We start from the raw sequence: 57,671 nt of genomic DNA, 5'->3' as shown, positions 1-57,671 counted from the left end.
TTCGGGTGAGTTCGGTCTTGGAGAAATGGAACAACAACCGGTCTATGGAATCATTTTGGTCGTTCCTATGCAAAGAGCTCCCGTTTTCACCCATGGACAATTGCTTTTGGTAGAACAGGTTGCTGAGCTGGTAGATATAGTCCTGGGCCACGACACGATCATTATACACCGAGTTCACATTGTGCCGCACATTTGAGAGGTACTTGTAATCGATCAGGTTGGCCGCCAAAATCAACAAAAAGGAGGTTCCCAATACCAAAGCGAAGCGAAAACGCCGCTTTTTGGTTCCTCCCGATATGATCTTGGGTTCAAACAAATCGAAGTTCTTTTAAATGATTTTTTCATTGATTTGTGATTAGTACATCCCGGCCCCAATTTGAGCAAATCCAAAAAGAACAAGGAGCCGGGAACAGTACATCACATCAATCCATCTATATTTTGAGCAATTCTCCGGATTCCAGAGCTTTGTCAACGTTGGCCGCTACTTGCCAGTGGCTGCCAAAAAATCGGTTTCCGTCGACCCTCTTGATCTTCACCACCTTGGTTCCGTCTTTCTTCTCCTTAACGGAAGTGACGACCACTTTTTGGCCTTCTACACTTTTATAGTTGGCAATGCCTCCCCTTTTGATGATAAAGTTGGCCCTGGGAAACTCCAAGTATTCATATTGTGGGGAATCCGGTCTTCCTATCTCAAAAGTATCCCCTACCGCCACATCTTGGGCCTGAAGGTTCATGGCTGCTATAAACAATCCAAAAAAGAAAAGGTATTTCTTCATAACTAACAGAATTTAAGGTTTATATAATTGAATCTAAATTGTTCCTTACTTGAGCAAGGGCAGTTCTTCATCTTCACTTACCGCCCATTTCACTTCTTTGATCTCAAGGCTCAGGGGGCTATTGGGCATCCCTACCAGCACTACATCGCCAATGCTCCTGCCTATCAGCGCAGCACCCAAGGTGCTTTTGACTGAAATTTGCCCTTCCTTGTTGTCGCCATCATCATGCAGCATCACCTGAAAGGTGTTCCACCAGCCTGATTTCGTGGCCACGGTCACTTTGGACCTGAGCCTTACGACTCCCTTGGGCAATTCGGAAGCATCACAGATCAAGGTATATTCCAATTGCTCCCTGAGTTCGTCCAAGGTTTCTTTGTGGGCATAATCCTGATAGTGCCTATGAAAGTTCAATACCTTTTTTATGGCCACGTAATCCGATTTCTCCATGATCAGATCGTTCCGCTTCATATTTGATCTTTTGTGGTTTCCAACTTTTTCGGGATTCGCTTCGTACATCGCCCCCTACTTTGGATGCCCTGTAAAAACATGCAACCCCAATTCGAAAAGTCAATGTGGTCGGTTATTGGCAGCATAGGGCAAACCGTATGCCCAATAATGGAAAAAAGAAATGATTGATTACAATGAATTGAATATCAATTATTTAAAAACAATCAAAAAAGAAGAAGAGATAAACTGAGTGGGGAATTTTTACCCGTATGGAGAATTTTTACCCAGTAGCTTATTTGAGTTTTTCCCGAAGGGTCTTGCGGTCTATGCCAAGAATTTCGGCCGCCTTGGTCTTGTTGTTTCCCGTGGAGGCCAATACTTTGATGATATGTTCCCTTTCCACTTCTTTCAAGGGCTTCAATACGTCTTCTGAAAAATCGATCTTGTACTTCACTTGCTCCGGCAAATGTTTGACATCTACCTGCCCATCACACATGATAACGGCCCTCTGCACCACATTTTCCAGTTCCCGGATGTTCCCAGGCCAAGGATAGCGCTCCAGTATCTTCAATGCCTCGGGCGATATACGGACCAGACGGTCCCTGTATTCCACCCCATATTTTTGTAGGAACCTATCCACCAGCAAACGAATGTCCGCGACCCGCTCCCTAAGTGGGGGAACTACAATGGAAACCACTGTTAGGCGATAATATAGATCTTCCCGAAAAAGCTTTTTTTGGATGAGTTCCTCCAAATTACTGTTGGTGGCCGCTATGACCCGCACATTGAGTTTCTCAGGTTTCTGCGCGCCCACTTTGGTCACCTCCTTTTCTTGGAGCACCCGCAATAGTTTGCCCTGAACAGCCAAGGATGCATTTCCGATCTCGTCCAAAAAAATGGTACCATTGTCCGCCGCTTGGAAAAAGCCCTTCCGGGTCTCATTGGCCCCTGTGAAGGCACCTTTGGTGTAGCCAAAAAGTTCTGCTTCCAAAAGATTTTCAGGAATGGCCCCGCAATTCACGGGAATGAAGGGTGCCCGGGCGAACCTCCCCGAATAATGGATGGACCTTGCCACCAGTTCCTTTCCCGTGCCACTTTCTCCTTGGACCAAAATCGTTGCGTGGTTGTCCTTTACCCTTTCGATGATTTCAACAATCTCCGAAAAAGCCTCGGAGGCACCTATCATTTCTCCATAACCATTGTCCTGCTTGGAGTTTGCATTTTTTGCGAGCTTCTTGGGACTCCTACTTTCCAAAGATTTTTTGACCGCATCGGCCAGTTCATTCTTGGTGAAGGGTTTTGTAAGATACTCGGTGGCGCCAGATCTAAAAACGTCCATGGCGTCATCAATGGAAGGAAAGCCTGTGACGACCAACTTGGGCATATCGGGGAAATGTTCTGCCGTGTATTTGATCAATTGGATTCCGTTGATCTCCGGCATATTGATGTCGGTAATGAGCAGGTCTATTTCCGTGTCCTTGAGAATGTACAGGGCCTCTTTCACCGAAACCGCGCTATAGGTGTGATAGTGCATGGAATTCAGGTGCCGGTGCAAGAGCTCCAGGATCTGGATATCATCATCCACCAATAGTATGTTCTCCTTCTTGAGCATATCCTTTTATACCGTTTTGGGAAATTTGATGGTAAAGATAGTGCCTTTGGGTGTATTGGGTGCATGCCCGATGGTACCTTGATGACTCTTTACAATACCGTGCACCACACTGAGTCCAAGGCCGCTCCCCTCTCCCATGGGCTTGGTGGTGAAGAATGGGGCAAAAACGGTTTCTGTCTTGTCCTTGGGTATGCCGCTGCCCTCATCCGATATTTTCAGGACCACATTTCCCTCTTTCTCCCTTACTTCGACCAAAATGGTGCTCTGGGGCGGGGAAAAATAAATGGCGTTCACGATAAGGTTGAACAATACTTGGGTGAGTTGGATCTTGTCCATTTTCAGGACAATGTCCTTTTTGTCCGCGATAAGTTTGCAGCTGATCTCATTCTGCCGCAATGTGGTGCCTAGCAGGTCTATGGCATCCTCGATGACGGGAACGATGTTCAGACTGGTTCTTTCTTGGGGCATTTCGCAAGCGAAGAACATGAGCTTTTTGACCACTTCGCGTGAAAAAATGGTATTGGTGATGATCTTGTCCAGGTCCTTTTCTGCCTTTGGGTCCCCTCCTACTCGTTCTTTCAGCAATTCCGTAAACCCCAATATATTGGCCAATGGTGTATTGAGCTCATGGGCAATCCCAGCGGTTATCTCCCCAAGGATACGCAATCGGTCCCCTTGTTCCACTTGTCTTCGGATGGCCTCTTGGTTCTCTTTAATCTCCTTTCGCTCAAGTAAGTTTCCAACTTCAAGACAAACATTGTCCAATAATTGCTTTTCCTCTACCAAAAAGTCATCCATAGTATATTTGGGAGATGGATATCCAATTTTGATATGCCCTCTTTTTTCATTGAACACTTTGACCGGTGATTTTAGAAAGACATATTTGTCCGCTGCTTTTTTTGTTCTTATCGTGGTCAAGGGTGTTTTGAGCTCCACATAGGTTTCCTCGTTGAACTGCCAAGCTCTTTGCAAACATGATGCTATGGCGCGCAGGACCTCTTCAATCTGCTCATAATCACTGTTGACGATCAACGAGGTGACTTCATAGAGGCAGGTCAGCTCCTTGATGCGTTCCTTCAATTTTTGCTCTGCGGTATGCACGGGTATCCACTTTGCTGAAAAATACGAATTCCTATCCATTTAATAGCCTTGCGTCAACGGTCCTTTCGGCTACGAAGCTTATGGATTTCGTCACCTGCAGCCTCAATAAGGCTCTTCAAGTGTGGGACGTCTTTTTTGGGGCATGACTGCTCCAAATGGTACTTTGAGCTCTCTATTAATCTTTGACAATATGCAATTTTCTCATTGACGGACAATTTGGATATGGCTTGCATATAGAGATGGTCCAATTGTTGCAATGAAGCCTTTTTGGAGCTATTTCGAAAAAAATTCAACATTATCGAACTAAAAAGGGTTGGTTTGTTCATCCTAGAATCGCCACAAAAACCAAGCCATGTTCCCCAGGGCTATTTTTCTTCCACACGAAGCATAAACCCTCTCCTGTTGACATTCACAATACTTATTCTGGAATCCCTACCCAGATGCTTTCGCAGGTGGGATATGAAAACATTGAGGCTCTTTTTGTTGAAATAGTCATTTTTGTCCCAAATGGTGGTCAATATTTCCTTATGGGTACAGAGTTGGTTCTGGTTCATGGCCAAGAGGGCAAGCAGGTCAAATTCCTTGCCGGTCAACTTAACGATTTCCCCTTTGTACCTCAGTTCGAAATTCTCTGTGTTCAGTGTATAGTCCCCAATCTCATAATGGGAAAGTTGGGGCTCTTCATCGGTCTCGGTCACCAACCGGGCCAACAATGCATTGATCCGTACCACCAATTCTTCCTCGTCTATAGGCTTTTTCAAATAGTCCACGGCACCCAATGAGAATCCTTTCAATACATCTATCTTGAGTGATCGGGCCGTGAGGAAGATGAAAGGCAGGTCTGGATTGATTCCCTTTATCTTTTGGGAGAGTTCAAATCCGTCCATGTCCGGTAGCATCACATCCAGAATGGCAAGGTCAAAGACATTGGTCTCCGTTTTCAGGAGTGCGTCCTGGGCATTCTTTGCCCAAGTGACCACAAATCCCTTCATGCCCAAATATTCTGAAAGCAGATACCCCAGCGAAGCATCGTCCTCTACCAAGATCAAGTTGTATTTTCTATCCATTGTTGGTCAATTTTAGGGAAAGAACAAAGGTGGTGCCCTCTCCCAGTTCACTTTCCACCGAAATCTTACCGCGGTGCATTCTAATTATCTTTTGTACATAGGACAGGCCCAATCCATAACCTTTAACTTTATGCACATCTCCATTTTTCACTCTATAGTATTTCCTAAAGATCTTTTTTTTGTCCTGTTTTGCAATTCCCTGCCCATTATCCGATACCGTTATCACTAAGTTTCCCTTTTCTTTGTAGGCTTCCAACCGTACCACAGGGTCATCTGAGTATTTTTTGGCATTTTCCAATAGGTTGCCGATCACATTTTCCAAATGGAACTTTTCGGCACGCATGGTAAAAGGTCCTTGTTGGAGCTGATAGCCAAAATCAACTTTCTCGTGTTTGGCGAGCAGGGCAAAATCCTCACATAACTTAAGCAATACCGGCCTAAAATCAATTTCTGCGAACTGCATCAGTTTTTTTCCTGACTCCAGAGTGGACAGTTCCAATACCTTATCAATATGCCCCTTTAATCGTTCTGTTTCCCTTCGGATGAGCTCCACAACGGGCTTTTTTTCTTCCGTCACCTCCTCTTCCAAGATCTTGCTGGCCAACCCAATGGAAAATACGGGTGTTTTGAGTTCGTGGGTCAGGTTGTTGATAAAATCGTTCGTAGTGGTGATCAAGCTGCTCTGCCAATAGAATGACCTTAAAACCCATATCACGACCACGATGATCGCTATCAGAAAAAGGATGCTTGGGATGGTGAGCCCTCTCAACTGACCCAAAAAGTACTTGTTGAGATCCTGAAAACCTAGTTCGAGGATCACTTCTTTCTGCAAAAGGTTTGGTAGGTACCCTTTGATCTCGATAGGATAGGTAAGCATTCCCTCCCCTCGGAGATGTTGTTTGGCCGAGCTGAAATATTCCGTTGAATCCCTAGCAAAAAGGGAATAGGTAAATGGCGCATCTATCCCGGAAACACCCAACTGATATGAAATGTAATCGTTAAGATAGAACTGTGATGCTTTTTGGAGGCTGTCCAAGCTTATCCTCACTTCCGAAGTGTCCTTCTTGATGGTGTTCCCAATGGTATAGGTAAGGGAATTGAACTGCGAGAGTTCCTCCCCTATATTGGTCCTGGCCCCATCGATCTTTTCCGAAAACTGGACCTTTGCCAATCCAAGGCCCACTCTCAAGTATTGGTACTGAACCACAAAAAGGCCCACCACGGACACCGCAAAAATAAAAACATACAGATTTCTCTTGGTCAGCATGATGCTAAATAAACAAAAAAACACCAGCTATTTACGCCTTGGTTAAGCCTATTAATCTTTCATTAGTCTTTTTGTCTTTTCCTTAATCCATTCCTATTCCCCAGAACCCTATCTTGGTCTTGAGTTTAGTTAGATACAATACATTCACAGTAGCGAATCCATCAGGCCGACCCTAAAGGGTCGGCTTTTTGATTGTCCTTTGGTTACAACAGGTGCGCCCATAAGTTCTTATCGTTTATCTTTACACTCCAAATTTTAGGCATGTTCAGTTTTTTTCAGAAGAAAACCTATCTGGTCGATTATCTACATGGTCTGGTGGATATGCACAACCATATCCTTCCCGGTATTGATGATGGGGCAAAAACCGTAGATGACTCCATTGGGCTGCTCAAAGGGTTCGGTGAAATGGGCGTCACCCATTTTATCTGCACGCCCCATATCATGCACAACCATTACGACAACACCCCTGAGACCATCCAAGAAGCCCACACTACCTTAATTTCCAAATTGGAAAAGAACCATCTTTCCAATATCTCCATTGCATATGCGGCGGAGCACATGATCGATGATAATTTCGAGACCATTCTCGAAAATGGTCAGGTCATAGCTTTGAAGGACTCTTTTCTTCTGGTAGAAATGTCGTACCTACAACCTTCGTTCAATTTTGAAATTGCAGTGGAGAAGATGGCCAAACTGAAGTATTTTCCTGTTCTGGCCCATCCGGAACGGTACATGTACTTTCACCGAAAATATGGGACCTATCAAAAAATGAAGGTCAATGGCATACAGTTCCAATTGAACCTGCTATCACTGACACCCGAATCCTACGGAAGCAGTGTACAAAAAATGGCCCTGAAACTTTTGCAGGACCATTTGGTGGATTTTGTGGGTTCCGATGTCCACAACCTGCGACAACTGGAACTTTTGAAGGAAACCACGATTCAAAACAAGGTATTGAACCTTTTGCTTCCCGTAATCGAGAATACGATAGAGACTTTTTATTGATCAAGAAAAGCTCCACCACTTTTTGATGGTCTTTCCGTAGCCATACCCATATTTGCCGCCATAGCCCAGATTGGATTGCTTCACTCCATTGACGACGAAGGAAAGGTTTTTGAGCTTGCCCTCTTTTTTAAGTTTCAATGGGTATTTCATGACCTTTTTCTCGGTCACATTGGCCTTGGTGACATAGAGTACCTGATCGGCATATTGGCTAATGAGCAAGGTGTCGGTAACCACCATTACTGGAGCAGTATCTACAATGATGTAATCATAGAGGGCCGACATTTTCTCGAACAATTCCTTCATCCTATCGCTCATCAACAATTCTGCGGGGTTTGGTGGTATCTTCCCAGAATAGATAACATCGATGTCATTGGTATTTGTTTTGGTCCCAACGATGATTTCCTCTTCTGAAAGGGAATTGTCAAACAGGTATTCCGTCAATCCCTTGCCCACGTTTCGCTTTGGCTTGATCCCTGAGCCGTCTGGGCTCAAGGTTTCCGAAAAGAACGTGTAAAGCTTTGGGTTTCGGATGTCCGCGCCAATCAACAGTACTTTTTTGCCGGTATTTGCGCAAATCGTGGCCAAATTGGATGAGACAAAGGTTTTGCCTTCACCTGGGACACTGGAGGTCACAAATACAACTTGTGCCCTCTCCATGGACTTGGACTTGGATTTCAAAATATAGTCCAAATTGGTTCTCAGAATTCTCATGGATTCCGCCAATACCGAACGATCTTCCTTGAGTATGACCTTGCTCTCCTTTTTCCCAAGTCTGGGAAGCTCTGCCAATACAGTGACATCACCGGCTATGGATTCCAGGTCTATCTTGTTGTGTATCTTGTCATCCAACATATCGTTCACATATATGATGGAAAAGGGAATCAAAAGACCCAGTATCATCGAAGCCAAAAGAATAGCCTGCTTCTTTGGGGAAACTGGAAAATTAGACCCATATGCAGAATCTATCACTTTTGATTTGGGGGAAGCAGAGGCAAATGTAATCTGCGATTCCTCCCTTTTTTGCAAAAGATAAAGATATAGGGATTCTGTGGTTTGCTGCCTTCTCGAAATATCCCTCAAAGCCCTCTCGTTGCTTGGAGTCGCATAAATTCTGGAATTGATCTGGGACAATTGCTTGCTCAAACTGTTCACTTGAAGGTTCAGGTTGTTAGTGACATTGTTCAAACTGGATTTCATCCCTCTTCTCAAATCTTCGAGCTGTTGGTCCAATTTTACTATCACGGGGTTTTTTTCATTGGAACTTTCCAAAAGCCTGTTCCTCTGTGCCACTAACTCATTATAGCGCTGTGCCGTAGATGATATACTCTGATCGGACAGTCCTACTTCTGGAATTATGTCGTAGCTGTCCTGGCCATCGATAAGTTCTTTCATTGAACTGGCTATGCTCAATTGTATGTTGGCATTTTGCAATTCCTGCTCACTGGATGCACTCATAGAGAAATTGACATTGGATTGTGAGCCCAAATCTGCTATACCCCTGCTTTCCTTGAAATTTTCAGCAGTCTCGTCAACAGAGGACAAACTGGTATAAATTTCGGTAATACGGTCGTTGATGAACTTTGTGGTACGGTCCGCAATGGCCTTTTTATCACTGACCGCATTTTCGTTGTTGACCCCGATCAATTTATTGATCACATCAATCGCCCTACGTTCAATGGGGTCCGTCAACGTAATGTTTATGATATTGGAAAGCTTTTTGTCATTGGGGTTGATGAGTGTTTTTTTCCTGTACCTGTCCGCAACCATTTCCACAGGGTTTATCACCACATGCAACTCCCTGTTTTTGTATTTGGGCAATTCTTTCTTAGGAGTAAGGATGATATCCCCTATCCTGCTCTTTATCTTATCCCCAAAATCATATTTCTTCTCTGCACCGTCCTCTTTTTCTTTATACCCGAAAGTAGTGCCTGAATGGATTCTGATATAAAAATCAAACTTGGCATTGTTGATGATCGAATCGTTGGACAAGAAGTTCAAGGAGAAAGGGATTTCCTCTTTTTGATAGATTTCGGTGCTTTTTATATTGCCCATTATAAAAAATTGGATGTTCAAATCCAATTCTTCGACAATATGTATAAAATTATCCCGTGCCGATAACAGCTCGGTCTCGTCCTCAATTTTTGCCTTCCCTGAGGAAAAAATGTCCAAATCGTCCAACACACTTAATTCCGAGGCCTGATTGGACTCTTCCAATATCTGGATCTTTGCCGTTGCACTGTATTCAGGAACTGCATATCTAAGGTACAATATGGCCAAGGATACACATAGAATGGTTGAAACTATAAACCATTTCCAGTTTTTCAGGCAAATGTTCAATAAGGATTTTAAGTTTAGCTCAGGTGTACTAGACATTTCAACGATTTTTGGGGAAAGGGGTACTTCAGATTAATTCCTTGTCAATAAAACCACGGTGGATGTCACCAAAACCGAAATGATAGATACCGCAATGGATGATCTCTGGTCCAAATTGGAGGCAGTTTTGCCCGACTTGTTGGGTTCTACATAGACCACATCGTTCTGGGTCAAATAATAGACCGGTGACTTCAATGATTCCTTTTGGTTCAAATTGATTCGGTTGTACACCTTTGTCCCATCAAAATCCCTGATGACCATAATATTGTCACGACGTCCTTTGATGTTTATATCCCCGGCATATCCAAGTGCTTCCATAATGGTGATCTGCTCACCATTTATGGGATATGTTCCTGGTCTGTTTACCGCGCCCAAAACCGTTACGGTAAAGTTCCTTATCCTAATGTTTATGATAGGGTCTTTGAGATAATCTGTCAGTTTTTCCCTGAGCAATTCCCTGGTCTCGCTAGGCGAGAGCCCCTCAATCTTTATTTTCCCAATCACAGGAAAATCGATTTCCCCATTTTTGTCCACCAAATAGCTGACCTGTTCTGGCCGAATCCCATCTTCTTCTGACACCTTGTACAAATTGAACGGTGCACTCGCCTCTGGGTCCAAGGTGGAAATATGGATACTTACCAAATCGTCTACCTTGAACTTGGTAGTAAAAGTGTTATCATCCACTAAAGTCTCAAACTGACCAGCATCCTGAAAATAAACTACGTCTTTGGATGGTGAGCACGAAGCAGCCAAGCATGCCATGGCTATAAAACATGCTACTTTTATTTTTTGGAACATTGATGTATACATTTTTAGTGTTTAGTTGAGGTATTCGGCCTTAGATGGCTCTTTTTTGCCCAAGTCAGGGCTTTTTTTATTGTCCAATTTACAAAAATCGGAATTGTTGGATATGTATTCAGGTACAATACTTTTCATCAATTGCACCACATTGTCCTTAAAGAACAGATTTGATATGCAAAGCTCATCGATCATGGTCCTGGTCTTGGTATAGTCTATTTCCCTGACCTTGCTGATCATGATCTTATCATGGTACGTTGGCAAAGTGTTCTCTCCATTGGCCAACAGTTCCTCATACAACTTTTCTCCTGGTCTGAGGCCAGTTACCTTGATGTCTATGTCATCTGGGTAATGGAGTCCCGACAATCGGATCATGTTCTTGGCCAAATCCATGATTTTCACGGATTCCCCCATATCAAAGATGAAGATTTCCCCACCCTTGCCCATGGCGCCGGCTTCCAACACCAACTGGGAGGCCTCGGGAATGGTCATAAAGTATCGGGTAATATCCTTATGGGTGACCGTCAAAGGTCCTCCCTTCTCAATTTGTTTTCTGAACAGTGGTATCACTGATCCATTGGATCCCAATACGTTTCCAAAACGGGTAGTGATGAATTTGGTTTTTCCTTCTTGCTGCCTGCAGCTGATATACATTTCGGCTATCCGCTTGGTGGCCCCCATGATATTGGTCGGGTTTACCGCTTTGTCCGTTGAGACAAAGACGAATTTTTCCACATTGTATTCCACGGAAAGGTCAACAATGGTCTTTGTACCTGCCACATTGATCTTGACCGCCTCGTACGGATTTTGTTCCATCAGCGGTACATGCTTGTAGGCTGCGGCATGAAAAATCCTATCGGGTCTATGTTCCTCAAACAGTACGCGCATCTTGTTCTTGTCGCGTATGTCGCCAACAATGGGTAAAAAATTGAAGAAACCAGCTTGTTTCAATTCCTGCTGAAGGTCATAAAGTGCAGACTCGGCCTGATCGATCACAATAAGCGATCGGTAATTGTACTTGCAAATCTGCCTTACCAGTTCGCTCCCAATGGAACCGGCACCGCCTGTCACCATGATGACCTTATCATCAAAGTCTTTCATGACCTTACTGTTCTTGATCTCAATCGGAGGCCTATCCAAAAGATCCTCTATTTGTACCCGTTTGATCTGTGAAACCTTCAGTTCGCCGTTGATCCAGTCCTCCACAGGTGGCACTATCTTTACTTTCACAGGAAGGTCCACAATCTCATTCACCAAAGTCCTCAACTGTTTTGGACTAATGGTCTGGATAGAAAATATAACTTCGGATATCTTATGGAACTTTACAAATTCTTTGGTAAGTATGGCTTTGTCATACACTTTTACCCCATTGATCTGCTTCCCAACTTTTTGAAGATTATTATCGACAAACCCAATAACCTTTACTCCCATTTGGGAATGGTTCGTCAAGGTATTATAGGTAATGATACCTGACTCACCTGCACCATAGATAATCAAATTCTTGGTGGGCCCTGAGTTATTGTTCATTAGGCTTTCATAACAGATCTTAAAGACATATCGGGATGTTGCCAAGGTGATAAAGGTCAACAAGCTATTGATAATGATAATGGACAACGGAATAGTGAACCCTTCCATAATCTCCATATATCTATTGGCCAAAACGGCCCCAATGGCCCCGATACTTGCCAAACAAACAGCGTTGAATATCGCATAGACATCTTTAATGCCTGTATGCCGTACTACCCCTTTGTAACTTCCGGAAATAAGAAAAGCCAGCAAAAATAACAACACGACCACCGGAAGTTGTGTCCATAAGCTTTGAACATCAAAGTCAAAACTGAGGTTGAACCTTATAAAGTAGGCCAAAATAAAGGATAGCGAAACGATGCACAGGTCTATAAATAGTACCGTCCACTTGGATGCATAGCGCCTGCCCCTTCTAAAAAAGTATTCTTTGATCATCTAAGCTCTTTTTTTATGATGTTGCAAACCCTTTCCAAATCTTCTTCCATCAAACTGGAACCGCTAGGCAGGCACAGTCCTCTTTCAAAAAGGTCTTCACTTACGCCGTTCACGTAAGATATGGCCTTCTCAAAAACAGGCTGTGCATGCATGGGTTTCCACAGAGGCCTTGACTCTATGTTCTCGTTCTCCAAAGCCTTTCGGATTCTTTCCCTATCCTCAAAGGAGGGGGTCAAGATACAGGTGAGCCATCTATTGGAATAGCTACCTTTGGGTTCCATGGCAAAAGTAATGCCCGGAATGCCCGACAAGTGTTCTTTATAATATTCAAAATTGCTTCTCCTTGCATCCACTCGGTCTTGGAGCACTTCCATTTGCCCCCTGCCGATCCCAGCCAGGACATTGCTCATCCTATAGTTATGCCCTATGTGCGAATGCTGATAATGTGGTGCATTATCCCTGGCCTGAGTAGCTAAAAAAACCGCTTTTTCTTTCAGCGCCTTATCCTTGCACAACATTGCCCCCCCCCCTGAAGTGGTAATGATCTTGTTACCGTTGAACGATAGAATGCCTATCTGGCCCAAACTTCCGCAATTGAAACCCTTGTATGAACTTCCCAAGGCTTCCGCGCTATCTTCAATGACAGGAATATCATATTGCTGGGCAATGGCATGCACCTCATCGACCTTATAGGGCATTCCATACAAATGGACCGCCACTATGGCCTTTGGTTTTTTTCCTATTGCCAATCGATCCTTGATGGCCTGTTCCAATAATGTGGGCGAAATGTTCCAAGTCTCTTCCTCGCTATCGATGAATATTGGAGATGCACCAAGGTATGTAATGGGATTTGCAGAGGCTGCAAAGGTGAAGCTTTGGCAAAGCACCTCATCGCCGGCAACTACTCCTAACAATTGCAAGCCCAAATGTATGGCGGCTGTACCGGAGCTCAAGCAGGCTGCATGGACATCATTTCCGACAAATTCTTCTATGGATTGTTCAAATCGCTGCACATTGGGGCCCAAGGGAGCGATCCAATTGGTTTCGAAGGCTTCCTTCACATAGACTTCCTCGTTGTTTCCCATGTGAGGCGGAGATAACCAAATTTTTTTCAAGACAGTGGTTTCCATTTTAGTTTTGGGTTGATATAAGTAGGCGAGATTTTTTAATTCTCAAAAGTAAAAGTAACAGTAAAATTGGCCTCAAAGGCTATTTTGCCCCACTATTCGCCCAAGACAAAAAAAAATCGATTAAGTGTTGAATTGGGAAATATGCATAACGTCAAATCGCACATCCCATGGTGCTTTGCAAAGGATCCGCGGACATTCCTATGTCTTTTATTATGTTGGGTGGGCAGGGGTCTACCTATAAGAATGGCTTTCAATGAATTACACTCAAAAAATCGATCTGTGAGAATCAAGATCATTCCCATCCCTTTTATTTTTTGTTCAAAATCAAACTATTATTATCTAGGGGATTGGTTTACATTTATGATCTTTACAAAAATCGATATCGGACATGAAGATTTTAGTAACAGGCGCCGCGGGGTTCATTGGTTTTCATCTCTCAAAAAAACTTTTGGAAAATGGTCATGAAGTAATTGGCCTGGACAATCTGAATGATTACTATGCTGTTGACCTAAAATTTGCCCGATTGAACAGACTGGGTATTGCAAAAAAAATGGCGCAGCACTATGGCACCATGAGCACCAGCAGCACGCAGCCAGCTTTTAAGTTCATCAAACTCGACATTGGGGACAGGGATGCATTACCACGACTTTTTGAACAAGAAAACATAAAAGTCGTTTGTAATCTTGCTGCCCAAGCCGGAGTGCGCTATAGCCTGGAAAATCCCGAAGCCTATGTGGACAGTAACATTGTAGGTTTTTTGAACCTACTGGAATGCTGCAGGAACCATGGCATAGAACATTTGGTATATGCCAGCAGTTCCAGTGTCTATGGCCTGAACAAGGAAATGCCCTTCAAGGTTACCCAGAATGTGGACAATCCCATCAGTCTGTATGCTGCATCCAAAAAAAGCAATGAACTGATGGCCCATACATATAGCCACCTCTTTGGCCTCAGGACTACTGGCCTAAGGTTCTTTACGGTCTATGGCCCTTGGGGACGTCCAGATATGGCCATGTTCCTGTTCACAAAAGCCATTTTGGAAGATAGGCCCATCCATGTATTCAACAATGGTGATCTGGAAAGGGATTTTACCTATATAGACGACATCATCCAAGGAATTGTACGCATAGTCGAGGACAATCATACAGCGGCATACAATTCAAAAGAAGCATACCATCTCTATAATATCGGGAACAGTAAACCTGTAAGATTATTGGATTTCATCGAGGCATTGGAGAACAATCTAGAAAAAAAAGCAATCAAAGAAATGAAACCCATGCAGCCCGGTGATGTCAAAAGTACATGGGCAGACGTTTCAGGTCTGGAAAAAGATTATGAGTACAGACCAAACACCCCAATCGATGTGGGAGTGGCCAAATTCACCCAGTGGTACAAAGATCATTACCTAGTATGACAAGTCACGAATGATGCTTTGGTAAAACCAAAAAAGACTCTGTACACAATTCATGGACACCTACTTGCACTTTATCCATTTTATGAAAAGTTTATCCGGAACCTTCCGGACATTTTACGGGTTTGTTGCATATTTGTGCTCCAATTGATATCTGAACATTCTTCAACAACATGAAATTAACAATAGTAGGTACTGGATATGTAGGTTTGGTCACAGGAACTTGTTTTGCCGAAATGGGCAACACGGTGACCTGCGTTGACATAGATGAAAAAAAGATAGAAAATCTCGAAAAGGGCATCATTCCTATATATGAGCCTGGGCTTGAAGCCATGGTGATGCGCAACGTGGCCAACAAAACCTTGCTATTCCACACACAACTCAAAAAATGTCTGGACAATTGCGATATGGCTTTTATCGCTGTAGGCACTCCCATGGGAGAAGACGGCTCTGCCGATTTGAAATACGTGCTCCAAGTGGCCACTGAAATAGGGAAGCACATGACCACTCCCCTTATTGTAGTGGACAAGTCCACAGTGCCCGTAGGTACTGCGGACAAGGTAAGGGCGGTAATTGAAAAAGAGTTGGAGAAGAGAGGAGAAAAAATTGAATTCCATGTGGTATCCAACCCAGAATTTCTTAAGGAGGGGGATGCCATAAGCGATTTTATGAAGCCAGACCGGGTTGTGGTAGGTACCGAGGACAAGGACACTGCCGAAAGCATGCGCCAATTGTACGCTCCTTTCTTCAGGAGCAGTATGGACCGAATGTTGGTCATGGATGTACGGTCGGCTGAAATGACAAAATATGTGGCAAATGCCATGCTGGCCACAAAGATTTCCTTTATGAACGAAGTCGCCAACATCTGTGAATTGGTCGGAGCCGATGTCAATAAGGTCCGTATAGGTATAGGCTCTGACAGTCGTATCGGATACAGTTTTATCTATCCTGGCAGTGGATATGGTGGTTCTTGTTTCCCAAAAGATGTGAAGGCCCTAAAGAAGACCGCTGAACAGAATGGATACCATGCACAGCTGCTCAATGCTGTAGAAGATGTGAATGACAGGCAAAAATTTGTAATAGCGGACAAAGTAATCTCCCATTTTGGAGAAGACCTATCAGGAAAAACCTTTGCTGTTTGGGGACTGTCCTTTAAACCGGGAACAGATGACATGCGTGAAGCCCCGTCCATCTATATCATTAAAAAACTGACCGCTTTGGGAGCCAAGGTACAGGCCTATGACCCGAAGGCCATCCATGAGGCACAATCCTATTATTTAAAAGATGTAAAGGACGTCACGTACACCGAGACCAAATATGAGGCCCTGAAAGGGGCCGATGCCCTATTGTTATTGACTGAATGGAAAGAATTCCGCTCCCCGGATTTCTTGGAGATAAAAAGCGGCCTGAAAGAACCCATCATCTTTGATGGAAGGAACCAGTTTGATAGTGATAGGCTCCATCAACTCGGTTTCACCTACCACCAAATCGGCAAAAAAAATATCGGCTAATTATTGCTGTAACAATAAAAAGGCCCACTTTAAAAGTGGGCCTTTTTATTTGAAGAACTTTTTCGCCTACATGTGTTCCATTATGGTCTCGTAGGCAATCTCGGTAGTAAGGTGCGTCTTTAAGTAATTGTACCCATTTTCGCCAAGCTCTTCCCTGAGTTTTTTATCCTTGTACAATTTCAATAGGTTTTCTTTGAATGCCTCAATATTCCCCGCCTCAGACCAATATCCACAGTTTATTTCCTCCTGCATGGTCCCAAAGTCCGTGTTCAGGTCCACAGAGGCAAGAACTGGCTTTTTGAACTGATAGTAAGCCAATACCTTGGATGGATAGTTGGGTATCGTGAAGTTTTCACTTAAGGAAATAAGGCCAATATCAGCAATCCTTAAAATATTGTTGTACTCATTTTTGGGGAGGCTTTCCTTAATGATCATGTTCTTTAACCCAAGATCGTTCACCATTTTATAGATCCTCTCCCTTTCAGTTCCTCGTCCTACCAAAAAGAACACCAGATCTTCAATATCTTGGCAGCTTTTGGCCAAATTGACAATATTCTCCAACTTCTGGGGTTTCCCCATATTGCCACCGAAAATGGCGACAATTTTGTCTTGAAGTCCATACTGCTCTTTGGTGGCGCTCAAATCTACCTCATCGATTTCATCCAAATCGGCCCAATTGGGAAGCAAATGAAGCTTTTTGGTATCCAATCCAGGATTGTGCTTTTTCACAAAATCAATATTTGCCTGGGACATACAGCCTATCAGATCGGAGGCCCCATAGAGCTTCACTTCCTTTTTCCTGAAAAAGGAATGTATAAAACTGTTGGGTTTCATCATTTTAAGGTCCACCGCGTTTTGTGGAAAAATATCCCTTAGGATCAAGTACAGTTTTCCTTTTGATTTTTTCTTGATCCAAAGGACCACATCTATCAAGGTAATGGGAGGCGTGGGCATCAGGATAAGATCAAAATCCAATGCAATCTTATGTTTTTTCAAGGCCCTTTTGTACAAATAAGGTAAGAGCACATTGGACAGCCCTTTGATGATCTTGCTCTTTCCGAATAGGCTCAAAGAAGGGACCCTAAGGATTTTGATTCCCTTTTCAATGACAATTTCAGACTGCTTTCTATCATCGTCCGCAGCTATGACAAAAACATCGTGTCCCTTTCTCTGAAATTCCATCATAAGGCTGGAGTAAAGAAATCTCCTTTTTTCAATGTTTGGAAAACCCAATGCCACAAAGATGACCTTCTTTACTTCTGCCATACCACCCTGTTTATATAATCCACATAAGAGATGATGATCCGCACCACTTTCTCGCTCACATTGGGCATTGAGTAGTCCGAAACTTGCCTAAAATTGCGTTCGGGACTCCTCTTTTGTACTTCCAGTGCTTTAAGCCCCTGCATGATCCTATCCGGGTTTAGCCCAACCATCATCACTGAGGCTTCTTCCATGGCCTCTGGCCTTTCGTGTGCTTCCCTAATGTTCAATGCCCTGAAATTCAATATCGAGGATTCTTCGGATATGGTACCACTGTCGGACAAAACGGCAAAGGAATTGATCTGTAGGGCATTATAGTCCGAAAAACCCAAAGGTTTTAAAAACTGTATGTTCTTGTGGGCCTCCACCTTTTTGGAATCCAGCATGTTCCTGGTCCTTGGGTGCGTGGATACAATTACAGGATAACCATATTCCTCCGCTATGCGGTTGAGCGATTCCATCAAACCATCAAAGTTTTTGGGGTTGCTGATGTTTTCTTCCCGATGCGAGGACACCACAAAATATTTTTCTTTTTCCAAGCCCAAATCTTCCAAAACACTGGAAGCATCTATCTTGTCCCTGAACTGATGGAGCACCTCGTACATTGGGCTTCCTGTCTTGATCACCCTATCGGGCGGCAATCCCTCACGAAGCAAATATTCCCTTGCAATATCGCTGTAGGTCAGGTTCACGTCCGATACATGGTCCACAATTTTCCTATTGGTCTCCTCGGGCACCCTTTGGTCAAAACACCTATTGCCCGCCTCCATATGGAAAACAGGGATCTTCCGCTTTTTGGCAGGAATGGCGCAAAGGCAAGAATTGGTGTCCCCCAAGACCAAAAAGGCATCTGGAGCAATCTTTTCGAGCAACGGATCTATCTTGATCAATATGTTGCCTACCGTCTCCGACGCATTTTTTCCAGCAGCACCCAAAAAGTAATCGGGTTTTCTAATACCAAAATCTTCAAAGAAGATCTCATTGAGTTCATAATCATAATTTTGGCCTGTGTGGACCAAGGTATGGTCAATGGCTTCGTTGGCATCCAGTGCGTTCAGGACACAGGCAAGTCGGATAATCTCCGGTCTGGTCCCTACAACGGTCAATACTTTAAGCTTTTTCAAGGGTGAATCTTTTATAGGTTCGTTATTCAACATTCTCAAAATAGGTGTCGGCATCCTCAGGATCATATGGCTCATTGATCCAGAACAACGTAATCAACTCCTCATCCCCAGTGTTGGTAATATTATGGGTGTACCAGATGGGCATATCCACATAAGCGGGCTCATCACCATCCAATTCATAATTGATCACTTCGTCCGTCCCAATCCTCCGTAATTGGATCCGTGCCTTCCCCCTTATGACCGCAAAACGTTCGGCTTTTCGGGTATGGAAGTGATTGCCCCTGGTTATACCGGGAACCGTAGTGGAAAACGAAAACTGGCCTGATGTCTGCGTCCTTGCAATTTCCACAAAGGTCCCACGTGGGTCGGTATGTTTTGTGAATTTTACGGGATAATGTGACTCTGGGACATAGCATCGAAATGTGTTAAAAAGGGATTTTTCAAAATGATCCTCCAAATTTGGGAAAATACCATTACCTACATAATCCGTTTTAAACCTGTTCAACAATTCCAATATACGTGAGACTTTCACAAAATGATTTGGTGCTATGTCCACTTCAAAACTATTGTTTGTCAATGGTTTTGATGGTTCTTTTGCAAAAATGGTATCGATGAAAATCTTGACCAGATCGTTGATATATATGAGCCCTACCTCTCCATCATTGATAATGGTCGGCTCTTCATCATGGGCTACTTTATGACAAAAAGTGGCAACCACTGAGTTGTAATTGGGCCTTCCGAATGGTCCAAATACGTTAGGTATGGTCAACGAGGTGAACTTACCTCCCGATCCATTGGCCCAGTCCATGAACTTTTCCTTGCCTTCCTTTTTTGACTTTCCGTAGAGGTTGTCCTTTAGTTCTTGGGAAGACGAAGAAAAAATGATATGTGGGTTGGAACGGGTAGTTGTACAAGCCTGTATCAGTTTATCCACCAACCCGATATTGGTCCCATAGATTACATTGGGGTCTTCATGGCGGTTCATCGCGGCCAAATGGACTATGGTGTCACAGGCCGAAACAAATTGGGACAACGCTTTGGGGTTCTCAAAAAAAGACCGCTCAAAAGGGATCAGCTCCACATCATCCCTCAAGGATAAGGTGTTGTACAAATGATACCCCACAAAACCTGCCTGACCTGTTATTCCTATTCTTAGTTTTTCCATCTTATTTTTGATTACCATTGAGCTGCCCATTTTTCCAGCGGAAACCTAAGATTATCGTCCATGGATTCTTGCAATGAGGCATTGGAAAAAACCTGTAATCTGGCATTTTCAGAAGAGGCCTTTATTCCTGTGGCGAATCCTCCGGGAACAGCAAGAACTTCAGGGACCGATGAATCGATTTCTATCCGCATTGGTGTGAGATTACCTGAAGGGTCATTAAAATCATTGAGTTCAACAATATTGATCACAAACGAACCAGACAGGCAATAAAACCATTTTTTCTCATGCCTGTGTCCTTGCCAAGCCCTTATGATTTTCTGATCTTTTGGAGCGATTTCATAGAACCGGACCACTTCTGCCATATCGAACGCATTGACAAAGCGCATAGTTCCCCTTTCATCACCATACAAGTCCCCTTTGATCAGAAAATTATTGTGCATTGAGCTGTTCTTTGATAAAATCCAGATTGAGAAGGGTCTGTTTTAGTTCCTCATGGTCCAAATGCTTGGTATTGTGCGAATGGTAATCCTCTATGGCACTGATGTCTTTTTCTCCTTCCGAAAAATACCTGCTATAGTTCAGGTCCCTATTATCTGCAGGAATCCTGTAGAAATCGCCCATATCCTCGGCTTTCTGCATTTCTTCCCGGGTACAGAGTGTTTCGTAAAGTTTTTCCCCGTGACGGGTACCTATCACCTTGATCTCGTTATCTGCCTTAAAGATATCCTTTATGGCCTTGGCCAAGTCGCCAATGGTACTGGCAGGGGCCTTGTTCACAAACAGGTCTCCTTGGTTGCCATGCTCAAAGGCAAACAACACTAGGTCCACCGCATCCTCGAGTGACATTAAAAAGCGGGTCATGTTGGGATCGGTCACCGTAAGTGGGTTTCCAGCTTTGATCTGGTCTACAAACAACGGAATGACCGAGCCTCTGGAAGCCATGACGTTTCCATAACGCGTGAGACACACCTTGGTGGCATCTTGCGGAATATTCCTCGATGCCGCTACGGCTACCTTCTCCATCAAAGCCTTGCTTATCCCCATAGCGTTTATGGGATATGCTGCCTTGTCCGTACTTAGACAAATGATCCGTTGGACCTTATTGGCCACAGCCGCATCAATGGTATTCTGTGTACCGAACACATTGGTCTTCGCGGCTTCAATGGGAAAAAATTCGCAGGAAGGCACTTGCTTAAGGGCCGCTGCATGGAACACATAATCAACTCCGTACATGGCATGGTTGATGCTGTTGAAGTCCCGTACATCACCTATATAGAATTTGATCTTGGGGTTTTTCAAGCGGTTACGCATATCGTCCTGCTTTTTCTCGTCCCTACTGAAAATACGGATTTCCCCTATATCCGTTTGAAGAAAACGATCCAAGACGGCATTTCCAAAAGAGCCGGTACCCCCTGTTATCAATAATGTTTTGCCTTTGAACATATCTAATTGTATTTTGGTCTATGTTATAAAATGACTTTTGTCCTGCTTTTTGATATCGTTATGTCTTTCTACCAATTCTGCGATGGAAATTGTATTCAAAAAACTGGAAATAGAATTGATATCTGTATCAATTGTCCACCCCAGACCTTGTTCCAAAACCCTTTGTCCAACATAGGTCCCTGTGGCACACACAATGGGTATGTTGAAAAAACCTGATTCATAAAACTTATTGGGCATAGCCACTTTTTCATTCTCCAGCGTATTATCATACACCACAAAATTTAAATTGTTCTCCCCATAAATCCTTTCCAGATCGTCTGGGTTTTTGAACGGTCCATGGTAAAAGATATTGTCACAGTCATGGGTTGCTCTTTCTATGGTCTCCATTAGTCCACCTCCATGTGTTCCTCCATAAAAATTGAGTACCAAATCATCATTCTTGCTTACCGTAGCAATTAAATTTTCAATGATATTAACATACCTGAATGCACCTATATATGCAATTCTAACCTTGTCGGTCATCATTTGTTCTATGGGGGCCACCCGACCATACGTCTCTAGTTTATTTTCAGCTATCTCGACCTGGCTTTCCTTTACCGAATTTTTATAATAGGTCTCATAAAAGCTTTTTGTGGTAAATACCACTTTACGAGATTTTCCTGCAAGGAAATTATCTAAGCGGCTAAAAATCCTTCGCTTTGTTTTTCCCGCATAGAGCCAAATAACATCACTGATCTCATAATCGATTTTGGCATTGATAAGAAAAAAGCTCAGAATTCTCAGATCTAGCCCAAAAACATAAACATTCTTCTGTTTGAACCCATATTGACCATAAATCAACCTGACCAATCTTAGAAATGTAAAAGCCCTTTGTAGATACTCTTTGTTCTTTAATTGACCAGCAATGGTGATCGTTACATTTTCATTTTGCCTAAGAACTTCATGGTTCTGGACAGAGTGGACATTTCTGGTAAAACCATAGACGTGAACACTCTTGTATTCTTGTGCCTTTTGGTTAATCCTCTTAACTATTCTAGGCTGTTCCATAGACTGAGCCAGAACAATTAATCCATCTTTCATCCTATTGATATTTTATGCCCTTACTTTGCTTCCAAGATCCCACAAAAATCCAGTATCTTTTTACCGCTATCCTTAGGAAGTTCCTTGAACTGACTGTGGGCCACTAGATAGACTACAATGTCCGCTTCATCAAACGCCGTTTTGTAATCCGTCAATTTGAATACATTGTGGGACTCAATATTGGGTTCCACGATAAAATATTCTTCGTTGTTGGTGTTCTGTAGCACCTTTTGTGCTATGTACTTGGCTGGAGATTCGCGCAAATCATCAATATTCGGCTTGAATGCCAACCCCATCAAGGCCACTTTTGGTTTGTATCCGTGCTCCAATTCAAACTTCAACTTCTCGCTCTGTACTTTTTCTGCGCACCAAAACGATTTGTAATTGTTGATTTCACGGGCTGTACCTATAATTTTTGACTCCATTGGGTAATCGGACACAATAAAATAAGGGTCCACGGCAATACAATGTCCTCCAACACCGCATCCAGGCTGTAAAATATTAACCCTTGGGTGCTTGTTGGCCAATTTGATGAGTTCCCAAACATTGATCTCGGCTTTGTCACAAATCAAGGAAAGTTCGTTCGCAAAGGCAATCTGTACATCGCGTGAAGAGTTCTCCACCAGCTTGCACATCTCTGCGGTACGGGCATTTGTGGGGTGCAGTTCACCTTTCACATAGGCTGCATAAAATGCAATGGCCCTTTCGGTTGATTCTGCATCTATTCCACCAATGACACGGTCGTTATGTACCAATTCATACATCACATTACCGGGCAACACCCTTTCCGGGCAATAGGCCATATAAATCTTTCCCTTAAGTTCTGGACGGGCACCAAAAATAAGATCTCTCATCTTTTCCGTAGTCCCGATAGGTGAGGTAGATTCTATGATATAGAGGTCCCCTGCCTTCAAAAGTGGCAAAACTGCCCTGGTGGCCGCCTCCACATAGGATATGTCCGGTTCATTTTTCTCCTTGAACGGAGTAGGCACTACGATAAGGTAGGCGTCTGCTTCTTTTGGTTCAAGATTGGCCTGCAGAAAACCTTCCTTGACCGCCTTGGATACCGCTTCTTCCAAATCAGGTTCCACAATATGCACTTTTCCCTTATTGATGGTATCCACCACTTTTGGGTTCACGTCCACCCCGTTCACTTTGGTTCCGTTTCCTGCGATCAACGCAGCAGTGGGTAGGCCAATATAGCCCAACCCCATCATGGTTACTGTATTTTGTGCCACTATACTTGTTTTTTCATAAATTCAACAATGCGTTCGCAGGCCTTGCCATCCCCATAGGGATTGTGCAACCTGCTCATATTTGTATATTTTTCCTCACTGGTCAACAAAGCTATGGTTTCCGATACAATTTTTTCCTTGTCGGTACCTACTAGGATCACTGTTCCTGCTGCCACAGCTTCTGGTCTCTCTGTTGTATCCCGCATTACCAACACTGGTTTGCCCAAACTCGGTGCCTCCTCCTGCACACCGCCACTGTCCGTGATTACCATATGGCTTTCGTTCATCAACCAAACAAACTCCGGGTAGGCCAAAGGGTCTATCAATTTGATGTTCTTCATATCGCCCAAAAGCTCATAAACAGGTTTTTGTACTTTTGGATTCAGATGGACTGGATAAACAATTTCCACATCACTGAACCTTTCGGCTATTTCTTTCAGTGCCTGACAGATATTGATAAAGCCTTGTCCGTGATTTTCACGTCTATGGCCTGTCACCAAAATAATCTTTTTATCGGTTGAGATTACGGTTTTCAGCTTATCCAGTTCGTCAGAATCAAGCGCTTGCACCCTTTCCACACTTTCATGTAGGGCATCGATGACCGTGTTTCCCGTAATGGTTATGGATTCTTCATCAATGCCTTCATTCCTCAAATTTTGATGAGAGGTTTTCGTTGGTGCAAAATGAAAATCGGCCACATGACCAGTTACCCTTCTATTGATCTCTTCTGGAAACGGGGCCCACTTATTGAACGTACGCAGACCTGCCTCAACATGGCACACCTTGGCCCCTGAGTAGAAACCTGCTATGCTGGAACCCATGGTAGTGGTGGTGTCCCCATGGACATACACAAAATCGGGTTGGTATGATTCCAAAACGGCCTGCATGTTGGTGATGATGGCCGCAGTGAGTCCATATAGATTCTGTCCAGGTTTCATCAAATCGAGGTCATAATCTGGAACGATCTCGAAAAACTCCAAAACCTGGTCCAACATTTCACGGTGTTGCGCGGTCACACATACCCTCGTCTCAAATTGATCGGATTTTTGAAAAGCCTTCACCAAAGGGGCCATTTTTATGGCTTCTGGTCTTGTCCCAAAAACAATCAGGTTCTTTTTTGGCATATCAGTTCTTTCTTTTTTTGTACAGTAAATTGTAGTATAGTTTAGGGAAAAATACTTTAAAATATCCGATTAGGATAAACAATGGATATCTAAAAGGGAAGTGTTTTTTCATGAAATGGGAATGCGACACAAAATCAAATCCAATCGGGCTTTTTAGCATTTTAAGCCTTTTCTCAAAAGGCAATTCTATAAAAATCAAATACTTGTCATTATGGTCGTTTATACACTCACCAACGGTTCCCGGCATAATAAGCACTGGGAGATTCTTCTTTGTTGCCTCCATCGTATAATCATAATCCGCCATGCCGTGGACGTAGCCTTCTGAGAGCATACCTATTTTGTCCACAACGTTCTTGCTGACCCACAGGATGTTGGCATTGCCCAATTCACAAGGTATCGGTTTGTCCTGAGGTTCCAACCGTTTCATTTTAGCCAAAAAACGATTGGTGAACACCGCCCCCCCATAACTTGCCTTTTTGGTATGGGCATCCACTGTGGTTCCTACATATATACCTCCCATTCCATATTTTTCCTCACAAAACTGGTGGGTCTCCATTACCGCATCAAAAAGATGAGGGTATACATTGGTATCGTCGTTCAACAATAAGTAAGCATCATAATCCCCCTTGACGGCCTCCTTCCAAGAGTTTCGCATCCCTCCTGCCCAATAGAGGGACCCATTGCCCTTCAATATATTGGCCTCTGGAAAATGTTCCTTAACTGCCTCCGAAGTGCCGTCGGTAGAACCGTCATCCGTAAGGTATATGGACATTTGCCAATCCTTGCCCGAACCCTCAAATGCAGAGCGCAGGGCGGTCAGGGACGCTATGGTTTTATCTTTTCGGTTAAAACAGGTGAGAAGAACAGCAAGCTTGTTCATAGATGGGGTAATGGTCAATGGTTGTTAAGGTTTGTGTTTTTTAACATCACAAAAGTACGGTAAAGTATCAAAGTGGAGCATATTTTTGGATGAGTCTATCCAATTACGGGATAATCGGTAGTACTGTATTTTTTTACAACACCAATAAAGAAACAGAAAAAGGCAAAAAAATCGAACATTCCTTCAAGAATGGGCTCTACCATAAATACCATTGAAAATGCAAATGTGTACACCATGATCTGATTGTTCAGTGCATAGGCCGCCTTATCCTTTTTTATCGCTCTAAATACGGTCAAATATGCATTGGTAGTAAAGAATATCAGAAAAAAGAACGACAGGAACCCACCTATCCGTAGAACATCGAACCAAAGATTATGGGCATGTCCAAACTCGTGTTCACTCCAACCCAAAGGTTTTTTAAAAAGATTTTCCATGGATTTGGCCCAACGGTCTGTCCGTCCCCCTCCCGAAGCCATATCTTGGCTATCCTCCATTCTATTCGCAAAAGCGGAAAGCCAATCTTGGTTCAAATCAAAACTGACCGTGTTGACTACATAAAAGACACCCAAAAAGAACAATATAAACATGAAAAGATTTCGTCTAAATGACTGACGTGGCATCACATAGACCAAAGATATAAATAGGGTAATGAGACTAATGCTTATTTGTGTTCTACTGCCTATTCGTAAAATACATGCCATGGCCACGGCATACAAGACAAACAACAATATCCTCCAAAACAAGGAAAGTTTGTTGATCTTCGGTATCAATACCGCAGGCAAAGTCATCAGAATAGTAAAGTATGATCCCATGATGGTGGCGGGAACAATGTTCCCCGTCCAATAGTTGGGGAGATTTCGATCCACCACATTATATCCATTTTGGAGAATGTCGGTAAAAACGGAAAGAACCGCTGAAATAGAAAAAATCACTCCTGAGAGCAACAAAAACAAAATCAAATGATTACGATTATCCTGAAGTTTTTCAGCACAAAATTTGCCCAAAAGATAAAACGTGACCGGCATAATAGCATAAATGACAATATATTGCGTCCCCGCTTTGGGTTCAAAGGAGAAAAAAGCAGCATATGTAAAGGAAAACAGCAGCAATGACAAAAATTCCTTGTCCACATTTTTTATCAGAAAATCCTTCTGCAAAAGCATCAATCCGGCCAGAAGATACCCTATATAAATGTTCAGCCCGTAGGGGTTCAACAAATAGATGAACAACAATGCCGCAAAGGGAAGTCCTATTTTTCGTATCTCCTTGAACACGCTACCTCTTTTTGGTTATTTTTCCCATTAGCCCTTTCATCTTTTGAAATGATTGTCTTATAAACAGCTTTCGGGTCAATCTATAAGGAATCTGCTTGAAATTATAGGCCACTGTCCTATCAAAATCCTGTACTGCTGTATTTTTTTGGACTATGGAAGTATCATACAGAAATATTTCATTCCCCTGAGTATCACAAAAAATATTGTCCTCATGCGGTTTTAGGGATTTACCGAACGATTTGTCCTTCACAAAGTCCATCATCTTCGGGGTCAAAACGTACCTTTTCCCGCTTAATGGCTTGTACCCATGAAGGTCAATGCACAACTCTTCCCTGTCAAGACCAAGGGGTATATGGAGTTTGGTATTTTCATAGAAAGCATCATAGATCGAAAAGGAATTTTCAACCGTAGAAAAATGATACTGCCTATGCTTTCCCTGGTCCAATGGAACCTGGTAGATGGTGCTATCGTTCCCCACATGGGTGCCCGCGTCGCTAAAATTGGTGGTCAATGAAATTTTTGGATACAAAAAGTACAGGTCATTTTCCACCAGATAGGCAATGTTGTACTTCAACCACGACTTTGGGGACCAACTCCTGACATAGGCAGGGACATTCGTATTGGCATCTATATTAGGGTCCTTTTCGTACCACTCCATAAATCCGGACCATTGTTCCTTGGTCCAGGCCTGCCCCCATGAAGAAGCAAATTGGAAGTACCAATTATCATAACCATCCTCAAGGGCAGAAAAATTGTCCCTTGTGTGCACATTGAGTTGATGGTTGTACAACGATATACCGCCTATTTTGGATTCGCCCAAAGAAAAATTCAAGGCCTGCTCCGTAAAAACATAGAAATTGGGAGAAACATACAGGTCATCCTCCAATACGATCACGGCTCCATATTCCACGCTGAGGCCGCCACATTTCAAAATATGTTTTCTCAAGCCCAGATTCTGTTCTTGATAGACCACTTTTTTATTGCCATGGCCCCACTGGAACCCATTGGCCAATTCCAACACATCTTGATTGTTTTCAGCTTTATCTATACTGATGATCAAATCAATATCGCTATATGGATAAGTGGCCTTTGCCAAGGAACCCAACAACCTACTCAACGATCTCGGCCTATTGTAGGCCACCACCACTATGGGAATCCTCATCCTAAGCCTTTTAACTGTTCCACAAAATTTTCGATATTTCTAAAATGTCCGGCATTTTTTTGGATCCATTCCTTTTCTTTCTCCCACCATTTCAATTGTAATAGAAATGCAATTTGATCGTCCGTAAAACGCTTTTTGATCACTTTGGCAGGTACACCGCCCACAATGGTATAAGGCTCCACATCCTTGGTGACAAGGGCATTTGCGGCCACAATGGCCCCATCGCCAATCTTTACGCCATCCATCAAGGATACGTTGGCCCCTATCCATACATCGTTTCCAATGGTGATGCTGTATGTGCCTTCGTGCGGTCGTGCAAATTCCTCAAAATACTGCTGATCTGCATAAGTGAAACCCACTGGGGTCTTCAATGCAAAAAAGGAGGGGTGTGTGGAGACAAAGGTTCCGGATGGGTGTTTACCAAAGATACAGTTGACATTGGGCCCTATGGAACAATACTTCCCAATGGATGTCTTTGCAATCTTGGCCCCTTCGGCAATATACGATGCGTAGCCGATGCGCGATGAAACTATGGAACTGTTCTTTCCAAAGCCATTTCTTCCTCCGCAGTCCACGGAAAATCCTATAAAAGCACCTTTTTGAAAAGTGATCTTCCTTTTTTGTTTGAGGTGTATGCGTCTAAAAAAAATGGCCATCCTGGTCAGAAGAGCATTGGAAAGCACCCATTTTTTTAACGTATTGACCATAAGTCTGTTTTTGGAACAAGAAGGACGTTCTAAAATTATACGCCCACTGTATTGTTTTTTAGCATGGCATTGCCCCAAATGTAAGGAGATAAATCTGTCCAGCATTTTTGGGCCTCTGTAAAATTATGGTTCTCCTTGGTCACAATGGCTGTGATCCTATCCCTCAATTGAGCAGGATCTGAAACCAGATTCGATTGAAGGAAATCACTTGAATTGGTGATGTCCATGAACCATTCGGAGAGGTCGTTCTGCATCCAGTTTACAATCGGGGAACTGAAACCGATCTTGGATTTTCTCCAGGTCACCTCTTTGGGCAAGTAAGGATCCAAGGCGTCCCTTACAATCCTTTTGGTATATCCATTCCCAATTTTACTGGAATAGGGCAATGAGTTCACAAAACTCACGATCCTGTGGTCCATGAAAGGCATCCGTATTTCAACACTATTGATCATGGCATAGCGGTCGTAGTTGCGCAGGAGCGTGGGCAGAATGTTTTCATGGAACATGGCGTAGAGGTACTGGGTAAGGTTGTCCAGTTTTCCGAAATTGGGATGGCGATTATCCACAGAGGGCATCTTTTTTCCCAAGATTTTCTTGGCCATCTTCTTCACCATAAATTCCCTGTACAGCTTCCAATTGCCCACCCTATTATACTGCACCTTGTCCTCGTTTATGGAGCCTTGGTAGATGCTCAGGATATCGTGGGTGTTTTTGGGGCTGAACTTGGCATCCCAAAGGCTTTCAAGTGCCCCTTGTTGGTAACCACTGAGAAGCTCATCAGCTCCATGTCCATCCAAGGTAACGGTGGTACCGTTCTCCTTGACCGCGCCGTAGAGCATGATCATGGGCAAGGGAGAGGTAATGTAGAGATCTTCGAACAAATAAAAGTAATGTTCCAATTTGTCCCAATGCTTTAATGGGTCGATATCCACAAAAGTGGCTCCTATGCCCAGATGGTCCGTCACCATTTTGGCATAGTGGGATTCGTCCAAGGGAGTTCCCGGAAAAGAGGCTACGAAGGCATGCTGCCAATCGTTCGAGTAACTGTTGTTGTTCTTTGCCAGATTGGCCATGGCGGCTATGGTGGCACTACTGTCCAGCCCTCCGCTCAATGCGGTACCAATGGTCACGTCCGAACGCATTCTGAGTTTGCAGGAATCCATAAAGAGCTCTCTAAAATGCTCCACCTGCTCTTCATATGTTTTGGGAACTTCCACCAAATGGTCCAAGGTGTTCCAATACCTATAGATTTTAAGTTCTCCAGCTTCCAAATGACCACTATGTCCTGCCGGGAAGCGTTTGATGCCCTTTATCAGGCATTTTTCCGTTGCCTCATAGAAGAAAATGTTCTTTTTCATCCAATGGAAATCCTCCGAAACTTCCACGCGGTCCATAAATGGAAATATGGCCTTCATCTCAGAAGCAAACACAAATTTACCGTTGACATGTGCATAGAACAGCGGTTTTTTTCCATACCTGTCGCGAGATAGGAACAATCGTTTTGCTTCGGCGTCCCATATGCCAAAGGCCCACATGCCGTTGAACTTGAGCACGCAGCTTTCGCCCCATTGTATATAGGCTTTCAGCAATACTTCTGTATCGGAAGAAGACCTGAACGTGTGTCCCAAAAGTTCCAACTCTTTTTGGATTTCCAAAAAGTTATAGATTTCCCCGTTAAAGATGATGGCATATCTTTTACTCTCATGGAACATGGGTTGGTGCCCATTTTCAGAGATGTCCAAGATGGAAAGTCTTCGGTGTCCCAAGGAAGCCTCATCGGATATATTTTCTATTCCATAACTATCGGGCCCACGATGGCTTAGGGTATCCAAGGCTTGCTTGAACAGGTTATGATCTGAGGAAGGTACCGTTCCTAAAATTCCGCACATTTTTGTTGAAGTTTTTTGTTCTTGGTTGATTATTTTATTACTAGTCCAAATTTCTCAAATAAGAGAGTTGTTGGATACTTAAAAAACTCTAATTACTCCCAAAAATTGTTTTTTGGGCAATTAGAACCTATTCCCAGGGTCATACTATTTTTCTGTCCTTAAAAATCTGAACAAAAAAGAGGGCTCTTAGCATCATAAAAAAAGAACCCCTTGTTTTTTTGAAAAACACTGGAGCCAAAACCGATGCCACGAACTGGGAAATCAATGTGGCATAGGCGGCACCCATTATTCCTAGTGCCGGTATCAAAATAATGTTCAATATAACGTTGACCACCATTCCAAAACCCAAACAGATAATATTGTATGCCTGAAAATTTTCACTGATGAACCATTTTTGGTTGGCCACCCCCAAAAATACAAACACACTGCCCAAGATGTGGATATCCAGTACCCCCGCAGATTGACTGAAAGCCTCTCCATACAAAATCCCGATCATCCAATCACTCAATAAAAGAACGGGCAAAATGACAACAGCTCCCAGCACCACCATCAAATTGTATAGCTTTTGGAGCCGGGACATGTACAGTTCCTCACTCTTTATTTTTGCATTTATGATGGCAGGGAACAATGAACTACAGATAATCGTAGGAATAAAATACCAGGCCTCGCTCAAGCGGACAGCCGCAGAATATTGTCCCACTGAACTGTTTCCCATAAACTCCTTTATCATTACCTGGTCGATTTTCATATAGATGGATACGATTATCCCACTCAATATCAATGGCCATGCGTCTTTTAACAAACTCATTGCCATCTTCCAAGAGAACCGCCAAGCCAACAATGATTGCCCCGATTTTGTATAAAACCAAATAAGCCCAGCCGTCAAGAAAATGACATCAAAGGCCAACACATATACAAAAAAGATCAGTGAATACCCGCCCAGTATGAAGTATATTTTCAACAAGGCTGAAATGAAAACACCAACCAATCCAGTAACCGCAAAATACTTGCTCTGTACCAGACTATGGAAGTAGGATGATATCACAGTAAAACTATTCACAAATGTCAGGAGGCCCAATATGATGATGATCTTATTGGTGAGCGCATCATTATCATTCAAAAAGATACTTATGGTGAGTATCAACATGATGATCGTGGAACCCAAGGTCTGTAGGCCAAAGGAAGAGCCCAATATCACATCTTTTTGATCTTGACTCTTGACCAATTCCCTAATAATGATGTCATTAAGACCCAATGATGACAATGCTGCAAAAATTCCGACAAAACTCTGTGCATAGCTCAACACCCCAAACTGTTCGGGACCCAAATAACGGGTTACCCAAACCCCTACACTCAAGGCTATCAAAAGTCGTAAGATCTTCTCCGCCATGAGCCAAGATGTATTCTTAAGGTATCTTGTGAAACCGGCGTTATTGGCTATGTAGGTTGTGAGTTTTCCGATCAAGGTTTTGGAATGAGGTTGTCTATTTTAAGTTTGACCTTTACTTAGGTTCTATTCGAGATAATATCTGTACATCAAGGCAAGTCCTTCGGACACTCCAATCTTGTGCCGCCATCCCAGTTTATTGAGCTTGGTGACATCAGTGCGCTTTTCCATGGTGCCATCCGGTTTTTCGGTATTGAAGACAAACGTTCCCTGAAAACCTATTTGGTCTTTGATCAAATGGGCCAGTTCAGCAATTGAAACATCACTTCCCGTTCCAATGTTGATATGGGTATTTCTTATTTCCTTCTGCCCTTCTTCATAGGTATCCACAAAATCCCTTTGTTCCATGATGAACACACAGGCATCGGCCATATCCTCAGACCAGAGAAACTCACGTCTGGGCTTTCCGCTACCCCATATCTCCACGGATACGTCACCTGTTGGCGACATCGTTATCCCATATTTTTCAAGAATTGCCAGCTTGGCCTCTTTAGAGGATGAACCCGATACTTTCTCAATGGGGAGTCGGTCCAAATCCCTGTCTATGATTTGCCAATTCCCATCTTCCAAAGCCTTTCCCAAATGTATTTTCCGTATCAATGCAGGAAGTACATGCGATTTTTCCAGATCGAAATTATCGTTGGGGCCATACAGGTTGGTGGGCATTACCGAAATAAAATTGGTGCCATATTGAAGATTATAACTCTCACATAGTTTGATTCCGGCAATCTTGGCAATGGCATAGGGTTCATTGGTATATTCCAGGACATCGGTCAGCAAATAATCTTCCCTCATTGGCTGGGGACATTGTTTGGGATAAATACAGGTACTTCCCAAGAACAACAGTTTTTTTACGCCGTTCAGATAACTTTGATGGACCACATTGTTCTGGATCATCAAATTGTCATAGATAAACTCCCCTCTGTAGGTATTGTTGGCCACAATGCCCCCTACCTTTGCCGCCGCCAAAAAAACATATTCGGGTTGCTCCTTTTCAAAGAACAACGCCACTTCTTGGGCATTGGTCAGATCCAATTCTGCATGGGTACGGACTATAATATTGGTGTAGCCCTTGGCCTTTAGATTTTTGACAAGGGCACTCCCTACCAATCCCCTATGGCCCGCCACATAAATTTTAGCGTTCAATCTCATCCTTATTCAAAATAGTTAAGAATGCGATATCCTCCTTCTTTAAGGTACTGTTCCTTCTGCATGAGCTTGATATCGCTCTGCATCATATCCTTGATTAAATCCTTTAGGTCGTATTCAGGCACCCAGCCCAATTTGGTCTTGGCCTTGGTCGGGTCCCCTATCAACAAGTCCACTTCTGTCGGTCTAAAATATTTTGGATCTACGGCCAATACTTCTTTTCCAATTTCCAATTGGTATTCGGGATTGTTGCACGCCTTTACATAGGCCTTTTCGTCAACACCCTTTCCCTTGAACTCCAGCTCGATCCCCACTTCATTGAAGCTCATCCGTACAAATTCCCGCACAGGAGTGGTCTTACCCGTGGCTATGACCCAATCCTCTGGTTCATCGGCCTGCAAGATCATCCACATCATCCGTATATAATCCTTGGCATGTCCCCAGTCCCGTTGGGCATCCAAGTTCCCTAAATAAAATTTGTCCTGTAGCCCCAATGCGATCCGAGAGGTGGCACGGGTTATTTTTCGGGTCACGAAAGTCTCCCCTCTTATGGGTGATTCATGGTTGAACAAAATTCCGTTACAGGCATACATGTTATAGGCTTCACGGTAATTCACCGTTATCCAATAGGCATACATTTTGGCCACGGCATAAGGGCTTCGTGGATAAAATGGTGTGGTTTCGCTTTGTGGTACTTCTTGTACCTTTCCATAGAGTTCTGACGTAGAAGCTTGGTAAATACGGGTTTTGTCACCAAGCCCCAACAAACGTACAGCATCCAATATCCTAAGGGTCCCGAGGCCATCGGCATTGCCTGTATATTCAGGAGTCTCAAAGCTAACATGGACGTGGCTCATCGCGGCCAAATTGTATATTTCATCGGGTTGGATCTCTTGGATCAATCGAATCAGGTTGGTACTGTCCGTCATGTCCCCATAATGTAGGATAAAGTTTCTGTTCTCCACATGAGGATCTTGGTACAAGTGGTCTATACGATCCGTGTTGAACAAAGAGGAACGGCGTTTCAGACCGTGTACCTCATACCCTTTTTTCAATAAGAACTCACTTAGATAGGCCCCATCTTGTCCAGTGACCCCAGTAATCAATGCTTTTTTTCCCACGTTTTAGATTTTAACTACAAAGATGTTCATTAAACAGCATATAGCAAGCATTATTATATGAAATGCCATTTTTTCTGGATAGGGTGTTCCATCAACTTCAAATTGTGAAATGCAGAGACCCTTGAAAATGCAAGAGGGGCTTAGAAAGCCCCTCTTTTAATTTTATAAACACACAGTTTGTTTTGGCCAAATTTACCAAAAATCATATATGCTTATTTCACTGTTATAGGATTGCCACTGGCGTCTGTGCTATTTACCACTTGAACTGATTGCGCTCCACCTACCACTTCCAAGGCGTTGGAACCACTGGCTCCATTCAAAACACAATCCTTTATGGTGTTGGATGCATCAAAACTACCTCTTAGATATCCAAATGGTCTGGATGATTGGCCGTTGGAATAGGTCACTTTTGTATTTTCGATGGTAACTCCAACAACACTCACCCCGTTACTGGCAATCACTCCATTGATGCCATTGGGAGAGCTCATATTCACTTTGATGTCATTGTTTACAAAGTTAACATAGCCTTGTGAACCACTGTTTTGTGAAAATCTTAGTGCGGCAACATCAATCCCTTGTGAGGATGTGAAATTGAAAAGGTTTCCATCTACTTTTATAGGTTGATTGTTCACTGGAGCATATTGGTACATTGTATTTACATAACAGTTGTTAAAGGTATTGCCCGTCACTTGGATGTTCTGCAAAGCACCATTATAAGAGCTCGTATTTGATCCCAATCTAACACCTCCATAGTTACCGGTACTCTCCATCGTAAACGTATTGTTAGTGATTATGGCATCATTGACCTCTGTCAAGGAAAGTAAATAGTAATGGGCATCATTACCAGGTACCGTCCTGATCACATTGTCATGCACCCTAATGTTCTGGATCAGATTACTACTCTGGGTACTGAAAAAATCAATCATAGTACCCATTTGCTGAGCAGATTTGAACAACGATTCAGGTATTTCCTCAAAATAACTGTTCTTGATCTCGACATTGGACACGCAAGCCTTGATGGCCCTTCTGGTACAATATCTATAATCTTCATTGTCAAAAATGAATTTACTGTCATGATTCAACGAACCACCTCCCTGAATGGCATAGAAGGCCTCGGCGTCATCTCCAATAATATTGGTGACCTTGTTGTTCATGTGCATCACAGTAAACGGATCGTTATAATTGATCCCTGAAATGGTATACCACCATCCTTTGGAAATCCCAGCTGGGGCATTGTTATAGTTTCCATCTCCCTGGGCCACGATCTTGTCTATGACACAGTCCGAAAACTCCCCATACTTGAACCCCGACGATGCAGCATCGATTGTGAACCTGAAAGCAACAGCCCTATAGGTTGATGAGGCATAAAAATTGTGCACGTAGAGCTTGTGAAATCTAAAGTGTTCCTGGCCATGCAAGTAAAAAAGTCTTCCGTATGTATCCGTGCCGTCAAACTCACCATTGTGGATGTTAGGTGATAAGTTGGTGATATCGAACATGGCGTCCACAGAAACCTGTCCTGTATCAAAATTGGAAGCACTGGTCACTTTCACTACAGAGCCATTCAGGTTCCAATCCAAAGTACCAGATCTTCTATAATTTGAAGGTCTGTTCTTTATATAGGTACCGCCTTCCGCTCCAACTGCCAATTGGCTATTGTTGATCATCGCATCTATGGCACTTGTGTCATCGGATGAATCACCAGACACAGCCCCAAAGGTCTCTGCACTTATTCTGGAGGCTTTGTAAACTTCACTGAAACTCACCGATGGGGAGAAAGCCTGCTTATAGGTATTCTCAATGTAGGCCCCATTCAGGTTGATGTTGGAACCACTGATGACACCTCCGGCGGGTTCAATGGTCTGATTTGCGGCAAAGGTACATCCATTGCATTCAAAGGACTCCCTGATTACCGCTTTGTAATTTGCGTTGGCAGGGTTGGTAATGTCCGCCTGGGAAGCAGGGTAATATGTACCCTCTATTTTATTGGTGTTTTCAAGATTATCAGGAGTGTCAAAATCAATACCTCCTGTAGGGTTTTCATTGGGACCTCCATCAGGATTTTGACCTGTTTCTCCATCCGTGTCTCCGTTACCGTCTTGGTCTCCTGGTTCAACTACCTCTTCTTCAGGCTCCAGTACATATTCGTCAAATAGGTCACTGTCTTTTCCGCATGCGGAAAAAAACATGACAATTGCTACCAAAAAAATCATGGCTAGTGGGGTACGATTCAATAACTTCATTCGTTCATTCGAGATTTCGGATTATAAAACTAGTATTTCCCCAAAGTTATTTCGTCCAAAAACAAAATTATTCGATGAAATACATTCCCACTACGAAAATTTGAAACAAAGTGGATTTCGTCGACACCCAAAACTCGATGAACTGCAAGTTATTTTAACATTATTTAATATACAAGCCCTATTCGCAATTTTTGCACCTGGCTTTTCATTAATTTTGATTTAACATAAATAGCTTAGTTTTTCTTCCTTTTTGGAAAAGGACACAATGGCTATACGAAAGCAGCGTTATTACAAAAACCTCAACCATAAATAATCAATGTACAGGCTATTTTTCAAAAGGATATTGGATTTTGTTCTATCGGTCATCGGTTTTACCCTTTTGTTTCCCATTTTTATCCTCATATGGTTCATCCTTTTGTTCGTCAATAATGGAAAACCTTTTTTCTTACAACCCAGACCTGGTAAAAATGAAAGGGTGTTCCACATCATCAAGTTCAAGACGATGACGGACAAAAAAGATGAAAATGGAAAATTGTTGCCCGATGAATTTAGGGTCACAAGGTTTGGCACGTTCCTTAGAAAATCTTCTTTGGATGAAATCCCCCAGCTCATAAGCATCATCAAAGGGGACATGAGCCTTATTGGACCACGACCACTCAGGGTACGCTACTTGCCCTATTATACCACAGAGGAGAAAATACGTCATACCGTAAGGCCGGGAATAACCGGTTTGGCACAGATTTCGGGCAGAAACCTATTGGATTGGGACACTCGGTTACAAAAGGATATTGAATATGTGAACCATCTATCCTTTGCCTTGGATTTGACTATTTTATATAAAACCTTTCTTAAAGTAATTTCTCGACAAGATGTAGCTCTGGACTCTGAAATTGGGATGCCTAGTTTTGATGACTATAGAAAGGGTAAAGTCCAGCACTAAGATTCAATAATGCGAATTCAAACTTGACGGATTTCCTATCAGCCTTAGTCAAAGGATTCTTCGGATAGAATATTGGCCGGAGTTTGTTGCCATTTATTGATCACTAGTTTTCGCTTACCCGATGGCAATAATGGAATATCTTCCACATACTCAATACGGATCATGGCATCTTCTCCAAAATAAGTTGCATAGCGCTGTCGTATCCTTGCTTCATCAGCATAATCATATTGGAGGGAAACTTTCATTTTAATGATATATTCCCCATTTGTTTCCTGAACAAATTGAAATTGGTCAATACCTCCAAACTGTAGTATGTGGTGGATGATGTGTGAAGAAATATATTCTCCCTTGGTATTGGTGAACATATCCATCTTTCTACCCTCTATTTTGGTAAGGGCCATTGCTTTATTTTTTGCGTCATACTCCATGGCACCGACATCTCCCGTGTCGTACCTGATAAGGGGCATAGCATAATTGAAAAGGTCGGTGATGACAATTCTGCCAGTTTGACCTTCTTTAACCGGCCTGTCTTTGTTTAGATCCAATATTTCAATGTGATAGCTCGCCCAGTTGACCTGAAAGTTTTCAGTAAAGTTTTTTGTTCGTTGTTGTGCCAATATGCCATTTTCACTATTGGAATATCTGGATATGACCTCCGTCCCGAAGCAATTTTTCACTCGCTCCTGCGTATTTGGGCTTAATGCCTCAGCCACGGCTATAATGGAATCAATTTTGCAGTCCAAAGGTGTTTGGTGATCGTGTTCCACATACGTACAGATGGTTTCCAATGCCGATGTGTAGGCCAAAATACTTTTGCCCGGCCCCTTACTTTGCAATTCCTTGACCAATCTTGCCAGATTGTTTTCGGTGAGGTCGTCCACAGAATAAGTTGCCATGTTCTGTACCAGTGTCAAAAGCCTGTTCTTTTGGTATTGCTTGTCCCACAACCTTAGGTAAAAAAGCCTAGAACCAAGCCTGTACCCTGCTTGTTCGGCAAAAAAGAAAGTATCGGCAGAATTTCTGGCCTTTTTGTCCTTGTTCTGCAGTAATTTGAACGGTTTTCCCGTAGAACCACTGGTGGTGACCGTGTAGTTATTTTCATTGACCAATAGTTCACTTTGAAACTGGTCGAAATTTTCCCGTACCATCTGCTTTTCTACTATAGGAAAATCCTCAAGGCAAAATGAACTTTTATCAATATCCTTATAGAAGGGAACTGTTTCAATTGTATGTTCCAAAAGGTCTTGTAGGATTTTTTGCCTGATCTTTTGGTTCTCTTCTGATTCTGGCTCATCCAATATGGATTGGATTTCCAAATAATGTTTTCTGACCTGCCCCCCCTTCAATGCATCCAAAGACCAAAAAGCAGCTCTGCGCAACCATTCAAAAAAACCAATCATATCATATCACTTATAAAGATGTTCATATTGTTCATTTTTTGTCATCTATGCGATAACTCACATATATAATGTCATTGTTCAAACTATCGATCACATAGGACGCCAACCCTGTTCCCTTTTCTGGTATCTGCACATACCTTCCCATTCTTTTCCCATTGTAGGTACAATAGATCAAGGGGTCATCCTTCAAAGCATCAAACGAAAGTTCAACGTATGATGTGGTATCACGTGGGCCCAAGTCCTTCAATGCCATGGAAAACAATGATACTTCCGTAAAGTGCAAGGAGGTATTATTGATCACGCGTATTTTGGAACCTGCATCATATTCATGTCCTACTGCTCCACATTGAAAAACAAGGAAAGCCCCGAAAAAAGTAACGGCCAGAAAAACAATGGTTCTTATCAGTAACATTTCATCAATGGAATAGGAAGACTGTTCTACGTAAAATTACCATATAAATGGCCTCGCAAATTTTATTATCCATCAAAAACTGAAAAAATCCATGAACTGCATTTCATTGTTAAAATATTGACGGTAATCATGCAGTAATCTTTGAATAATGTAGTTTTAAGCTAAAATAACCTCTTTTTAGGATGAAATTTTCCCTCACCGTCTTCCTATTTTTCTTTGGCATCCACTGTTATTCCCAATTCCAGGTTTCCGGAAGGGTTTTGGAATACAGTGAGAAGGGAAAGATCATACCGGTGGCCAACGCCAGCGTTTATTGGCTTTCCAGCACCATAGGAACAACAACCGACCTTGATGGAAATTTTAACACTCCATACCAAGCCCGTATAAAACAACTGGTCATCAGTTCCATGGGATACCGTTCGGACACCATTCCTGTCAACCGTCCCAATCTGGGGAACATTGTACTCTATCCCAATGTGGTCCTCGATGAAGTGGTTGTGGAAAAAGAGGTGGCCCCCATCCAAAAATCACTGTTCAAAGTACAGAATGTGGTGGCCGTGGACAGTAGGGAAATGCTCAAGGCAGCCTGCTGTAACCTATCCGAAAGTTTTGAGACCAACCCTACGGTGGATGTAAATGTATCCGATGCCATTTTAGGGGCCAAGCAAATACAGATGTTGGGGCTGAACAGCCCTTATCTTATGTTCACCCAAGAAAACATGCCCTCCATTAGAGGGGCTTCCCAGGTCTTTGGGCTATCCTTTACCCCAGGGTCATGGATAGAGAGCATACAGATCACCAAAGGTGCAGGAAGTGTCTTGAACGGTTTCGAGAGCATTTCCGGGCATATCAACACCGAACTCATGAAACCCCTTACAGACAAGCGCTTTTTCCTGAACATGTATGCCAACAATTATGAGCGCTATGAATTCAATTCACGGTTCAACCACACCATTACGGATGAATTGGGTGTGGGCCTCTACATCCACGCCAATTTGAGGAACGGCTATGTGGACGACAACGGAGATTCGTTCTTGGATACGCCATTGGCCAACCAGATCAATCTGATGAACCGATGGCAATACCTGGACCCCGACAGTGGTTGGGTGGCCTACGCCAATATCCAGTACCTTTCGGATGGTAAAGAGATGGGGCAAACGGATTTTGATCCTGATACCGATAAGCTCACCACAAATGCATGGGGAAGCGAGATCAATACTTCCCGACTGGACCTTTCGGCCAAATTGGGCTATGTCTTTCCCGATCTGCCCTATCAAAGCTTTGGGTTCCAAACCGCCTATAGCACCCATGACCAGGATTCCTATTATGGATTGAACCAATACGATATCAACCATGAATCCTTTTATTCCAACCTTATTTTCAACAGTATCATTGGCAGTACACAGCACAAGTTCAAAACTGGCCTAAGCTTTACCCATGATACTTTTAGCGAAATGGTGAATGCCACTGATTATGAACGCAGTGATAACTCTGCAGGTGTTTTTTTGGAATACACCTTTGACAATCTGGAAGGTCTCGGTTTCGAGGCCGGCCTGCGGGCAGACCACCATAACAATTTGGGCAATTTCCTGACCCCTAGGTTCCACTTGAGGTATTCCCTCTGGGACAAGGCCACTTTCAGGGCCTCATTTGGCAGGGGTAAACGGGGTGCCAATATTTTTGCCGAGAACCAACAATTCTTCGCATCGGCAAGACAGATACGAATCGATGGAAGCGGTGGTAACTATTATGGCCTAAATCCTGAAAAGGCTTGGAACTATGGCGTGAGCTTTATCCAAAAGTTATATGTTTGGAACAGGGTGTTGGATTTTTCCATCGATTTTTACCGGACCCAGTTCGAAGACCAGATTGTGGTCGATTGGGAAAATCCAAGGGAAATAGCGTTCTATAATCTCAATGGGAAGAGCTATTCCAATAGCCTACAGGTAGACCTGAACTATGAAGTACTACAGGATTTTCACTTGAGGTCCACTTATAAATTCTTTGATGTGGCCACAGATTATAACAGTGGTACCTTGGACAAGCCCCTACAACCGTCGTATCGTTTTTTTGCCAACCTGAGTTATGAAACGCCCAAAATACGCGAGGGGGCCCAATGGCGTTTTGATTTTACCGCCAACTGGTTGGGCAGAATGCGATTGCCCAATACAAGTGCCAACCCAGAGGAATTTCAGCTCCCCTCCCATTCCCCTTCCTATATGCTGATAAATGCCCAGGTAACCAAAGTGTTCTCCAATAAGTTCGAATGTTACATTGGAGGCGAAAACATCGGGAATTTTACACAAGATTCCCCAATTTTGTCGAGCAACGATCCTTTTGGCACTTATTTTGACAGCACCATTTTGTATGGTCCTGTTCTGAGGAGCACCTACTACGCAGGGTTTAGATATAAAATTTAATTCAGATAAAATGAAAACAACACTACTTACACTTTTGGCCCTGGTTGTAATGGGAATTGGCCATGCCCAGGAAAAGAACAAGTCGGTCAGTTTTGAGATAAAGGGCAATTGCGGGATGTGCAAAAGCCGGATAGAAAAGACTGCCATAAAAATGAAAGGGGTCAAGTTTGCCACTTGGGATGCGGACACAAAAGTGTTTGAAGCCATCATTGATGAAAGAAAATGTTCCATCAACGACATCAAAAAGCAAATAGCTGAAGTGGGCCACGATTCTGAGGGTTTTACGGCTCCACAAGAGGTTTACGACAATTTGCCCGAATGCTGTAAATATAGGGACCCTGAGACCCAACATATGGAACATGGCAAACACTGATCGTAAAACATATCAAAAAAAAAGGGGGGAGCAAATTTTGCTCCCCCTTTTTTTGTGTCGGTATTTCAGCTTTTACATCTTTATTATCCTTTTCACCACCAATATCTCTCCATTGGCATCCGTGACCCGGATCACATAAAATCCAGAAGATAATCCATAAAGGTTTTTGATGACCATGGTATCCGTGTTTTGGAACGCTTCTTCCCTGATCAGCATACCCATCATATTGAACACCTCTATCACACAGTCCTTTCGTTTGTTGAGTTTGATGGTTATTTTCTCTGTAAATGGGTTTGGTGCCGCAGTAAGAACAATAGGTTTATCATCCAACAGGTCTCCTCCTTCTTCCCAAACAACGGCCTCGTTGATCAACTCAGAATACGGATAAGGGTTATTGGAACGGGCAACAGCACCTTTGGAAAAGGCCTTGTTCATCAAACCTGCATTTTCGGTATCAATAACAGCTTCAAATGAAGAGCCAGGGACGGCTTCAAATCCGGGGACAAGATTGATCTCGTTCAACGATTTAAAACTCGCCACCGTACCATCAGGCACAATAAAATTATTTCCTGCCTGAATATTGAACTGATAATAGAAAATCTCTTCAGGATTATACGTGTTGCTTACAATATAGTTGTCCAATTCAGCGAGTCCATCTTCGGCATAAAAAACCCCATATACCCTGGAATCGGTGATATCGTTGGGGTCCACCAGTGGCAAGGTTTCCCCATCAAATACATAGGTGCCATCATACCTCAGCATTGAGGTGGCAATGAAAGCAGAAGTGCCATGTATGGCTTCCCAATCCACCCATACCTTATCAACAAAAGAATGGTGAAAGTAAAAAACGGGGTCTCTGGGCGACAATGTGGTTGGCATGGCCCCTCCTGTCCAAACATGCGCTCCCCTGTGCACTGGTCGCCTTTCCAATTCGTTGGAAAATTGAAAAAAATTGTCCATTGCCATCAAATTGGACACATCCAATGGCGTGGGCAAAGGGCCATTGCCCCCGAGATTCCTACCCAAGGACCAATTGACATTGAAACTTCCCAAAAGTTCCTCGTCCCATAATGCGTCTGTTGGGGATTGGTAAACCGAAGAATCCCAAAAGGCCAAACTGATGTCCGGATTGATTTCCTGAACCGCTTGTTCCATTTCGAACATCTGTCTTCTATGCCAAGCCAGAAAAATCTCCCTTTCCGGCTCATCGGGAAGATTAAAGTGCAAATCCAGTCGAGTTGGGTCGGCAGTATTGTCGTAATTGAAAAACTGCCCGTGGAATTGTGCCAAGTCATTAAAAAGATCCGGACCGTTCCTCAACTCATAAAATGCATTCACGAGCTCAGTCACTTCATAATCGGACATTTCCAAAAAGCTTTTCCTTATACTTTGTCCAGATGTAATTTGTACAAAAAACAGGCAAGCTAATGATACATTGATGGCTAAAAAGTATTTTTTTTTCATAGAGCAAGATATGCTGGGCAAATAATTTTTTAGTTAAGCTCGGTCAAGTAAGAATAACATTTACTCAGATAGAAAAGAAGTCCTATCGTTTGTTCTCCAACTTTTCAATTCTGCTTATAATAGATTCTATTTCAGAGTTTTTTTCTTTCAATGTATTGATCTCCTGCTGCTGAGATAATATATAAAGTGTGAGCTCTTCTATTTTCTGTAACAATTTGGCATTCATCTGTCCAAGGTCTATCCCCTGTTCCTGAACCTCTTGGGCGCTTGGAATGTTTGGTAAATGGCCATGGGCAGCAATGAAAGCTTTAACTTTCCATAGATCCATCAGGTCAAATCCCTCTTCAAAGACAAAATCGGGCCAATTTCCCTGAAGCTCTACTTTTACCCCTTCCGCAATCACATTTCCAGCAACTGCCAATCTATATCCCTGTGTATTGGTTGTTCCTATACCAATGTTCCTATCTGCAAACAAATCCCTTGCTGTCCAATCCACCGCAGTACTATTGGCATTTTCAGAAGTATAATCCACAATACCGCTACCCGCAGAAGTCAACACATTTTCTGTATTGCTCACCGTAGAGGTATTCCCTGCAGCATCCTCGGCAAAGACCGTGAAATCATAGCTTGTACTTGGCGACAGACCTGTCACGTTGAAGGCTGTAGCCGTGCCTGTGTTGGCAATGCTCACCCCGTTTCGGAATACCTCATAATTGGTCACCCCAACATTGTCAGTGGAAGCATTCCAGGTCAAATCGGTAGTAGTGGATGTTGTGTTCGAGGATGACAAACCTGTAACCGCGGTTGGTGCTTCCGTATCTGGTGTGCCAGTTGTGTTCACGGTTGCCGTATTGCTCACTGTGGAAACATTGCCTGCAGCATCCTCGGCAAAGACCGTGAAATCATAGCTCGTGCTTGGCGAAAGGCCTGTTACGTTGAACGTTGTGGCCGTACCTGTATTGGCAATGCTCACCCCGTTGCGGAAGACCTCATAGTTGGTCACTCCTATGTTATCGGTGGAAGCGTTCCAAGTCAAATCGGTAGTAGTAGAAGTTGTGTTCGAAGATGACAATCCCGTTACCGCACTTGGTGCTTGGGTATCTGGAGGAGCCGGTGTATTTACTGTTTCCGTATTGCCCACTGTGGAAACATTTCCTGCCGCATCCTCGGCAAATACGGTAAAGTTATAGGATGTGTTCGGAGAAAGGCCGGTAACATTGAACGTTGTATTTGTACCTGTATTGGCAATACTTACACCATTCTGGAAAACTTCATAGTTGGTCACCCCAACATTATCCGTGGAAGCACTCCAAGAAAGACTTGTTCCTGTTGATGTCGTATTAGAGGAAGTAAGGTCTGTAATGGCACTTGGGGCCTCCGTATCCACCAAGTTGGGCGTGTTCACTACTGCCGTGTTACTTACTGCAGATGTATTGCCCGCAGCATCCTCGGCAAATACGGTAAAGTTATAGGATGTGTTCGGAGAAAGGCCGGTAACATTGAACGTTGTATTTGTACCTGTATTGGCAATACTTACACCATTTTGAAAAACCTCATAATTGGTCACCCCTACATTGTCGGTTGATGCATTCCAAGAGAGGCTTGTTCCTGTAGCTGTTGTGTTGGCAGACGAAAGGTTCGTAACAGCGCTTGGTGCTTCTGTATCGCTACCTTCAGCAATAATTGACACATTATCAACAGAAATGGTATTTCCTTGGACAAGTCTTTGCGTGTAGGGACTTGTAAAGATTCTAATTACTGGTGAAGTTGAAGTTGCCGTTACATTAAAAACGTATTCATTCCAAGTGGAACCAGCAATCACTGTTGTCGTAAATCCTGCAAGACCGGTCCAGTTCGCAAAGGCCGGTTCATTGTTAGGACTTACCTCTGGGCCTTCCTTGGCCCAAATTCGAATAACATAATCCACACCGACCACCGCGGTAAAACCGTATTCCAAGTTTCTTCCATTGTTGTTGGTGGACACGGCCCTGATAGAAAAACTTCCAGATTGTGGGTCTTCGGATGAAGATGTTATGGTTGCACCGCCTGTCCAACCTGTTGTACCATTAGACTCATTCTCGGGTGAGGCAGCATTGGATTGAGTGTGTAAATTTTGTGCATTGACAACAACTGCACATAGAATCAATACGGTTGAAAGTAATTTTTTAATCACTGAAAATGAGGTTTTAAGGTTGACAAATAGGCAGTTTATAACAAAAATAAACCTCTTCATATAGAGTTGGTTGTTTTTGCTCCAAAATATCGATGAAACGCAAAAAAACACTTTAAATGTCAATCCTTTTAAAAAGTGCTTTTGAAGATGGGATCCGCCAAAAAAATTCTGACTGCATTCCTGAATGGGCAAATGATCCAAAAGAGTAGGAGGTTCGTATATAATTTCGTAGTTTGGCCTATCGGAATTTCGAAGAAAATATAATATATTGATAATGTCCTTTGCCACTGAATGTGACTATTTAACCATATCTTGTTTCTAAACAAAGACAACATTAAAATCTATTATTTTTGCCCTATATCCCAACTCCCACAACATACCATTCATGATAAAAAAACCTAATTGGACATTCCGTTTCACTTCTTTTTATTTCTATTGAAGCTATCGTCCAACCTATCAAATAAAAACAACCCCTGAATTGACCAATTTCCAGGGAAATTATCAAATGCCCCCTAACCCCAATTGAACAGAATGAATACTAAATCCATAATCATCGGAGCTGGAACTTACGGACAAACCTACGCATCCTATTTGACCGAATCCGGTGTCGAAATTGTCGGCTTCATTGATGATGACCCTACACTGTGTGGCACAGAAGTAATGGGCATACCTGTAATCGGCAACTTTGATTGTCTAAAACAGAACAGTTTCAAGGAACGCATAAAGAATGTCTACTGTCCCATTGGAGACAATGCCATCCGTGAGAAATATTTGAGCGAGTCCAAAGATTTGGGGTACCACATTCCCAGCTTCTTCCATCGTAGCGTGGATATTGGGCCCGATGTCCAAATGGGCGAGGCCAATTACGTACTGGCCGGAAGCGTTATTATGCCACATACGATCACTTCAGACTATCTCATGGTAAGTATGGGGACCACCATAGGCCACCATGTTACCATTGAAAAAAGTGTTTTCATATCTTCCGGGGTCAGAATTGGGGCCAACTTATCCATCAAGGAATATGCATACATAGGTATTGGGGCCACTGTTATGTCAAACATCGGTGAAATCGGTGAAGAAGCCCTTATTGGGGCAGGAAGTGTAATTATTCGTAACGTGGAAGCTAAAACCACGGTGGTCGGAAACCCAGGACGTGTTCTTCACAAGAAATAACAGGAAGGGTCCTCAAACCAATCATGATTGGCAATAAATGCCTCATTAATCTTATATTTTTGAGACACAAGATTCTCTTTCAAAGAAGCGTTTATCCAGTTTTTCAAACCATATATCGACCTTGGGCAAATGAAAATCGATTATTTTGGCAAGATTAGTATATTAATGGCTTGAAAGAAATGGTATCAACCCCTTTTATTTCCAAAAAAAGATTCAAAACATAAAATTTTAGCCAAGCAACCTCCTTTTTTAATGAAAAAAACTAACATCCTTTTTACCTGTGCAGGCCGCAGGAACTATCTTATCAACTATTTTAAGGAGGCTCTGCAGGGCAATGGCCTGGTTTTGGCCGCGGACAGTCAGTTGTCCGCACCTGCTTTGGTCGATGCGGATGTGGCGATACAGGTCCCTTCCATCTATAGCCCAGAATATATTGAAAAGTTAAAAGAACTGATACAAGATCATGACATCAATGCCATTATATCCCTGAATGACCTTGAGCTCCCCCTGCTCTCCAAAAACAGGGAAGAGCTTGAAAAATTGGGTACAAAGGTCATTATCTCTAACCCCCAAGTGATAGATATTGCTTTCGACAAGTGGAAAACCTTCAGTTTTTTTAAGGAAACAGGTGTTGAGACACCAAAAACCTACATTACCCTTGCCGATGCCCAAAACGCTCTGTCAAAAGGTGAACTCGAGTATCCCTTGGTGATAAAACCTAGATGGGGCAGCGCTTCCATAGCCATCGATATTGTGGAAAACGAGGAAGAACTCCAATTGGCCTATCAGCTACAGCGCATAAAAATCCAAAAATCCATCCTGAGGGACGCCAGTTCTGAAGATATGGAAAAGAGCATCCTCATACAGGAAAAAATCAATGGAGATGAGTATGGAATAGATATTTTGAATGACTTTGAAGGCAATCATTATGGCTCTTTTATCAGAAAGAAAATGGGTATGCGATCAGGAGAGACCGATAAGGCTATTTCCGTCATCAACAAAGATTTTTCGAAGATTGCCAAGACCATAGCAGAGAAAACCAAACATATAGGGAACATGGACTGTGACTTTTTTGTGAGCAATGGCAAGGTCTATTACCTAGAGATGAACCCAAGGTTCGGTGGCGGATATCCATTCTCCCACGAAGCGGGCATAAACACGCCTGCCATTTATATTTCATGGCTGAATGGTGAAAGTTCTGTGGATCGGCACAACCATTTTACCGAAGGTCTTATGTTTTCCAAATGTGATCGATTGATGCCCATAAAAAAGTGGTGATACTTCATCTGCAATAAAACAAAAAGGCCGGGCAATATTGCCCGGCCTTTTTATATAAACACAATCCTATCCTATTTTAAAAATTGACGATCAAGAACTCTGACCTTCTGTTTTTTGAATGTTTCTCCTCGGTACAAGACACCCCGTCTCCACACTCGTTCACCAATTGGGTCTCCCCGAAAGCTTCATAACTTATTCTATCTGCAGGGATACCCTTGGACACCACATACTCTACCGTCCGTTCAGCCCTGCGCTCGGACAACCATTGGTTGTATTGGTTTGTTCCTCGAGAGTCTGTGTGTGCCGTCACTTTAATGGCTATACTGGGTTCGCTTTCCATAATCGCCACCAGTTGATCCAACAGTTCCTTATCCTTGGCTGTAAGATAAGAGGAGTTCAACTTGAAATAGACATTGCCCAAGTTGTTGATCTTGTTCTGAAGTGCTGCACGCCTAGCGTCTTCTGCATCCTTTTTGGCTTTTTCGGCAGCGGCGAGCTCAGCTGCCTCCTTTTCTTTTTGCAAGCGTTCGGCAAGTAATCGAGCTTCCTCATCTGCCTTTGCAATGGAATCCTGCACCCTTTGCTGCTCTTTCTCCATTTCTTCCAACAGGGCCAATTTCTCCTCCCCTTTTCTGGAAAGTCCCTTTTCTACCTCGAACCTATAGGCGACTCCCAACGCATGTTGGATATGGTTGGTGGCATTCTCGGCACTCATGGCCCATTTTCCACTAGAGTTGAAATCCAATCCCCAATGGTCCGAAAACCATGTTCTAAAACCAATCACCGCATTATAAGTGCCTCTACCTTGGTTGTTGGCATCGGTGTAACCTGCTCCAATACCAATGTAAGGATCGAAGAAACCGGTCTCTCCCAAGATCATGTTCAAATCGTAGCTCACCCTAAAATCCAGACCAAAATAGTCCACATCTTCAGGATTCACCACCTTATCGATGATCTTTCCTTCCTTATACTTATTATAGGTACCAATGGCTTCCAAGCCCAACCCATTCTTAAAATAGCGCCCGACACTGATTCTGGAAGGGTAAGGAACCATGTTCCAAGCATCGTTCACATCAAAAAGTCTACTAAATTCATGGCCCGAATCGTCCACGATGTTGGTTCCTAAAGATACCAACCAAAAACTCTGGACAATACTGTCCCTCTTGGTAAGTTCAACTTCCTGTGCAGAGGTTGAAAGGACAAAACAAAAAGTCAAGGCCACTAGGGCTGGTTTAAAAATATTCATGATGCTCGATTTGAGGTTTATCGACTACAAATCTACGGGAAGCACCAATAAAGCCGAATTTTGCACTTTTAAGTGCGCTTTTATTCGACAAGAAGCAGGAAAGGATTTTACTACGCTATCAATCAACCAATTGAAAAACAATCGTTTTGTCGGTAAGAGGCATTTTATACAGATAAAAGGGTGTTTGGGTGGCCAATGGATCTTTCCCTTTTGCTTCCAATGTTACGCCTACGAAGATTTCGGCATCGGTTTCCTTGGTTTTATACAACTGTACAGACTGTTGGCCCTGTTGCTCGCCTAGGCACACCAACAGTACCATTTCTTTTGAAAAGTCGATCATGGGCACAGGGAGTCCCGGTTTTCGGGTCTTGTTGATCTGGGAGTAAAACCTGTTCAGCGATTTCGTATCACGGATCTCCATGGTCTCAAAAGCATCGCCCCCGGAATAGCCATCTTGTTCCAACAAGACCAAGCCCTCAATCTCTTTGCCCAAATTTTTCTGGGCATTACAGGAGAGCAGACATACCCATGTGAGGAACAGGAAACGTTTCATGATCAAAAGGTATTCTTAAAACGTGACTTGTATGCCTTTTCATAGATTTCCTCATACATTGGCAAAATATGGACGATATCAAACTTCGTTGCCACATTATAGGCATTCTGCTTGAACTGTTCCAAAATCGTATCGTCCTTCAATATCTTCAAGGCCTTTGCCGCCATATCCTCCACATCGCCCACATTGGCCAGATATCCCGAAACTCCATCAACATTCACTTCTGGAATACCACCTGTGTTGCTGGAAACCACGGCTACCTTGTTGATCATGGCCTCCAAAGCAGCCAACCCGAAGCTCTCCGTTTCGGAAGGCAAAAGGAACAGGTCTGAAAAACAGAGGATTCTATCAATCTCAGTGCTGTTCCCCAAAAACAGAACTTTTTCTTTTATACCAAGCTTATCGCACAACTGCTCCGCTTTCTCTTTTTCGGGCCCCTCGCCCACCATGATCAGCTTTGCCGGTAACTCCTTTTGGATACGATAGAAGATATGGATCACATCAGGAATACGCTTTACCTTTCTAAAATTACTGATATGGGTAATGATGCGTTCATTATCCTTGGCCATTAAGCTACGCTGGCAATCGGAATAATCAGGGCTGTACTTGGAAGTTTCGATAAAGTTGGGAATCACCTCGATTTCCCGCTCAATATCGAACAGCTCCAAGGTGCTTTTTTTGAGGGCCTCAGAAACCGAGGTCACCACGTCGGACTTGTTGATACTGAAGGTCACCGCCGGTTTATAGAAAGGGTGCTTGCCCACCAAAGTGATATCGGTTCCGTGCAGGGTGGTGATCATGGGGATAAAGATGCCATATTCCTGGAGCATCTTCTTGGCCATATATCCTGCATAGGCGTGGGGAATGGCATAATGCACATGCAGCAGTTCTATATCATAAAGCTTGATGGTATCCACCAATTTGCTGGACAGTGCCAATTCGTATGGTTGATAGTGGAACAACGGATATTCCGGCACATGCACTTCGTGAAAATGGATATTGTTGTCCAAAAGCCCCAAACGAACGGGTTGTTTATAGGTCACAAAATGAACTTCATGCCCTCTTTCTGCCAAAGCGATGCCCAATTCTGTAGCAACAACTCCACTACCTCCGAACGTGGGGTAACAAACAATCGCGATTTTCATTTGTCAGTATTTATCGTTTTTGCCATATTCAATGCAATGCCGAATGTTTGGCCACTTTCTACCTGTGTCCATATTGGGTGACACTCCATCCGTACAAATCTAAGGCAATATTCATTGTCTAGTCAATAATGGAATCATAAATAGCTTGCTGGACACGTGTCCGCAATCCAGAACTTATCAGTAATGTATTGGTCGCCGACGGATAGGTCCTGTTCGACAAAAAAACATAGACCAGTTCCGCATCAGGGTCTGCCCAAGTGAACGTGCCGGTAAAGCCACTATGACCAAAGCTTTTCCTGGACACACAACCACAGGTGGGACCACTGCTCCCCAATTGCGGTTTATCAAAGCCCACACCCCGTCTCACATCATTGTTGCAGAAGTAACAGGTGTTGAATTTTTTGATGGTCCGCTCGTTCAAAAAGCGTTCCCCGCCATAAAAACCGCCCTGCAGGTACATCTGCATGATCTTTGCCACTTCATTGGCCGTACTGAAAAGTCCTGCATGTCCGCCAACCCCACCTTGCATGGCGGCTCCCATATCATGGACATAGCCCTGCACAGTCTGATATCTGTAATAGTCGTCCTCTTCAGAGGGAACTATCTCTTCTTTTGGAATTTTTTTCAACGGATTGAACATGGTCCGTTGTAAGCCCATAGGTTTATAAAAAAATTCATCCGCCAATTCGTTTATCGGTCTTTGGTAGGTATTCTCAATATATTCCTTAAGAACATAATAGGCAAGGTCACTGTACCGATAACGGTTGGATTTCAAACTTTGCCTTCCAATCCGATTGTGGATGGAGTCCTTGTAGGACCTAGTGAGGTACAAGTGCTCCGCAACCTTGTACGGGAAGGCCTCCGAAGGATTGTTGCTGTAAAACTCCGGGGATGGTTTTCTGTCCTTGGTCAAGGTATCGATGTAAAAAGCGATCCAGGCCGGAAGCCGACCGTAATGCGACAAAGCCTTCAAGACGGTCACATCTTTCAGCTCGGTGTCCACATAGCCAGGGATCAAGTCCTTAAACGTGTCATTGAGCGCAATTTTTCCCTCTTCCTCCATTTTCATGATGATGGGCAGGGTGGACAAGATCTTGGTCAAGGAAGCCAAATCGTAAACGGATTCTTCAGTAATGTCCATATCCGAATTGTACGTAGGCTTGCCAAAACTCTTGTTATAAATGACCTTCCCCTTTCTTGCCACCAATACCTGGGCTCCGGGGTACATCAAGGAGTCAAGGCCTTGCTGCACCAAAGTATCTACCAAAGCCAATTTCTCCGAACTCATGCCCACCCGCTCGGGAATGCTGTATCCCAACCGCTGTAGGGATTCCTGTTTGATCCCTGTGCCCACTGGAAATTCGGCATGTGCTGAAACGGGCAACTTGCCATTGGCACCTATGGCACCAAAAATGACCTCCGCTGCCTTTTCCTGTGCAATGTCACTGTTCTGATAGGCGACGACGACCCCGTCCATGGTATCAAAGTTGACCACATCCAGAAGAGCATAGGGCTTGGCAAAAAGGGCCAAAATGGTATTGCTCGTGCGCAATCTGGATATCTCCTCCATCCAAAAGAGTTCATTTTTGGAGAACTTATAGCCCTTCCATGGACTTTCATTGCTCTTGTGCAGACCGATGATGACCAAATTGTAATTCGCCAGTTCATTTTTGTAAGCGGCGATATCCTTGGCCTTGATTTGGGTGACCTTATAATACTTGTTCACGGTTTCCAAAAAGATGGAGCCAGAATCGTCCCCAAACTGGACATAGGCTATCTTTTTGTTATCCAATTTTCTAATGGGCATAAGGGAAAAATTGTTCTTGGCCACGGTCATGGCCCCCTCTATCGCCTCTTCATAGATCACATCATTTTCAAGGGTGTTCAGGTCCTCGTGTAGATTTTCCAATTTCACGGGCTGGTAATTGTTTAGCCCTACCTTGTACTTGGCCATCAATATTTTCTTCACGGACAGGGCCAGTCTTTCTTCTGTGATGGCACCTTCGTTATAGGCCAACATCAGCCTGTCCTTTGCTTTGGATACATTTTCGGGCATCAACAGCATATCATTACCCGCCAAAAAGGCCTCCAATTCCACCTCTCCCTCATCCGCAAATTGGGAAACAGCTTTCATATTCAGGGCATCGGTGAATATCAATCCTCCAAAACCCATTTCTTCCTGGAGCAGTCCTGTCACAATAGCTTTTGACAGGGACGAGGGATGTCCTTCCCTGCTTTCCAGACTGGGTACATCCAAATGGGCTATCATCACGGAACTTAATCCATCTTGCATCACTTTTTGGAATGGGTGAAGTTCGATGGAATCCAATACTTCCCTGGATGAATTGATGATCGGGAGTGCTTTGTGCGAATCCGTGGCGGTATCCCCATGACCCGGAAAATGCTTGCCACAGGAGAGTACCCCCGCTGCTTCCATTCCCTTCACGAAGGCAGCACCTTTTTTTGCCACATTGACGGGGTCTTCGCCGAAGGAACGGTTGCCAATAATCGGGTTTTGTGGATTGTTGTTCACATCCAGATCGGGTGCAAAATTGATGTGCACCCCAAGGCGTTTGGCGTGTTTGCCTATCTGATGACCCACTTTTTCCACAAGGGTGCTATCCTGAATGGCACCTAGGGTCATATTCCACGGAAATGCATAGGTAGAATCCAGCCGCATGGCCAGGCCCCACTCCGCATCCATGCCGATCAACAATGGGATCTTGGATTTTGATTGGTATTCATTTGTCAATTTGGCCTGACGTACGGGAGTTCCGGTCAAGAAAATCACCCCTCCAATACCCTCTTCATCCACAAGTTTCTGGATGTTGTCGGTAGAGGCCTTGTCTTGATTGGAAGCCACACTCACCATGAACAATTGGCCAATGCGCTCTTGAAGGGACATGCTATTGTACCTGTTCTCCACCCATGCCATTTGGGCAAGGGAATCTTGGGTCTGTAGAGGATTCTCTTGACCAAAGACTTGGAAACTAAGTAATATGAAAAGGGGGAAATATAGGGTTGACCGCATAAATATCTTGTCTAGGACATGAACTTATAGCTGATAAAAATATTGCATTTGGTCGAGAAATGCACAGAAATTAAGATACTTTAAGATTGTCCTAAACAAACCTGGAGTGCCAACTTTCGCTGGCAGGCACTTCCCAATGTTCGAGATATTCTTGCTTGGTGGCCACCAAATTGTTGAACACTATGGTATTGGGGGAAACGGACTTGTCCTTGGCCATCTTTTTAAAATCCTTCAAGGGTTTGTATGCGATGAACTCGCCCTGTTTGAAGGAAACGTTCATCCGGTCCATGAGCTCCACATTGTATCTTTTCTCCAAAGTCTGTATAAAATGGACCGAAGCGTCAATGGAACATCCAGATGCACTTGCACTGGCCTGATCCAGCCCTATCACTATAAATCGCTTGTACCTGATCTCATACCCAGCATGGAGTTCACTGCCATGGGCCGTCCATTCCTTTAGGAAACTGTCCAGTTCTTCTTTGATCTCCTCTTGCTCCGTATCCGTGAAACTACGATTGGATTGATAGATCCAAATTCTTGAGTGTTCCGGCAATTCAATAAAATCTACCAACATATCAAATAGAGTTTGCTAAAAGTTCGGCTACGTCCAAGACCGTAACACTGTCTTCTTTTTCATGGGCCTTGATGCCATCTGTCATCATCGTATTGCAATACGGACATCCCGTCGCTATGATATTGGGGTTGGTCTCCAGGGCATCCTTGGTGCGTAAAACATTGATGTCCATGTCCCCTTTTTCAGGTTCCTTGAACATTTGGGCGCCTCCTGCCCCACAGCATAATGCAGTTTTCTTGTGACGTTTCATTTCCACCAATTCCGCATTGGTCTTGGCAAGCACTTCCCTTGGGGCGTCATAAACGGAATTGGCCCTTCCCAGATAGCAAGGATCATGAAACGTGATGCGTTTTCCCTTATAGGTTTCCCCTTGCAAGGTCAAACGGCCCTGATCCAGAAGTTCTTTTAGGTATTGGGTATGGTGGACGACCTCGTAAGTACCGCCCAAGCCTGGATATTCATTTTTGAGGGTATTGAAGGAATGTGGATCACAGGTGACAATGCGTTTGATCTCGTAGCCATTCAACAGTTCTATGTTCATCATGGCCTGCATTTGGAACAAGAACTCATTGCCTGCCCGTTTGGCCACATCACCCGTTGAACTTTCTTCTTGCCCCAACACGGCAAAATCGACATTGGCCCGGTTCAACAACTTTACAAATGCCCTGGATATTTTTTTTGCCCTATCGTCATAACTTCCGGCCGAACCTACCCAAAACAAAATTTCGGGCTGTTTGCCTTCCGCCATAAACTCCTGCATGGTCTTCACCTTCAATTGTTCGTCCATAGTGCTAGCTTTATTCGTTTACCCAGTTCAAACGGTCCATTTGGTTGTATGGCCAAGGAGCCCCATTATTTTCAATGTTGGACATCATGTTGTTCAGTTCCATGGGCGCAGCCGACTGTTCCATCACCAAATACCTACGCATTTCCACGATGATGGACAGGGGGTCTATGCTCACGGGGCATGCCTGCACGCAAGCATTGCAAGTTGTGCACGCCCAAAGTTCTTCCCTACTGATATAATCGTCGAGCAATTGTTTGCCATCAGGTACAAACTCGCCGTTGTTGGTGTCCATGATCTTGCCCACTTCCTCCAAACGGTCGCGGGTGTCCATCATGATCTTTCTGGGGGATAGTTTTTTCCCGGTCTGGTTGGCAGGACATTCGGAGGTGCACCGACCACATTCGGTACAGGTATATGCATTCAGTAATTGCACCCAATTCAGATCCATCACATCGGATGCCCCGAACTTTTCCGGGGCAGCTGCATTTGGATCGGCAGGGGCCGCAAAAGGGTCTGCGTTGGGATCCATCATCAGTTTTACCTCATTGGTCACCGATTCCAGGTTGTTGAACTGTCCTTGGGGTTTCAGTTTGCCATAATAGGTGTTCGGAAAGGCCAAAAGGATATGCAGGTGCTTGGAGTAATAGAGGTAATTCAAAAAGGCCAATATGCCCAAGATGTGCAACCACCAAGCTGTCCTTTCCATCAATATCAAGGTGGAAACCGGGAGGCCCTCAAACAAAGGGGTTATGAATTGACTGATGGGAAAAGCCCCCGCCTGCACATAATGGTCGGCTCCCAATTGCTGTAATTGAAAATCAGTGGCATTCATGGTCAGGAAAAGAACCATCAATACAAATTCTATGTAAAGGATCGTGTTCCCATCCTTTTTGGGCCAGCCCTTCATTTCTGGTTTGATAAACCGCTGGAGCTTGATGATGTTCCTACGCACCCAAAAAACGGTAACGGCCACTATCACCAAAAAAGCCAATATCTCAAAAGAGCCTATCAAAATATCATATAACTGTCCTATTGGGGAAAACAACCGGTGCGTGCCTAAAATTCCATCCAAAATAATCTCCAGTACCTCAATGTTGATGATAATGAACCCTACATAGACAATGATGTGCATGAGTCCGGCGATGGGGCGCACCACCATTTTGGTTTGTCCCAGGGCAATCCTTGCCATGTTCTTCCATCGCTGGGGTTTGTTATCCGCCACATCGACCTTTTTGCCCAACTTGATGTTCCTGATGAGCTTCTTCACGTTGCGCACAAAGAACCCAATGCCCACAATAAGGACTATGGCAAACACTATGTTAGGAAGATATTCCATTTAATTTTCTTGATTTTCCTCTGCCGGATCGTCCTCAGGGAGTGTGTATTCCTTTTGCTTTTTCCCGAATACTGACACGTTCACATATCGCTTGGGGTTGAGCCTGAAATCCTGTAACAAAAGATCTAGTTCCCTGGAAGCCTCGGCCAAATTATTGTATAGCGCGTCGTCTTTGTGCAATTTACCCAACGAGCCTTCCCCTTGTTCAATTTTCGCCAAGATACCGTTCAGCTTGTCCACCGTGGTCTGGAAGTTGGTAAGGGTACCGGCTAGGTCCACATTGGCCAAGGAATCGGAAAGTTTTGAAAAGTTGGAGGTGATGTTGTCCACATTCTTCAACGAATTGTCCAACTGTTCCTTGTTGTTCTCCAAAAGCACGTTCAATTTGTCCGCACTGCCCTTGAAGGCCCCTATCAATTGGTTCAGGGAGACTATGGTCTGTTTGAGTTCCCTTTTGGTGGGGTCGTCCAATATATCGTTGACGTTCATCAATAGGGAATCCGCATGCGATACCGCTCCTTCTACTTTTTGCTGCAAGGGGGTCAATTTTTGTTGCACCAAATCGGTAAGGCCTGGTTTGATCTTGGATTGAAGGGTGTC

General features: G+C 43.5%; 48 protein-coding genes (2 of these 48 cut by a window edge). 8 read left to right on the top strand and 40 right to left on the bottom strand.

What is annotated here, in order from left to right; translation table 11 throughout:
• The 7 genes from D2V93_RS09070 to D2V93_RS09035 form a co-directional block, all read right to left on the bottom strand.
• Positions 1–316: the 5' end (the start) of a hypothetical protein gene (locus tag D2V93_RS09070; protein WP_119619248.1), read on the bottom strand. The gene continues 323 nt to the left of window position 1, outside the view; 316 of the gene's 639 nt are visible here — the first part of the coding sequence; its start codon is at positions 314–316; the stop codon falls past the left edge of the window.
• A 115-nt stretch (positions 317–431) separates the two neighbouring features.
• Complete coding sequence (locus D2V93_RS09065) at positions 432–776, bottom strand: hypothetical protein (protein ID WP_245978165.1); 345 nt, start codon at positions 774–776, stop codon at positions 432–434.
• 45 nt (positions 777–821) lie between these two features.
• Positions 822–1,244: a GreA/GreB family elongation factor gene (locus D2V93_RS09060; protein ID WP_177190069.1), complete on the bottom strand. Its 423-nt coding sequence runs from the start codon at positions 1,242–1,244 to the stop codon at positions 822–824.
• Between the two features lie 271 nt (positions 1,245–1,515).
• The gene (locus D2V93_RS09055) at positions 1,516–2,835 is read right to left on the bottom strand and encodes a sigma-54-dependent transcriptional regulator (RefSeq protein WP_119619247.1); all 1,320 of its coding nucleotides are present in this window, start codon (positions 2,833–2,835) and stop codon (positions 1,516–1,518) included.
• Between the two features lie 6 nt (positions 2,836–2,841).
• Positions 2,842–3,975, bottom strand: a complete 1,134-nt coding sequence (locus D2V93_RS09050) for a sensor histidine kinase (RefSeq protein WP_245750693.1) — start codon at positions 3,973–3,975, stop codon at positions 2,842–2,844.
• A gap of 326 nt (positions 3,976–4,301) precedes the next feature.
• Positions 4,302–5,003, bottom strand: a complete 702-nt coding sequence (locus D2V93_RS09040) for a response regulator transcription factor (protein ID WP_119619245.1) — start codon at positions 5,001–5,003, stop codon at positions 4,302–4,304.
• Complete coding sequence (locus D2V93_RS09035) at positions 4,996–6,270, bottom strand: sensor histidine kinase (protein ID WP_119619244.1); 1,275 nt, start codon at positions 6,268–6,270, stop codon at positions 4,996–4,998. Before D2V93_RS09035 ends, D2V93_RS09040 begins: the two co-directional genes overlap by 8 nt.
• A gap of 261 nt (positions 6,271–6,531) precedes the next feature.
• Here D2V93_RS09035 and D2V93_RS09030 point away from each other — a divergent pair, with 261 nt between their 5' ends.
• Complete coding sequence (locus D2V93_RS09030; RefSeq protein ID WP_119619243.1) at positions 6,532–7,275, top strand: tyrosine-protein phosphatase; 744 nt, start codon at positions 6,532–6,534, stop codon at positions 7,273–7,275.
• On the opposite strand, the gene D2V93_RS09025 is transcribed toward D2V93_RS09030, so the two are convergent.
• From D2V93_RS09025 to D2V93_RS09010, 4 genes are read right to left on the bottom strand one after another with little or no spacing between them, the layout of a single operon-like run.
• On the bottom strand, positions 7,276–9,648 hold the full coding sequence (locus tag D2V93_RS09025) for a GumC family protein (RefSeq protein WP_119619242.1): 2,373 nt from the start codon (positions 9,646–9,648) through the stop codon (positions 7,276–7,278). It abuts the gene before it with no gap.
• Positions 9,649–9,681: 33 nt separating this feature from the next.
• On the bottom strand, positions 9,682–10,446 hold the full coding sequence (locus D2V93_RS09020) for a polysaccharide biosynthesis/export family protein (protein WP_245978162.1): 765 nt from the start codon (positions 10,444–10,446) through the stop codon (positions 9,682–9,684).
• A 21-nt stretch (positions 10,447–10,467) separates the two neighbouring features.
• Positions 10,468–12,408, bottom strand: a complete 1,941-nt coding sequence (locus tag D2V93_RS09015; RefSeq protein ID WP_119619240.1) for a polysaccharide biosynthesis protein — start codon at positions 12,406–12,408, stop codon at positions 10,468–10,470.
• Positions 12,405–13,538, bottom strand: coding sequence for a DegT/DnrJ/EryC1/StrS family aminotransferase (locus D2V93_RS09010; protein WP_119619239.1), 1,134 nt, complete (start codon positions 13,536–13,538; stop codon positions 12,405–12,407). Before D2V93_RS09010 ends, D2V93_RS09015 begins: the two co-directional genes overlap by 4 nt.
• A 388-nt stretch (positions 13,539–13,926) precedes the next feature.
• On the opposite strand from D2V93_RS09010, the gene D2V93_RS09005 reads away from it, so the two are divergent.
• Positions 13,927–14,952, top strand: coding sequence for an NAD-dependent epimerase (locus D2V93_RS09005; protein WP_119619238.1), 1,026 nt, complete (start codon positions 13,927–13,929; stop codon positions 14,950–14,952).
• A 170-nt stretch (positions 14,953–15,122) separates the two neighbouring features.
• Entirely contained in the window at positions 15,123–16,460 is a 1,338-nt protein-coding gene (locus D2V93_RS09000) for a UDP-glucose dehydrogenase family protein (protein ID WP_119619237.1), read from the top strand.
• A gap of 66 nt (positions 16,461–16,526) precedes the next feature.
• On the opposite strand, the gene D2V93_RS08995 is transcribed toward D2V93_RS09000, so the two are convergent.
• From D2V93_RS08995 to D2V93_RS08915, 17 genes are all read right to left on the bottom strand, one after another.
• The gene (locus D2V93_RS08995) at positions 16,527–17,726 is read right to left on the bottom strand and encodes a glycosyltransferase family 4 protein (protein ID WP_119619236.1); all 1,200 of its coding nucleotides are present in this window, start codon (positions 17,724–17,726) and stop codon (positions 16,527–16,529) included.
• The gene (gene wecB, locus D2V93_RS08990) at positions 17,714–18,847 is read right to left on the bottom strand and encodes a non-hydrolyzing UDP-N-acetylglucosamine 2-epimerase (RefSeq protein WP_119619353.1); all 1,134 of its coding nucleotides are present in this window, start codon (positions 18,845–18,847) and stop codon (positions 17,714–17,716) included. Before wecB (D2V93_RS08990) ends, D2V93_RS08995 begins: the two co-directional genes overlap by 13 nt.
• A gap of 22 nt (positions 18,848–18,869) precedes the next feature.
• Positions 18,870–20,012 carry a polysaccharide biosynthesis C-terminal domain-containing protein gene (locus D2V93_RS08985; protein ID WP_119619352.1) on the bottom strand — a complete coding sequence of 381 codons (1,143 nt, stop codon included), beginning with the start codon at positions 20,010–20,012 and terminating at the stop codon, positions 18,870–18,872.
• An 11-nt stretch (positions 20,013–20,023) separates the two neighbouring features.
• Complete coding sequence (locus tag D2V93_RS08980; RefSeq protein WP_119619235.1) at positions 20,024–20,452, bottom strand: hypothetical protein; 429 nt, start codon at positions 20,450–20,452, stop codon at positions 20,024–20,026.
• Complete coding sequence (locus tag D2V93_RS08975) at positions 20,442–21,455, bottom strand: polysaccharide biosynthesis protein (protein WP_119619234.1); 1,014 nt, start codon at positions 21,453–21,455, stop codon at positions 20,442–20,444. The genes D2V93_RS08980 and D2V93_RS08975 overlap by 11 nt, the downstream gene beginning before the upstream one ends.
• 18 nt (positions 21,456–21,473) lie before the next feature.
• Positions 21,474–22,535, bottom strand: coding sequence for a glycosyltransferase family protein (locus tag D2V93_RS08970; protein ID WP_147377394.1), 1,062 nt, complete (start codon positions 22,533–22,535; stop codon positions 21,474–21,476).
• A 20-nt stretch (positions 22,536–22,555) separates the two neighbouring features.
• A complete protein-coding gene (gene wecC / locus D2V93_RS08965; protein ID WP_119619351.1) occupies positions 22,556–23,752 on the bottom strand; it encodes a UDP-N-acetyl-D-mannosamine dehydrogenase in 1,197 nt (398 codons plus the stop codon).
• A 20-nt stretch (positions 23,753–23,772) separates the two neighbouring features.
• Complete coding sequence (wecB, locus tag D2V93_RS08960) at positions 23,773–24,894, bottom strand: non-hydrolyzing UDP-N-acetylglucosamine 2-epimerase (protein WP_119619232.1); 1,122 nt, start codon at positions 24,892–24,894, stop codon at positions 23,773–23,775.
• 1 nt (position 24,895) lies between these two features.
• Positions 24,896–25,774: a glycosyltransferase family 2 protein gene (locus D2V93_RS08955; protein WP_119619231.1), complete on the bottom strand. Its 879-nt coding sequence runs from the start codon at positions 25,772–25,774 to the stop codon at positions 24,896–24,898.
• A 95-nt stretch (positions 25,775–25,869) separates the two neighbouring features.
• Positions 25,870–27,048 carry an O-antigen ligase family protein gene (locus D2V93_RS08950; RefSeq protein ID WP_119619230.1) on the bottom strand — a complete coding sequence of 393 codons (1,179 nt, stop codon included), beginning with the start codon at positions 27,046–27,048 and terminating at the stop codon, positions 25,870–25,872.
• Between the two features lies 1 nt (position 27,049).
• Complete coding sequence (locus D2V93_RS08945) at positions 27,050–28,210, bottom strand: glycosyltransferase family A protein (RefSeq protein ID WP_119619229.1); 1,161 nt, start codon at positions 28,208–28,210, stop codon at positions 27,050–27,052.
• Positions 28,207–28,917 carry a CatB-related O-acetyltransferase gene (locus tag D2V93_RS18980; protein WP_409557888.1) on the bottom strand — a complete coding sequence of 237 codons (711 nt, stop codon included), beginning with the start codon at positions 28,915–28,917 and terminating at the stop codon, positions 28,207–28,209. Before D2V93_RS18980 ends, D2V93_RS08945 begins: the two co-directional genes overlap by 4 nt.
• Positions 28,918–28,952: 35 nt before the next feature.
• Positions 28,953–30,806 (bottom strand): asparagine synthase (glutamine-hydrolyzing), encoded by a 1,854-nt coding sequence (asnB, locus tag D2V93_RS08935; protein ID WP_119619228.1) that lies wholly within the window; start codon positions 30,804–30,806, stop codon positions 28,953–28,955.
• Between the two features lie 139 nt (positions 30,807–30,945).
• Positions 30,946–32,271, bottom strand: coding sequence for a flippase (locus tag D2V93_RS08930; protein ID WP_262696663.1), 1,326 nt, complete (start codon positions 32,269–32,271; stop codon positions 30,946–30,948).
• Between the two features lie 48 nt (positions 32,272–32,319).
• A complete protein-coding gene (locus D2V93_RS08925) occupies positions 32,320–33,405 on the bottom strand; it encodes a GDP-L-fucose synthase family protein (protein WP_119619226.1) in 1,086 nt (361 codons plus the stop codon).
• Between the two features lie 2 nt (positions 33,406–33,407).
• Positions 33,408–34,523: a GDP-mannose 4,6-dehydratase gene (gmd, locus tag D2V93_RS08920; protein ID WP_119619225.1), complete on the bottom strand. Its 1,116-nt coding sequence runs from the start codon at positions 34,521–34,523 to the stop codon at positions 33,408–33,410.
• 212 nt (positions 34,524–34,735) lie between these two features.
• Positions 34,736–36,712: a hypothetical protein gene (locus D2V93_RS08915; RefSeq protein ID WP_119619224.1), complete on the bottom strand. Its 1,977-nt coding sequence runs from the start codon at positions 36,710–36,712 to the stop codon at positions 34,736–34,738.
• 370 nt (positions 36,713–37,082) lie between these two features.
• On the opposite strand from D2V93_RS08915, the gene D2V93_RS08905 reads away from it, so the two are divergent.
• The gene (locus D2V93_RS08905; RefSeq protein ID WP_119619222.1) at positions 37,083–37,706 is read left to right on the top strand and encodes a sugar transferase; all 624 of its coding nucleotides are present in this window, start codon (positions 37,083–37,085) and stop codon (positions 37,704–37,706) included.
• A gap of 44 nt (positions 37,707–37,750) precedes the next feature.
• Here D2V93_RS08905 and D2V93_RS08900 read toward each other — a convergent pair whose 3' ends face one another.
• Together D2V93_RS08900 and D2V93_RS08895 are read right to left on the bottom strand one after the other, a co-directional pair.
• Positions 37,751–39,106 (bottom strand): phenylacetate--CoA ligase family protein, encoded by a 1,356-nt coding sequence (locus D2V93_RS08900; RefSeq protein ID WP_119619221.1) that lies wholly within the window; start codon positions 39,104–39,106, stop codon positions 37,751–37,753.
• Positions 39,107–39,137: 31 nt separating this feature from the next.
• A complete protein-coding gene (locus tag D2V93_RS08895; protein WP_119619220.1) occupies positions 39,138–39,518 on the bottom strand; it encodes a hypothetical protein in 381 nt (126 codons plus the stop codon).
• A gap of 182 nt (positions 39,519–39,700) precedes the next feature.
• Between D2V93_RS08895 and D2V93_RS08890 the strand changes: the two genes are divergently transcribed.
• Together D2V93_RS08890 and D2V93_RS08885 are read left to right on the top strand one after the other, a co-directional pair.
• Positions 39,701–41,938: a TonB-dependent receptor gene (locus D2V93_RS08890; protein WP_119619219.1), complete on the top strand. Its 2,238-nt coding sequence runs from the start codon at positions 39,701–39,703 to the stop codon at positions 41,936–41,938.
• A 10-nt stretch (positions 41,939–41,948) separates the two neighbouring features.
• Positions 41,949–42,311, top strand: a complete 363-nt coding sequence (locus D2V93_RS08885) for a heavy-metal-associated domain-containing protein (RefSeq protein WP_119619218.1) — start codon at positions 41,949–41,951, stop codon at positions 42,309–42,311.
• A gap of 72 nt (positions 42,312–42,383) precedes the next feature.
• Here D2V93_RS08885 and D2V93_RS08880 read toward each other — a convergent pair whose 3' ends face one another.
• Together D2V93_RS08880 and D2V93_RS08875 are read right to left on the bottom strand one after the other, a co-directional pair.
• The gene (locus D2V93_RS08880) at positions 42,384–43,676 is read right to left on the bottom strand and encodes a tyrosinase family protein (protein WP_245978160.1); all 1,293 of its coding nucleotides are present in this window, start codon (positions 43,674–43,676) and stop codon (positions 42,384–42,386) included.
• A 181-nt stretch (positions 43,677–43,857) separates the two neighbouring features.
• Positions 43,858–45,948, bottom strand: a complete 2,091-nt coding sequence (locus D2V93_RS08875) for a fibronectin type III domain-containing protein (RefSeq protein ID WP_182849976.1) — start codon at positions 45,946–45,948, stop codon at positions 43,858–43,860.
• A 531-nt stretch (positions 45,949–46,479) separates the two neighbouring features.
• On the opposite strand from D2V93_RS08875, the gene D2V93_RS08870 reads away from it, so the two are divergent.
• Positions 46,480–47,121: a NeuD/PglB/VioB family sugar acetyltransferase gene (locus D2V93_RS08870; RefSeq protein ID WP_119619215.1), complete on the top strand. Its 642-nt coding sequence runs from the start codon at positions 46,480–46,482 to the stop codon at positions 47,119–47,121.
• 252 nt (positions 47,122–47,373) lie between these two features.
• Positions 47,374–48,399 carry an ATP-grasp domain-containing protein gene (locus tag D2V93_RS08865; protein WP_119619214.1) on the top strand — a complete coding sequence of 342 codons (1,026 nt, stop codon included), beginning with the start codon at positions 47,374–47,376 and terminating at the stop codon, positions 48,397–48,399.
• A gap of 76 nt (positions 48,400–48,475) precedes the next feature.
• On the opposite strand, the gene D2V93_RS08860 is transcribed toward D2V93_RS08865, so the two are convergent.
• The 8 genes from D2V93_RS08860 to D2V93_RS08825 form a co-directional block, all read right to left on the bottom strand.
• Entirely contained in the window at positions 48,476–49,645 is a 1,170-nt protein-coding gene (locus D2V93_RS08860; RefSeq protein ID WP_119619213.1) for an OmpA family protein, read from the bottom strand.
• A 118-nt stretch (positions 49,646–49,763) separates the two neighbouring features.
• Positions 49,764–50,198 (bottom strand): hypothetical protein, encoded by a 435-nt coding sequence (locus D2V93_RS08855; protein WP_119619212.1) that lies wholly within the window; start codon positions 50,196–50,198, stop codon positions 49,764–49,766.
• Between the two features lie 2 nt (positions 50,199–50,200).
• Positions 50,201–51,343, bottom strand: a complete 1,143-nt coding sequence (gene bshA / locus D2V93_RS08850; RefSeq protein ID WP_072879081.1) for an N-acetyl-alpha-D-glucosaminyl L-malate synthase BshA — start codon at positions 51,341–51,343, stop codon at positions 50,201–50,203.
• A gap of 118 nt (positions 51,344–51,461) precedes the next feature.
• Entirely contained in the window at positions 51,462–54,374 is a 2,913-nt protein-coding gene (locus D2V93_RS08845) for a glycoside hydrolase family 3 N-terminal domain-containing protein (protein WP_119619211.1), read from the bottom strand.
• Between the two features lie 91 nt (positions 54,375–54,465).
• Complete coding sequence (locus tag D2V93_RS08840; protein ID WP_119619210.1) at positions 54,466–54,948, bottom strand: ABC transporter ATPase; 483 nt, start codon at positions 54,946–54,948, stop codon at positions 54,466–54,468.
• Between the two features lies 1 nt (position 54,949).
• On the bottom strand, positions 54,950–55,735 hold the full coding sequence (locus tag D2V93_RS08835; RefSeq protein ID WP_182849975.1) for a (Fe-S)-binding protein: 786 nt from the start codon (positions 55,733–55,735) through the stop codon (positions 54,950–54,952).
• A 10-nt stretch (positions 55,736–55,745) separates the two neighbouring features.
• Positions 55,746–57,071, bottom strand: coding sequence for a (Fe-S)-binding protein (locus D2V93_RS08830; protein ID WP_119619209.1), 1,326 nt, complete (start codon positions 57,069–57,071; stop codon positions 55,746–55,748).
• Positions 57,072–57,671: the 3' portion of an MlaD family protein gene (locus tag D2V93_RS08825; RefSeq protein ID WP_072879077.1), read on the bottom strand. Its footprint extends 369 nt past the window's final position; only the last 600 of its 969 coding nucleotides appear in the window; the start codon falls outside the window, past its right edge — the gene reads right to left on this strand; it ends in the stop codon at positions 57,072–57,074. It abuts the gene before it with no gap.

Origin of the sequence: Flagellimonas taeanensis, assembly GCF_003584105.1 — a bacterium.
Classification (GTDB): Bacteria; Bacteroidota; Bacteroidia; order Flavobacteriales; family Flavobacteriaceae; genus Flagellimonas; species Flagellimonas taeanensis.
Note: the sequence above shows the minus strand (reverse complement) of the source record. Positions and strands in the feature narration are given on the sequence as shown.

Excerpts from the sequence above, each read along its gene's own strand:
- wecC (WP_119619351.1), bottom strand. The coding sequence starts at position 23,752 with ATGATGGGGTTGGGCTATATTGGCCTACCCACTGCTGCGTTGATCGCA.
- asnB (WP_119619228.1), bottom strand. The coding sequence starts at position 30,806 with ATGTGCGGAATTTTAGGAACGGTACCTTCCTCAGATCATAACCTGTTC.
- D2V93_RS09015 (WP_119619240.1), bottom strand. The coding sequence starts at position 12,408 with ATGATCAAAGAATACTTTTTTAGAAGGGGCAGGCGCTATGCATCCAAG.
- wecB (WP_119619232.1), bottom strand. The coding sequence starts at position 24,894 with ATGCCAAAAAAGAACCTGATTGTTTTTGGGACAAGACCAGAAGCCATA.
- D2V93_RS08870 (WP_119619215.1), top strand. The coding sequence starts at position 46,480 with ATGAATACTAAATCCATAATCATCGGAGCTGGAACTTACGGACAAACC.
- D2V93_RS08995 (WP_119619236.1), bottom strand. The coding sequence starts at position 17,726 with ATGGCAGAAGTAAAGAAGGTCATCTTTGTGGCATTGGGTTTTCCAAAC.
- D2V93_RS09055 (WP_119619247.1), bottom strand. The coding sequence starts at position 2,835 with ATGCTCAAGAAGGAGAACATACTATTGGTGGATGATGATATCCAGATC.
- D2V93_RS09065 (WP_245978165.1), bottom strand. The coding sequence starts at position 776 with ATGAAGAAATACCTTTTCTTTTTTGGATTGTTTATAGCAGCCATGAAC.
- D2V93_RS09030 (WP_119619243.1), top strand. The coding sequence starts at position 6,532 with ATGTTCAGTTTTTTTCAGAAGAAAACCTATCTGGTCGATTATCTACAT.
- D2V93_RS08840 (WP_119619210.1), bottom strand. The coding sequence starts at position 54,948 with ATGTTGGTAGATTTTATTGAATTGCCGGAACACTCAAGAATTTGGATC.
- D2V93_RS08905 (WP_119619222.1), top strand. The coding sequence starts at position 37,083 with ATGTACAGGCTATTTTTCAAAAGGATATTGGATTTTGTTCTATCGGTC.
- D2V93_RS08865 (WP_119619214.1), top strand. The coding sequence starts at position 47,374 with ATGAAAAAAACTAACATCCTTTTTACCTGTGCAGGCCGCAGGAACTAT.
- D2V93_RS08900 (WP_119619221.1), bottom strand. The coding sequence starts at position 39,106 with ATGATTGGTTTTTTTGAATGGTTGCGCAGAGCTGCTTTTTGGTCTTTG.
- D2V93_RS18980 (WP_409557888.1), bottom strand. The coding sequence starts at position 28,917 with ATGGTCAATACGTTAAAAAAATGGGTGCTTTCCAATGCTCTTCTGACC.
- D2V93_RS09050 (WP_245750693.1), bottom strand. The coding sequence starts at position 3,975 with ATGGATAGGAATTCGTATTTTTCAGCAAAGTGGATACCCGTGCATACC.
- bshA (WP_072879081.1), bottom strand. The coding sequence starts at position 51,343 with ATGAAAATCGCGATTGTTTGTTACCCCACGTTCGGAGGTAGTGGAGTT.
- D2V93_RS08945 (WP_119619229.1), bottom strand. The coding sequence starts at position 28,210 with ATGAGGATTCCCATAGTGGTGGTGGCCTACAATAGGCCGAGATCGTTG.
- D2V93_RS09035 (WP_119619244.1), bottom strand. The coding sequence starts at position 6,270 with ATGCTGACCAAGAGAAATCTGTATGTTTTTATTTTTGCGGTGTCCGTG.
- D2V93_RS08980 (WP_119619235.1), bottom strand. The coding sequence starts at position 20,452 with ATGCACAATAATTTTCTGATCAAAGGGGACTTGTATGGTGATGAAAGG.
- D2V93_RS08915 (WP_119619224.1), bottom strand. The coding sequence starts at position 36,712 with ATGTTTTTTTCCGCATGCGGAAAAGACAGTGACCTATTTGACGAATAT.
- D2V93_RS09005 (WP_119619238.1), top strand. The coding sequence starts at position 13,927 with ATGAAGATTTTAGTAACAGGCGCCGCGGGGTTCATTGGTTTTCATCTC.
- D2V93_RS09020 (WP_245978162.1), bottom strand. The coding sequence starts at position 10,446 with ATGTTCCAAAAAATAAAAGTAGCATGTTTTATAGCCATGGCATGCTTG.
- D2V93_RS08975 (WP_119619234.1), bottom strand. The coding sequence starts at position 21,455 with ATGTTCAAAGGCAAAACATTATTGATAACAGGGGGTACCGGCTCTTTT.
- D2V93_RS08985 (WP_119619352.1), bottom strand. The coding sequence starts at position 20,012 with ATGGAAAAACTAAGAATAGGAATAACAGGTCAGGCAGGTTTTGTGGGG.
- D2V93_RS09025 (WP_119619242.1), bottom strand. The coding sequence starts at position 9,648 with ATGTCTAGTACACCTGAGCTAAACTTAAAATCCTTATTGAACATTTGC.
- D2V93_RS09010 (WP_119619239.1), bottom strand. The coding sequence starts at position 13,538 with ATGGAAACCACTGTCTTGAAAAAAATTTGGTTATCTCCGCCTCACATG.
- D2V93_RS08955 (WP_119619231.1), bottom strand. The coding sequence starts at position 25,774 with ATGAACAAGCTTGCTGTTCTTCTCACCTGTTTTAACCGAAAAGATAAA.
- D2V93_RS08830 (WP_119619209.1), bottom strand. The coding sequence starts at position 57,071 with ATGGAATATCTTCCTAACATAGTGTTTGCCATAGTCCTTATTGTGGGC.
- D2V93_RS08890 (WP_119619219.1), top strand. The coding sequence starts at position 39,701 with ATGAAATTTTCCCTCACCGTCTTCCTATTTTTCTTTGGCATCCACTGT.
- D2V93_RS08925 (WP_119619226.1), bottom strand. The coding sequence starts at position 33,405 with ATGAGATTGAACGCTAAAATTTATGTGGCGGGCCATAGGGGATTGGTA.
- D2V93_RS08835 (WP_182849975.1), bottom strand. The coding sequence starts at position 55,735 with ATGGACGAACAATTGAAGGTGAAGACCATGCAGGAGTTTATGGCGGAA.
- D2V93_RS08885 (WP_119619218.1), top strand. The coding sequence starts at position 41,949 with ATGAAAACAACACTACTTACACTTTTGGCCCTGGTTGTAATGGGAATT.
- D2V93_RS08895 (WP_119619220.1), bottom strand. The coding sequence starts at position 39,518 with ATGTTACTGATAAGAACCATTGTTTTTCTGGCCGTTACTTTTTTCGGG.
- D2V93_RS08860 (WP_119619213.1), bottom strand. The coding sequence starts at position 49,645 with ATGAATATTTTTAAACCAGCCCTAGTGGCCTTGACTTTTTGTTTTGTC.
- D2V93_RS09060 (WP_177190069.1), bottom strand. The coding sequence starts at position 1,244 with ATGAAGCGGAACGATCTGATCATGGAGAAATCGGATTACGTGGCCATA.
- D2V93_RS09000 (WP_119619237.1), top strand. The coding sequence starts at position 15,123 with ATGAAATTAACAATAGTAGGTACTGGATATGTAGGTTTGGTCACAGGA.
- D2V93_RS09040 (WP_119619245.1), bottom strand. The coding sequence starts at position 5,003 with ATGGATAGAAAATACAACTTGATCTTGGTAGAGGACGATGCTTCGCTG.
- D2V93_RS08845 (WP_119619211.1), bottom strand. The coding sequence starts at position 54,374 with ATGCGGTCAACCCTATATTTCCCCCTTTTCATATTACTTAGTTTCCAA.
- D2V93_RS08970 (WP_147377394.1), bottom strand. The coding sequence starts at position 22,535 with ATGAAAGATGGATTAATTGTTCTGGCTCAGTCTATGGAACAGCCTAGA.
- D2V93_RS08880 (WP_245978160.1), bottom strand. The coding sequence starts at position 43,676 with ATGTCCGATTATGAAGTGACTGAGCTCGTGAATGCATTTTATGAGTTG.
- D2V93_RS08855 (WP_119619212.1), bottom strand. The coding sequence starts at position 50,198 with ATGAAACGTTTCCTGTTCCTCACATGGGTATGTCTGCTCTCCTGTAAT.